The following is a 53,845-nucleotide window of genomic DNA, read 5'->3' on the forward strand; positions in this document are numbered from 1 at the left end:
CGTCCGGGTTCTTCCGCTATCGCCCACCGCGGAACCCGATGAAACACGGGCGGATCGAGGACGGCGGCCGGTTGCAGATGCTGGCCGTCAAAGGCCGTCCGAACCTCAACCTGGCCGCCGAGCAGCCGCGGCGGGCGACGTACGACGTCACCTGGGTCGACATCGACGACCCGGCCCCGGCGTTCCCGTACACACCAGGGCAGACCGCGCCGACGACGAACGACCAGGCGCTCGTGTACGTCGGCGACCAGGGCCGCGCGCAGGGAGCGGCGTACTTCTCCCGGCTGGAAGGACAGGTGTACGACGACAACGTCGTGTACTTCTGCTCGACGCAGGGTGGTGGCGCCGCGGAGACCGGGCCGGATCCGGTCGGTGGATACGGCAACGGGTTCGGCCAGATCTGGGCTTACCACACCCGGGCGCGGAAGCTGCAGCTGATCTACCAGTCGCCGAACCGGGCGACGCTGGACTTCCCGGACAACGTGACGACCAGCAAGCGCGGAACCCTGGTGGTCTGCGAGGACAACACCGAGGACAACTACCTGCGTGGCCTGTCGCGGGGCGGCCAGCTGTTCGACATCGCGCTGAACCGGCTGACCAGCAGCACCGGGGTGGACCGCTCCGGCGACGAGTTCGCCGGCTCCACCTTCAGCCCCGATGGCCACACGCTGTTCGTCAACATCCAGGCCAGCCGCGGCATGTCCTTCGCCATCTGGGGCCCATGGCACCGGATCGGAGTCTGACGGTCTTCGAAGAAGATCTCCTGCTCTGGGTCCACGACGACGCGACGGTTGCCCGGATTGTCAGCGACCTGACCGAACTGGAACGACTCGCAACCGTCGCAGTCGTCGTCCTGGTTGTACTGCTGGCGCTCCGCCGGTCGACGGACGCGATGTTCTTCGTGGCCGGGGTCGGCGTCGTGTGGGCGGTGAATCCGCTGCTGAAGCAGCTCGTCGGGCGGTCGCGACCAGACCTCTGGCCGTTGCCACCGGAAGTGTCGGAGTACAGCTTCCCGAGTGGTCACGCGGCGAACACCGCGGCTCTGGTCGGTGCGCTGGTGCTGATCCTGTACCCGCGACCGGCCGCAGTTCTGCTGGGAGCGGCTGTCCTACTGGCGGTCGGATGGTCGCAGTTGGCCCTCGGACGGCACTATCCGACCGATGTACTCGCCGCGTGGGTCTGGGCACTGGCGTGGCTCTGGGCGCTGAGCCGGGTCGGGGCGCTCCGGAACGTGACGAAGGGCGGTCCTGGGTAGGACCGCCCTTCGGCGTACTGCTTGGTGTGCGGCTGAGGCCGCACAGGTCACTTCAGGGTGACGGTGGCGCCGGCGCCCTCGAGGGCCTCCTTGGCCTTCTCCGCGGCAGCCTTGTCGACCTTCTCCAGGATCGGCTTCGGAGCCGCCTCGACGAGGTCCTTGGCCTCCTTCAGACCAAGGCTGGTGAGACCGCGCACCTCCTTGATGACCTGGATCTTCTTGTCGCCGGCGCTCTCGAGAACGACGTCGAACTCGTCCTGCTCCGCGGCCTCCTCGGCAGCGGCCGCCGGGGCACCCGGAGCAGCGGCGGCAACGGCGACCGGAGCAGCGGCGGTCACGCCGAACTCCTCCTCGAACGCCTTAACGAACTCCGAGAGCTCCAGCAGGGTCAGTTCCTTGAACTGGCCGAGCAGCTCTTCGGTGCTGAGCTTCGCCATGGTGGCGGTCCTTCCTAATGGTGGTACTTCGTGATCACTGATGGGGTGTTACGGGTGAGATCCGCGTCAGCTGTCGGCTGCCGCGGCCTCCTCGGTGCTCGCCTCGGCAGGTGCCTCGACCGTGTCCTGCACGGCCGGCGCCTCGTCCGCAACCGTGTCCTGCACGGGGGCGGCCTCGGCCGGCAGCTTCTCCTGCAGCGCCGCGAACAGGCGCGCGGCCTGCGACAGCGGAGCAGCGAACAGCGACACCGCTTGCTGCGGGGCCGCCTTCATCGCACCTGCGAGCTTCGCGAGGAGAACCTCACGCGACTCCAGGTCAGCGAGCTTGCTGATCTCGTCAGAGCCGAGTGCCTTGCCTTCCAGCACTCCACCCTTGATGACGAGAAGGGGATTCGCCTTGGCGAAGTCACGCAGTCCCTTGGCCGCGGTCACCGGGTCGCCCTTGATGAAGGCGATTGCCGATGGGCCCTCGAGCAGCGAGTCGAACGAGTCGACACCGGCGTCCTTGGCCGCGATCTTGGTCAGCGTGTTCTTCACCACGGCGTAGTTCACGTCGTCACCGAGCGCAGTACGCAGTTGCCGCAGCTGCGCCACGGTGAGACCGCGGTACTCGGTCAGCACTGCGCCGTTCGAGCTGCGGAACTCGTCCGTGAGCTCGGCGACAGCGGCTGCCTTGTCCGGCCTCGCCATGGGGTCTCCTTCCAACCTGCTTTCGCAGGGTTTGGCTTCAACGCCTCGACCCCGGCCGGCCCCTCAGAACGAGAAAACGCCCCTGCGCAGGCGCAAGGGCGTGAACATACTGATGTCACACTGTCCAAGTCACCTACGCGGGCCGCCCACTCAATCTGTGGGACCTTCAGTCACTCGAAAGTGACGACCAGCGGTCTTCGGCAGTGTTCATTGTGCCTGACCGTGACACCGGAAACCAAATCGGTTCCGTCAGGCCGGTGCTTCGGCGGTCGGGTGCGGCGGGATCCAGCGATGCATCGCCGTGGCCGCGGCCCATCCGGTGAGTGCCATGATGACGATCGCCGGAGCGAGTCCGAACAGAGCTGTAGCCCCGGCCAGCAGCAATGGCCCGCTGCCGTTCCCGGTGTCGGCGAACAGCCGGAACGCACCGAGGAACTGCGCGCGCCCAATCGGCGGAGAGGCATCCGCACCCAGCGTCATGATCACGCCGGCGCCCAGACCGTTGCCGACACCCATCAGCAACGCGACCGCGGTGAGTGCGACCGTGGTGTGTGTCAGCGGCAGCAGCAGATGCGCCAGCCCGAGCACAAGCATGGACGGTACGGCGACCCACTTGCGGCCGAGGCGGTCCATCACCGACCCGGCCGGATAGAACAGCAGCATGTCGACCGCGCCGGACAGCCCGAAGATGATGCTGGTGGTCTGCGGATCGAGCCCGATGTGCAACGCCCACAGGGGAATGACCACCTGCCGTGACGCACGGACCGCACCGACCAGCAGTGCACCGACGCCGAGCGTCCGCAGGACTGGCAGGTGGTCGCGGATCACACCCCAGGTCGACTGCGCGGACACCGGCCGGCTCCCGCGCGTACGTCGTACCGACTCGACGTCGGGGAGACTGAGCAGCACGCCACACGCCAGGACTGCGGCGACCAGGTGGACCCAGTAGGCGCCGTCCGTGCCGAGGAAGCGCATCGCGAACGCGCCGAGGAACGGTCCGATGAAGGAGCCGATGCGCTGTACGCCGCCGAGAGTGGACAGGGCACGGGCCCGCAACTGGATCGGCACGGCCTCGCTCAAGTACGCCTGACGGGCCAGACCCCACACCGCGCCGGCCAGTCCGGTCGCACCGATCGCGATCGCCAGACCCCAGACCGTCGGGACGACGATGCAGGCCGCCAGCGCCAGAGCGACCAGCACGGTCGCGGCGAGCATCGCGCTCCGCTCACCGATCTTGGTGGTGAGCGCGCCTGCCGGGATGTCACCGATGACCTGGCCGAGACCGGCCGCCGCCACGACCAGACCGGCGACGGCGACCGAGGCGCCGAGGTGAGTGGCGGACACCGCGACCACGGGCGCGATCGCGCCTTGCCCGATGCCGTACAGCAGAGCGGGCAGATAGACCGATGGTGCGATCTTCCAGAGGCTTGCCGGTCCGTTCATGAGCGGCTGACCGCCGGCTCCGAGGCGCGCGCCGTACCGCGGTCGCGTTCGGCCGGGGTGGCGCCGAGCAGCTCGGACACCGACCACGCGGCGGCGACCACCCGCGCACCGAACTCGTCCATCCGCTCCACCGGCATCCGCATCTCCGGGCCCGAGACCGACAGGCAGCCGACCGGCTCACCGGAGAAGTCGAAGACCGGGGCGGCCACGGATCTGATGCCGGGCGTTCGTTCGGACAGGGACTTCGCGAACCCTCGGGTCCGGATCTCGGCCAGCTGAGCGGCCAGCACGACCGGATCGGTGATGGTCTGCGGCAGCACCTGCTCGAGCGGACCGGCCAGCACCTCGACCTGCCGCTCCCACGGTGAGAACGCCAGCAGAACCTTGCCTGGAGCACCTAGTGGCAACCGCACCGGGATGCCGAACTCGGTGTAGGTACGACGTAGCTGGTGACGGCTCTCGACCTGATCGAGAACGACGCGTTGCCCGGACGGGAGCAACTCGTGCACGGCCGCCGTCTCCTCGGTCTCGTCGCGAAGGGCACGCAGTACCGGCATCGCAGCGTCGCGCAAGGTCGCCGGGATCCCGCCGCTGTGCGCCAACTGGGCGACCAGCGGACCGATCGCGTACCGGCGGTGTGCCGTCTGGCGGATCAGCCCGTTCTCCTGCATCGCCAGCAGCAGCCGGTGCACGGTGCTGGTGGACAGGCCGGTCGCGCGGGCCAGGTCGCTGATGCCGAGATCGGGCGTCCGGGCATCGAAGCAGCGCAGGATCGCCACCGCCCGATCGATGGACTGCACCGATCCATGGCGTCCGGCATTTTCCTGCATGACGAAACCGTATCCCACGATGCGGGAAGATCGCATCCGCTCCCGATATACGGACAGGTCCGCACCTAGGCTGTGGCGCACACGTCACACGCGCGTCGAAGGAGCAGCATGGCCGGCCGATTCGTCCAAGTGGGATCCGCGAAGCTTGCTAGTGGCAACGAAGTACCGGTGGTGCTCGATCCGGATCGCGGCGTGGTGCCGATCGCCGACCTCGGCTTCGCTCCGGACCTGCCGGCACTGTTCGGTACGACGACCCTGGCGGAGCTCGCGATCGCGGCGGAGCGCGCGCCGGACGACGTGTTCCACCCGTCGGCCGAGTTCGTGGCGCCGTACCGGAATCCACGCAAGATCTGGGGCATCGGGCTGAACTACCTCGAGCACGCCGGTGACCTGTCCGCGAACGTGCCGACCGAGCCGGCATCGTTCATGAAGGGCGACCACACGATCATCGGTCCTGGTGATCCGATCCCGGTGCCGTCGCAGAGCCGGCGGACGACGGCGGAGGCCGAACTGGGGCTGGTGATCGGCCGCGAGTGCTACCAGGTGGAGGAGGACGAGGCGCTCGACCACGTCTTCGGCGTCGTTCCGGTGCTGGACCAGACCGCCGAGGACATCCTGGAGAAGAACCCTCGCTTCCTGACCCGGTCGAAGAACTTCCCCGGCTTCTTCTCCTTCGGCCCGTGGATCACCAGCCTGGACGCCGTACTCGCGCACTGGGGCTCACTCGACGCGGTCGAGGTCTCGACGGTCCTGAACGGCGAGGTCCACCGCAGCAACACGATCGCGAACATGGCTTTCAGTCCCGCGTTCCTGGTCAGCTTCCACAGCAAGGTGATGCCCCTCTACCCCGGCGACATCATCTCCCCCGGCACCCCCGGCGCCGTTCACATCACCCCAGGCGACACCGCCGAATCCCGCATCCCCGGCGTCGGCGTCCTCACCAACCCAGTCACCACCGGCCGCTGAGCATCACAAGCCGCGTGCGTCGTCCGGCCGCGTCACTGCGACGATCGTGAGCAGAATCGTCCATAGGTCCGGCTGCTTCGATGTCGAGGGGAATCGGGTCGAACTCGTTCTCCGCCCGCTGCAGGATGTCCGTCCGCCGGGCCCGCTCGGCAGCTCCGCAGGATCGATCGACCTGCGGAGGATCATGATGTTCGTGTCGAACTCGGCCCGCGGGACGAACCGGCGCCGGCGGCGCAGCGGAAGCAGCTCGCCGATGCGGTGGCCGTCCCGCGTGACGACGAAGACCTGGCCACCCTCGACGGCATCCATGATCTCCCGCGACCGCATCCGCAGGTCCCGTTGGGTGATCTCCTCCCGGTGGCTCATGTACTCATCACGGCGACCGGTAGCACCTGGTGCTGCTGGAGAGCACCAGGTGCCTTGCGGGTTGGATCAGCTGAGGACGGCGAGGGCGTCGATCTCGACCAGCATGTCTTCGCGGGGGAGGCCGGTGAAGACGGTGGTGCGGGAGGGGAGGACGCCGCTGGGGGTGCGGGTGGAGAGGAACTCGGCGTACGCCTCGTTCATGACGGCGAAGTCCTCGCGCTTGGTGAGGTAGACGCGCATCATCACCACGTCGTCGAAGCTGCCGCCGCCGGCCTTCAGGATCGCCTCGACGTTCTGCAGCACCCGCGTGGTCTGGCCCTTCACGTCACCGGTGGAGACGAACTCGCCGGTGGCCGGGTCGACCGAACCCTGACCGGACACCTGCAGGATGTTGCCCTTGCGGACGCCCTGCGAGTACACCGGCATCGGCGCGGGCGCCTCGGTGGTGGAGACGGCGGTCTTGTCGGACATCAGGTCTGACACCTCTCAGTTGTAGTCGGCGCTTCAGTTGCGGTCGGCGCCTCAGCTGTAGTCGGCGCTTCAGTTGTAGTCGGCGCTGATCGCCTTGGTGGTGGCGAGCAGCTCGGGCAGGAGCTCGAGCACCTGCCCATAGTCCAGCAGGACGTCGGGTACCGAGATCGAGACGGCCCCCACGATCCGGCCGTGCTGGTCGGCGACGGGCGCACCGATGCAGTTGATGAACGACTCGTGCTCGGCCCGGTCCTGCGCCCATCCCTGCGCCCGGACCGCGTCCAGTTCGGCGCGCAGAGCGTCCGGAGCGGTGATCGTCTGCGGCGTGAACGCGTGGTACTCGATCGACTCGAGCAGCGCTTCCCGGATCCGCTTCGGCTGAGCCGCCAGCAGCACCTTCCCGACAGCCGTGCAGTGCAGCGCGGCCGGTACGCCGATCTGCGAGTACATCCGCACCGACCGCACACTGTCGAGCTTGTCGACGTAGATGACCTCACCGCTCTCCCACGCCGCCAGGTGGACCGTCTGACCGGTCTTCTGGTTCAGCTGACGCAGATGTGGCGCCGCCACCTCGCGTACGACGTGTTGCTCGCGCGCCGCGTCCGCCAGGGCGAACAGCCGCGACCCCAACCGGTAGCGGTGCGCGTCGTCACGGCGTACGAACCGATCCGCTTCCATGGTCCGCAGCAGCCGCAGCACAGTCGTCTTGTGTACGCCGAGCTCCTGCGCCAACTGGTCGAGCGACCGCTCCCCCTCGCCCAGACTGGCGAGGATCTGCAGCGCCCTGGCGAGACTCTGACTCATGCCGCCGTCTTCACACCAGCCGGGCCGACGTGCGTGGCGACCCACTCCTCATCGGAGCAGGTCAGCAGTGCCTGGCGCACGGCAGGGTCCAGCGGAGCAGCGTGGTCCTCCGGCACGGCCAGCACGGCCGCAGCACCGAGGTGCCCCAGCCGGAGCCGCTGCTCCATCGGCAGCCCTTGCAGCGTCCCGGCCAGGAAGCCCGCAGCGAACGCGTCACCCGCACCGACCGGCTCGACCACCTCGACAGTGAGCGCAGGGACCTCAGTACGACGTCCGTCCGGCTCCAGGACCAGCGCGGTGTGCGCGTCATCCTTCAGGACCAGCGTCGACCGCGGTCCAAGGAGTTCACGCAGCTCATCGGGGTCCTTGGTGCCGGCGAACACCAGCGCCTCGTCAGCACCGATCAGTACGACGTCCGCCGCGCGCAGCAACCGCCACAGTGGCGCCGGGTCCTTGTCGCGCCACAGAGCCGGGCGCCAGTTGAGGTCGACGCTCAAGGTGAAGTCGTGCTGCTGCTCAGCCAGGCTGTCCAGCATCAGTGCGGCTGTGTCGGAGATCGCTGCGGTGATTCCGGTGGTGTGCACGAGCTTGGCCTGTGCCAGCCGGTCGCGGACCGTCGGCCGGTCCAGGAACGAGGGAGTCATGGCCGAAGCCGCCGAACCGGTCCGGTAGTAGTGCATCCGCGAGCGGCCGCCCCGCGACTCCTTCACATACATCGCGGTCGGCCGGTCGGGGTCTATCTCGACTCCACCGACCTCCACACCGCGCTTCTGCAGGTCGCGCAGGACATGCCGACCGAAGCCGTCGTCTCCCAGCCGCGAGATCCAGCCGGTCGGGATGTCGAGCGCGGCGAGTCCGCCGGACACGTTGCACTCGGCTCCGCCGACCGATCGCCGGAACGTCTCGACGTCCTCGAGCGGCGCCCCGGTCTCCCCCGCCAGCATGATCATCGCCTCGCCGATGCAGATCGCAGCGGGGGTCGTCGCGGCACGGTCCGGCGCAGGCAGGTCCTTGGCGGCACGATCCGGCGCAGGCAGGTCCTTGGCGGCACGGTCCGGCGCAGGCAGGTCCGGGGCGGCGAGGTCCGGGGTGGCGAGGTCTGGGGCGGCGGCCGTCTCAGGGAGCGGTTCGGCCATCGGCACTCCTCAGGGTGCGAGTGATGGGATGGGAGCTGAGACACGTGTCGTTGACGGGGATTTCGGCGCGATGCTACAACCGTATCGTCAGAATGCGCAATCATCGTTGCGCATTCTGCAATATCGACCACCATCAGGGGAGCAGATGCCAGCCGCCTACGATGCCGACGCCATCGCCGCCCTCGCCGACCAGCCCGTGAGCTGGCGAGACAAGGCCCTACCGCCCGCGTTCTGGGGCCGGACCGTCGCGGAGGTGCTGGCCGACAAGCCCCGGCTGTCCCAGCTGCCCACTCCGGTGATGACGCTGTCCGCGCCCGGTCTGCGTCACAACGTCGACACCCTCGCCCGATGGTCCGCCCACCACGGACTCGAGCTCGCACCGCACGGCAAGACCACGATGGCCCCGGCGCTCTGGGCGATGCAGCTCGACGCCGGCTCCTGGGCGATCACGCTCGCGAACGTCTTCCAGCTCGGCGTCGCCCGTGCCTACGGCGTCCGCCGGGTACTGATCGCGAACGCGGTGATCTCCCCGCTGCAGCTGCGCTGGATCGCCGACGAGCTCGCCCGGGACCCGGAGTTCGAGGTGCTGTGCTGGGCCGACTCGGTGCGGACCGTGGAGATCATGGAGGCGGCCCGGGCGGCGTACGTCGGTCCGGACGCGCGGCCACTCGACGTACTCGTCGAGATCGGTGGACTGGACGGCCGGACCGGCGCCAGGGATGCCGAGACGGCGGTGGCCGTTGGTGAGGCGATCGCGGCGGCGTCGACGCTGCGGCTGGCCGGAGTCGCCGGATACGAGGGCGCCGTCGGGCATGGCGTCGACGAGGCCGGTCTCGCGGGAGTGCGGGCGTACCTCAGTGAGTTCGCTGGGATCCACCACCGCTTGAAGGGTCTGTACGACGCGGACATCACGCCGGTGGTCAGCGCCGGTGGCAGTCAGTACTTCGAGCTGGTGGCCGAGGTGCTCGGACCGCTCGGCGCCGACGGTGCACGCGTCGTACTGCGGTCCGGCGCGTACATCAGTCATGACGACGGGCTCTACCGCCGGGTGTCGCCTCTCGGCGAGACACCGCGGACCGACGGCGAGCGGCTGGTGTCGGCGATGCATGCCTGGGTCCGGATCACGTCGCAGCCCGAGCCGGGGCTGGCGATCTTCGACGCCGGCAAGCGCGACCTGCCGTTCGACCAGGACATGCCGGAGCCGCAGCTGATCCGGCCGCGGTCCGACGGTGAGCCGGTCCTGCAGGCCACTGGGATGACGGTCACGAAGCTCAACGACCAGCATGGGTTCCTGCACTTCACCGACGTACCAGTGGTGATCGGCGACGAGCTGCGGATCGGGTTGTCGCATCCGTGTACGGCGTTCGACAAGTGGGGGCTGATCCCGGTCGTGGACGATCCGGACGCGGCGGATCCCGTGGTCGTCGATCTGGTCAGGACCTTCTTCTGACATGGCGGACCTGCTGATCACCGGCGCGTTCGTGCTGGACGGGTCCGGTGCTCCCGGCGTACGGGCGGACGTGGCGGTCGACGGCGGCCGGATCGTAGCCATCGGCAACGACCTGCCGCCGGCGCGGCGGACGATCGACGCGGCCGGCCTGGCTCTGTCGCCCGGGTTCATCGACATGCACGCGCACTCCGACCTGCAGATCCTGGCCACCCCGGACCACACGGCGAAGGTGAGCCAGGGCGTCACGCTGGAGGTGCTCGGTCAGGACGGGTTGTCGTTCGCACCGATCGACGATCCGACGCGGGCCGCGGTCCGGCGCCAGATCGCCGGCTGGAACGGCGAACCCGACGACTTCGACTTCAGCTGGTCCACGGTCGCCGGGTACCTCGACCGGCTCGACCAGGGCATCGCGTGCAACGCGGCGTACCTGATCCCGCAGGGCACGCTGCGGATGATGGTCGTCGGCACCGAGAACCGCCCGGCGACCCGCGCCGAGCTCGACGAGATGAAGCGCTTGCTGGCCGAGGGTCTGGAGCAGGGCGCGGTCGGGATGAGCAGCGGACTCACCTACACCCCAGGCATGTTCGCGACCACCGACGAACTGGTCGAGCTGTGTGGTGTCGTCGCGCAGTACGGCGGCTACTACGGTCCGCACCAGCGGTCGTACGGCAAGAACGCACTGGACGCGTACGGCGAGATGGTCGAGGTGGCCCGTCGATCCGGGTGCGCGCTGCACCTGACCCACGCGGTGATGAACTTCGAGCCGAACCGCGGTCGCGGTGCCGAGCTCGTCGCGATGATCGACAAGGCGCTCGCGGACGGCATCGACGTCACCACGGACACCTACCCGTACTTGCCTGGGTCAACGACCCTGGGTGCGATCCTGCCAAGCTGGACCGCCGAGGGTGGGCCGGACGCGCAACTGGCCCGGCTGCAGGATCCGGAGCAACGGGCCCGGATCGCCGTCGAGATGGAGCAGGTCGGGTCGGACGGCTGCCACGGCTGCGTGACCGACTGGAACACCATCGAGATCGGCGGCGTACGCAACCCGGCACTGACCGGTGCCGTCGGCAACACCGTTGCGGCGCTCGCGGCGGGGAACGGCCGTGCGCCGGCGGACGTCTTCTTCGACTTGCTGGTCGAGGACAACATGGCGACGTCGATCCTGCAGCACGTCGGGCACGAGGAGAACGTGCGGACGGTCATGCAGCACTCGAGCCACACCGGCGGCTCGGACGGGATCTTGGTCGGCGGCAAACCGCATCCGCGGTCGTGGGGGACGTTCCCGCGCTACCTCGGCCGGTACGTCCGCGAGCTCGGCGTACTGGAGTTGGCCGACTGCATCCACCACCTCACGGGCCGCCCCGCCCGGCGGCTGCGGCTGACCGACCGCGGTCTGGTCCGGGAGGGGTACGTCGCCGACCTGGTGCTGTTCGATCCCGCGACGGTTCGCGACACCGCGACCTTCGAGGAGCCGCGGCAGCGGGCCGAGGGCATCCCGTACGTCCTGGTCAACGGCGTCCCCGTGATCGACGCCGGTCAACGCACCGACGCCCTGCCTGGCGGCGCGATCCGCCGTACTCCGACTGCGAGAGGAATCTCATGAACGAGCCAAGCGAGTTCATCAGCGCGCACAGCACGCCTTGTGCCTCGTCCGCGCCCGGAGCGAAGCGAGGACGCGGATGAACACGCTGGACCTGCTGCGCGCGGACCGGGTGCTGACGGTTGTCCGGGCTCCGGAGATCGCCGACGCCCGCGACCTGTGCGCCGCGCTGGTTGCTGGCGGCATCCATGTGGTGGAGCTGACCTACACCACTCCGGATCTCCCCCGGCACCTCGAGCGCGCCGCTTCGACCGCGGCAGAGACCGGCGCGGTGGTCGGGGCCGGCACTGTCCAGACCGGCGCCCAGGCCAAGCAGGCGATCGACGCCGGTGCGCAGTTCCTGGTCACTCCTGGTCAGGGGCCGGACGCCGCCGCGATTGCCGAGGCTGCGCGGTCCGCGGGGATCCCGGTGATCCTCGGGGCTTTCACTCCCTCGGAGGTGATGACCGCGCTGGCGCTGGGCTCGGACGCGGTGAAGATCTTCCCCGCGCATCAACTCGGTCCGAAGTACTTCAAGGACCTCAACGGCCCGTTCCCCGGCGTACCGCTGGTGCCGTCCGGCGGGATCAACGCCGGCAACGCCCGCGACTACCTGACCGCCGGCGCTCTGGCCGTCAGTGCAGGGACCGACGTCGTCTCCCCCGCTGACGTGGCCGCGTCGAACTGGGACACCATCACCACGAAGGCGCAGACCTTCTGCGCTGCTCTTAGTGGACCGTGATGCTCCCGTAGTTGGTGCGTAACACGACGTGGCGCGGTGATGCTGGGTCGCTCGGGAGCTCCAGGTCGTTGGATCCCTGGGATGCCACCGCATCAAACGCGTACGTCACGTTCCGCGGCAGCTGGACTGTGAGAGAGCCATCGCTGGCCTTGGCTGTCACCTGGTCGGGTGGACTCTCGAAGTTCAGGTCGATCGAGCCGCGCCGGACGTCTGCCGAGACCTGGCGACTTCGGAGGCGGTTGGTGGTGACGGAGCCGTCGCTGACGTCGATCGCCAGCGGCGACGCCACCCTGACGACGTCGACGGACTCTCCTTCAGCCTCGACGTGTACGGCGGACTGCGACGGCACCTCGACGGTGAGCTCCATCTCGCAGTGGGTGTCGGGGCATTTCGCCTGGACGTGCAGCAGACCGTTTGTGGTGGTGATGTTTATTGCAGGCTGTTCCACGGCGTACGAACCGTCGACCGCGACATGCACCTGCCCGTCGGCACTGGCGAGCAACTGAGTATGCGAGTCCGACACGATCTGCACGCCCTGCGCCCCCGGCACGAAGCTGGCCGAGTAGTCGTACGGCAGCTTCCCGCGGATGATGCTCACCGTCACCGCGGCGCCCGTGACCACGAGGACCAGCAACGGCACCAGACCGATCGCCAGCATCCTCCGCTGTGCCACTGTGAGTGCCATCAGGTCTCCAGGAACTTCAGGACCGCGAGGACGCGGCGGTGCTCCCCGTCGGTCGGCGTCAGCCCGAGCTTCATGAAGATGTTGCTGATGTGCTTCTCCACGGCTCCTTCACCGACCACCAGGGCCTGCGCGATCCCGCCGTTCGACCTGCCCTCCGCCATCGCCCGCAGGACGTCCTGCTCGCGCGGACTCAGTACGGCGAGCGGATCGGCCCGCCGTGATCGCACCAGCAACTGCGAGATCACCTCCGGGTCGAGCGCCGCACCGCCGTCCGCGACCCGGCGCAGCCCGTCGATGAACTGATCCACATCGGCCACCCGGTCCTTGAGCAGATACCCGACACCGCCGGGGTTGCCTCCGATCAGCTCGCTCGCATACCGCTCCTCGACGTACTGCGACAGCACGAGTACGCCGGTCTGCGGGGACTGCTCGCGAATGACGAGCGCCGCACGCAGACCCTCGTCGGTGAACGTCGGCGGCATCCGTACGTCGACCACGCACACGTCGGGCCGGTGCTGGTCGACGGCCTTCAGCAACTCCTCCGCATCACCGACCGCGGCGACCACTGTGCAGTTCTGCTCCTCCAGCAGTCTGACAATGCCCTCACGCAACAACACCGAGTCCTCGGCGATCACCACTCGCACCGCTGCACCTCCGCTGTTCATTCGCATGGCACCACGGCCGTCAGGAGCGTCCCGCCGCCCGGTGGACTGACCACGTCCAGCCATCCGTCCACACCAGCCACCCGATCGTGCAAGCCCTGCAACCCCGTCCCGGCCGCGAAGTCCGCGCCGCCCTTGCCGTTGTCGTCCACCTCGATGCGGAGCCGGTTCCCGCGCCGCGACACCCGGACGTCGACCTCCGCGGCCTCCGAGTGTTTGGCCACGTTCGTCAGCGCCTCGGTCACGACGAAGTACGCGATCGCCTCGATCGTGAGCGACGGCCGGGGGTACACCTCGACCGTCACCCGCACCGGCACCGGTGACCGGGCCGCGACGGCCGAGATCGCCGCGTCCAGGCCGCGGTCCGTCAGCACCGGTGGATGCAGTCCCCGGGTCAGGTCGCGGATCTCGGCGATCGCCTGCAACGCCTCGGAATGTGCCTCGTCGATCAGCACGCGGACCGCGGGATCGGTGTCCCCGAGGCGGTTCTTCGCACGGCCCAGCGTCATCGCCAGCGACACGAGCCGCTGCTGGGCACCGTCGTGCAGGTCGCGCTCCATCCGCCGCCGCTCGGACTCGGCCGAATCGACCACCTTCTGCCGGCTCGTCAGCAGTTGCGTCACGCGCTCGGCCAGTGCCCTGTTCATCGACTGGCCGAGGAACAACCCGGCCAGCTGACCGTCCAGCGCCGACGCCGAGCGCATCATCCACGGCGTCACCACCAGGAGGAAGACCGCACCGGTCACTGCGGCGATCGACGCCTTCGTCATCGTGTCGATCACGAACGGGCCGAGCTGGGCCTGTGCTGCCGCGAACTTCGAGAAGTACAGCGGCAGCCCGATCAGCACCGGTGGAACCGACCATGCGACCACGATCGCCGCGATCCAGACCATTGCCATCGGCAACAGCAGGACGTAGTAGAGCAGCTGCCGCCAGAGCCCCCGGTCAATCACGGCCGCAGTGGCGTCGGCACCGCCCGAACCGGTCAGTGCGGGTGGATAGAGGGCCGGCACGTACTGCCCACGGGTGATCTCCGCCCGGCCCCGCTCCCACCCGGCGAGCATGTAGACGAAGTCGGTCGCACGGACTGACAGCGGCACGCCGACGTACCCGAGCGGCCAGCCGACGATCGCGACGATCACCCCCGCCAGCACCGCCAGTCCGCAGGTGAGGACGACGACGATGTCGCCGAGCAGATGGATCGTTGCCAACCACAAGTACGGCGACCGCCACAGCCGCCACGGCGCCCGGGGAACCGGACTCGCGACTCCTGCCACCCGAACCACCTCCCCGTGTCTGACCGATCGCAGGTCACAACTTACGTCGCCGGGATGGGCACGGACATCCGGACATCCCACGGCCCGGGCCGGGGGTTAACCCCACCTCGACCCGTGGGCTGACCACAATGTGCCGAGGCGCCCGCGGCGGAATCCTCGAAGGTATGACGACGACAATCAACGATTACGGCCTCGACGGCCGGCTCGGGGATGCGATCGACGACCGGGTGGCCGAGGCGCTGGACGATTACATCGCCGAGGGTCGGCTGGACGGCCGGTTCCGCCCGCTCCGATCACCCGGTGGGCTGGCGACCTTCGTGGCTGCCGGTGTTGCGGCCGTTCTGCTCCCGTGGTGCTTGATTCTCGCGGCGAGCCTGCCCAGCACCTACCAGGCCAACCACTGGAAGCTGGCCTGGATCGGTCTGGATTGCGGGACCGCGCTCGCCGCCGGACTGACGGCGTACCTGCTGCACACGCGCAACAAGTACGCCGTCCTGACCGCGATGGCCGCGGGGACATTGCTGCTGGCTGATGCCTGGTTCGACGTCAGCACAGCAGCCGCCGGGACCGATCACACCCTCTCGCTGGCGGAGGCTCTCCTGTTGGAGGTACCTCTCGCCGTGTGCGCGTTCCTGGTTGCCTCCCGCGAGCTCCGGCGGAGCTAACCGATCAGCTCCAGGACCGGCCCCTCGTGCAGCGCCCGGTAGACCTTGTCACGCAGGACATTGGCCTCGGCATCGGTCAGCGTGCGGTCCACCGGCCGGAGGACCAGCCTGACCAGCAGATTCCGCTGGCCCGGGGACAGTTGCAGCCGTTCGCGAGCCGCTGGAGGCAGGTCGTCGTACGCCGTCTCCCCCAAGACGTCCAGCGACTCCGCAGCGTCGGCGTCCGGTCCGAGCGCGTCGCGGACCTTGTCGCCCAGCACCTCCGCTGACACATCGGCAGAGGCGTCCACGACCACGGAGAGGTCGCGACGCACCGGCGGCATGGTCGAAACCGGCTTGTACGGCGTCAGATCCAGCATCTGCCCGGCCACCCGGGGATCCGTCGACCTGAGCAGCCGGATATCGCGGATGCCCTTGCGGAGCATCAGCAAGCGATCGAGCCCCGGGCCCATCGCCAGTCCGGTCCAGCGCTCGTCCAGTCCGGCTTGGCGGAGGACATGCGGAGCAGCCACACCGCACTCACCGATCTCGATCCACTGATCGTCCAGCAGCACGTCGATCTGACGGCCATGGATCGTGTAGGGGTGCACCGCCGGCACAGTCCGGTACGTCTGCCCGGGCAGGACCGTGTCGACCAGTCGGGCAATCATGTCTTCCAGCTCAGGCTCTCCGAGCGTCACGTTCCGGCTGATCCGCCAGAGGTCGAGCTGGTGCGGCGTACCGGTGTGTTGCCAGTCCACCGAATCGCGGCGGTAACAGATGCCCGCGCACACCATCAGTACGTCGGATGCCGCGGACTCGGCGAGTTCACGCAATGCCGGCGGGATCATCGCCGAGGTGTGACTTCGCAGTACCTCGGTCTCCGACGCGTAGCGGGTGTAGCGGGCCTCCCGGGTCACCGCGTCACCGGCGTACCCGAGGTTGTCGTAGTTGTCGGCCAGGCTGACCACGGGATGGTCGCGCCTGGTCCAGATCTCCGTGTACGGCCAGGCCGCGCCCAACGCCGTGCGGATCGAGTCGACGACCTGCTGGACGGCGTGTGGTCCCTGGGCCGGATCGGTCAGGTCGCGCAGGGACAGGGCAGCGTGCAGTTGTTCAGAAGTGAGTACAGACATGGGTTTCTCTCCAGGATGACGGTCTCGACGGGGGGACACCCCGGTCGGCCGCGGTCACCTCAGGAGAGAGCGCAGCAGCAGCTCACCCCGTCGGCACCGTCGTGCCGGCCGGGGCGCAGAAATCGCCGCCCGTACTGCGTCATGCCGACCAGTGTACCGACCCGGAATCGAGTCGGCACTCTTGATGCACTCTTCCGGAATCCGCCTCCCGGCTCGGCTGTCCAGGTGCAACGATGGGGCGCATGCGATGGATCGACACGTTGGAAGCCGCGGCCGCCGAGAAGCTGCCCGAGGCGGTGCACCGCTATTACCGGCAGGGTTCCGCGGGTGGGACCAGCGTCGGCGAGGCCACTGCGGCTTGGGCGTCGTACCGGTTCCGGCCACGCGTGCTGCGCGACGTCTCCACCGTCGACATCAGCACCACGGTTCTCGGTGCGCCGGTGAACGCCCCTGTGCTGGTGGCGCCGTCGACCATGCAGCGGATGGCTGATCCCGATGGCGAGATCGCGATGGCGACCGGCGTCGGTGCGGCCGGCTCGGTGCTCGGGGTGTCGAGCAACGCGGGGACGTCGTTCGCCGACCTCGGAGAGACCGGCGTGCCGTGGTGGCTGCAGATCTACGTCGTGCGGAACCGCACCATCACCGAGCGGATGCTGGACGCCGCGGTCGCCGGCGGCGCGAAGGCGATCGTGCTCACCGTCGACACCCCGGTGGTCGGCCGGAAGGAGGACGACGGACAGACCGTGTGGGAGCTGGCTCAGCCCGGCCAGTGGCTGAAGAACCTGCCCGAAGGTGAGTGGTCCGACGACGACCTGGACAAGGCCGACGACCTGAGCCCCGACGTGATCGGCTGGCTCGCCGACCGCACGGGTCTGCCCGTGGTCGTGAAGGGTGTGCTGCGTGGTGACGACGCCAAGCGGTGTGCGGACGCGGGTGCGGCGGCTGTGATCGTGTCCAACCACGGCGGACGCCAGCTCGACGGCTCGATCGCCACTGCACAAGCGCTACCCGAGGTCGCCGAGGCACTCGCAGGCACGAACACCGAGGTCTATGTCGACGGCGGCATCCGCCGCGGCGAACACATCCTCGCCGCGCTCGCCCTCGGCGCGCGAGCAGTCTTCGTCGGTCGCCCGGCCCTGTGGGCGCTCACAGTCGGAGGCTCGGCCGGCGTGACCCGGCTGCTCACGGACTTGGGCGACGAGCTGAGCCACACTCTCCGTCTCAGCGGCTGCGCACGGCCCGGCGATCTCACGCCGGATCTGGTGATCCCAGGGGAGCCTGGGCTGCTCGGAGGACGGAGGGGCTGACATGGGCCGTCCGGAGCCGCTGCGCATCGTCTGCCTGAATGCGTTCATGCCCGGGTTCCGGGTGCTGCACGACTTCGCCGCCCGGAACGGGCACGAGATCGTGCTGGTCGTCACGCTGCCTCTGACGTCGGGCAGCCGGTACGACGAGGACGCGAATCCGTTCGTGGTGGATCTGCCTGAGCGGACGGATGTGCTGATCACTGGCAAGCTGCGGACGGTCGCGGCGCCGGTTGTCGAGGCGTTGCGACCGGACGTGGTCATCTCGGCCGCGTTCCCACGACTGATCCCGGCCGAGATCCTGCAGATCCCGAAGTACGGCGCGATCAACTGTCACCCGTCACCGCTGCCGGAAGGCCGCGGACCGAATCCGTCGCGGCTGATCTACGAAGGCGACGAGCGCGTCGCGGCGAGCGTGCACCGGACTGCGGCCGAGTTCGACACCGGCGCCATCCTCGCGCAGCGGATCGCGCCACTGCCCGCGGATCTGAACGGCAGCGGACTCATGCAGTCCTGGTACGAGCTGCTCAGCGAGTGCTTGGACGAGGCCGTCCCACGCCTGGTCGCCGGAGAGGCCGGAGAGGATCAGGACCCGGCCAGGGCCAGCGAGGCGCCGCTGTTCACCGAAGAGGAGAAGCTGCTCGACCTCGCCGTACCTGCTGCCGAGATCCGCCGCAAGGCCGCAGCCCTCAACGTCACCTCGCCCCAAGCCCAGATCCGCGTCGGCGACACCACGCACGTGATCAGCCGTACCGATCCCGCTGACGGACCACCAGCGGCCACCCCCGGCACTGTCCTTGCCGAGCACGCCGACGGCTGGACCATCCAAACCGCCGACCAGCCCCTCCGCTTCACCCGAAGCTAAAACCAGCCGGCCCCCGGACAAGCAAGCCCAGCTCCGTCCGCCACCCCGACCAGCAAGGCAACTCCGTCCGCCCCCGGACGAGCAAGCGCGGCATCGCGCCGCCCCCCGACGAGCAAGCGCGGCATCGCGCCACCCCCGGACAAGCAAGCGCGGCACCGCCCGCCCCTCCCGACAAGCAAACGCGACTCCCTCCGCCCCCGGACAAGCAAGCGCGACTCCCTCGCCACCCCCGGACAAGCGGACGCGGCGCGGACGGACCCCGGACAAGCGGACGCGGCGCGGACGGACCCCGGACAAGCGGACGCGGCGCGGACGGACCCCGGACATGCAGAAGGGCCCCGGGGGAATCCGGGGCCCTTCTGTGTGGTGACTTGTGGGTCAGTCGTCCGCGTTCTCCTCGGTGAGGTTGCGGGTCAGGTTGGGGTCAACCTGAACGCCCGGCCCCATCGTGGTGGAGATGACGGTCTTCTTGATGTAGCGACCCTTGGAGCTGGCCGGCTTCAGCCGGAGGATCTCCTCCAGCGCGGCGCTGTAGTTCTCCACCAGCTGGTTCTCGTCGAACGAGCCCTTGCCGATGATGAAGTGCAGGTTCGCGTGCCGGTCGACCCGGAACTCGATCTTGCCGCCCTTGATCTCGGTCACGGCCTTGGCCACGTCCGGGGTGACGGTGCCCGTCTTCGGGTTCGGCATCAGACCACGCGGGCCGAGGACGCGGCCGAGCCGGCCGACCTTGCCCATCAGGTCAGGGGTGGCGACGACGGCGTCGAAGTCGAGCCAGCCGTCGGTCACCTTCTTGATCATGTCGTCGTCGCCGACAAAGTCGGCGCCGGCGGCCTTCGCGGCCTCGGCGCGGTCACCGGTGGCGAAGACGAGGACCCTTGCCGTCTTGCCGGTGCCGTGCGGGAGGTTGACGGTGCCGCGCACCATCTGGTCGGCCTTGCGGGGGTCGACCCCGAGGCGCATCGCAACGTCGAGCGTGGAGTTGAACTTCTTGCTGCCGGCGGCCTCCTTGGCCAGCCGGATCGCCTCGAGCGGCGTGTACAGCTTGTCGAAGTCGATCTTCTCCGCGATCGCGCGGTAGGCCTTACTGCGCTGTGTCATGTCTGTTCTCCTGTGTGCGAACGCTGCTTGTTCGTTCGCGTTGTGGTGATGACGGGCGAACCTCTCGCCCTTCCACTCCTGCTGATCCGCCGGGGCGGACCGATGGAGGTACTACTTCTCGACGACGACGCCCATCGAACGGGCGGTGCCCTCGATGATCTTCATCGCGGCGTCGATGTCGCGCGCGTTCAGATCAGGCATCTTCGTGGTGGCGATCTCGCGGACCTGGTCTGAGGTGATCTTGCCGACCTTGTCCTTCTGCGGGACGGCCGAGCCCTTCTGCAGACCGGCGGCCTTCTTGATCATCTCCGGCGCCGGCGGCGTCTTGGTGATGAAGGTGAAGGAACGGTCTTCGTAGATCGTGATCTCGACCGGAACCACGTTGCCGCGCATGGACTCTGTCTGGGCGTTGTACGCCTTGCAGAACTCCATGATGTTGACGCCGTGCGGACCGAGCGCGGTACCGACCGGCGGGGCCGGCGTCGCGGCACCGGCCTGGAGCTGCACCTTGACCAGGGCAGCGATCTTCTTCTTGGGAGGCATTCTGTCGGGTCCTTAGACTTTCTGGATCTGGTTGAAGCTGAGTTCCACCGGGGTCTCCCGGCCGAAGATCTCGACCAGGGCCTTGATCCGCTGGGCCTCGGCATTGATCTCCGTGACTGTGGCGTGCAGGGTCGCGAACGGCCCGTCGACCACCATGACCGAGTCGCCCACACCGAAGTCGGCGACCTCGACCTTCTTCTTGGCCGCGGTCTTGGCGGGTGCGGCGCCGGCTTCGGCAGCCGCTGCCTCGGCCGCCGCCACGACGGCCGGAGCGAGCATCTTCTCAACCTCTTCGAGGCTGAGCGGGACAGGCTTCTGGCTGTTGCCGACGAAGCCGGTCACCGACGGCGTGTGCCGCACGGTCGACCAGGACTCGTCGGTCAGGTCCATCCGGACCAGCACGTAGCCGGGGAGCACGGTGCGCTTCACCATCCGGCGCTGCCCGTTCTTGATCTCGGCGACCTCTTCGGTCGGCACGATGATCTCGAAGATGTAGTCCTCCATGTTCAGGGAGTTGATCCGGTTCTCCAGGTTGCCCTTGACCCGGTTCTCCATCCCCGAATAGGTGTGGACGACGTACCAGTCGCCGATCTGCGAGCGCAGCCGGCCGCGCAGCTCCTCGAGCGGGTCGCCCGGCTCCTCGGGCTCGCTCTCCTCGCCGGCCTGCGCCTCGGCGGCAGCGGTCGCGGCGGCGAACGCGTCCACGTCCGCGTCGTCGTCGGCGGCCGGGGCCGCGTCCGCGCTGGAGAAGACCAGCTCGTCGTCGGCCGGCTCCTCCTCGATGCTCTCGTCGGTGGTGGTCTCGGCGGTCTCGGCAGCGAGCTCGTCGGCGGCGTCCTCGACGTCGGTCTCGGTCACGACCTCGGCGTCCTCGGAGTCGTCGGCGGCGGCGACCACCACGAGCGGCTCCTCGTCGGAGTCGTCGGCGTCGGCCGGGCCGTCCTCGGCCTCGTCGTCGGCGGAGTACTCCGCGACGTCCTCCTCGACCTCGTCGTCGGCGCTGACGTCCTCGTCTTCGTCGTCGTCGAGCCCGGCGAACGGGTCGTCGTCATCGTCGTCGTCATCGGCGAACAGGTCGTCGTCGGTGGCGTTCTCGTCGAAGTCGAGGTCGAGGTCAGGTTCGTCGTCGGAGTCAGCGGATACGTCGAACTCGTCCTCCAGGTTGAGGACCTCGTCGTCGCGCTCGGACACGTTGTACTCCGTCATCTGTGCATCGGGTCTTGTCTGGCTTCGGGTCGGGCCGTGGGCCCGGGACCCCCGGCGAGTGCGTTCGTGGCCGCTGCGAACCTCAGCCGAAGATCTTGAACATCGCCCAGCCGAAGACGAGGTCGAGGACCGAGACGATCGCGATGACGAACACCACGAAGGTCAGGACGACCACGAAGTAGGTGGACAGCTGCTTGCGGGTGGGCCAGACGACCTTGCGGAGCTCGGCAACCACCTGGCGGTAGAAGCGCAGCAGGCCCCTGCCCTGCTTGCCTTCCGCCGGCTTGCCGGCGCCGGACGGTGCCGGGGTGCGCGTCTCCGTCACGACCTACCTCTTTCGCTAGCGGCGGCCTGACCGGCCCTGCGCCGGTCAGGATTTGCAGGGCACGAGGGACTTGAACCCCCAACCTTCGGTTTTGGAGACCGATGCTCTGCCAGTTGAGCTAGTGCCCTCTGCAATCCTCCGGACGCCGCGGGACCTGATCTCGGGCATGCCGGATCAGGGCCACCAACGCCCGGACTAGAAGAGTGTACGGGGTCCGCGCCACCTGGTCTAACTGAGGCCCTTGCCCGTACGACCCCCGGACCGGGCGTCGCACCGCGACCAGAACCATACAGCCTCCAACCCCTCCCAACGGACCACGCCCCCTGCGTGTTCCCCGGATCACCAGGTGACACCACGGTGCGTTGGCCGCCGCGCTGGTGCCAGGATGGGGCGCATGGGTTCCAGGGTTTCGGCGCGGATCGGCGCCATCAGTGAGTCGGCGACGATGGCGGTCGACAGCAAGGCGAAGGCACTCAAGGCGGCCGGTCGCCCGGTGATCGGGTTCGGCGCCGGTGAGCCGGACTTCCCGACGCCGGACTACATCGTCGAGGCGGCGGTCGCGGCCGCCCGGGATCCGAAGAACCATCGCTACACCCCCGCCGGCGGCCTCCCGGAGCTGAAGCAGGCGATCGTCGAGAAGACCAAGCGCGACTCCGGCTACGAGATCGAGGCCGCCCAGGTCCTGGTGACCAACGGCGGGAAGCACGCGGTCTACAACGCGTGCGCGACGCTGCTGGACCCCGGTGACGAGGTGCTGCTGCCGGCGCCGTACTGGACGTCGTACCCGGAGATCATCCAGCTGGCCGGGGGTGTGCCGGTCGAGGTGCTCGCCGACGAGACGCAGGGGTACTGCGTCACCGTCGAGCAACTCGAGGCGGCCCGGACCGAGAAGACCAAGGCGCTGCTGTTCTGCTCGCCGTCCAACCCGACCGGTGCGGTGGACAGCCCGGAGGCGGTCGAGGCGATCGGCCGCTGGGCGCTCGAGCACGACCTCTGGGTGATCACCGACGAGATTTACGAGCACCTGACGTACGGCGGCGCCAAGTCGACGTCGCTCCCCGTCGCGGTGCCGGAGCTGGCGGACAAGACCGTCGTACTGAACGGTGTCGCCAAGACCTACGCGATGACGGGTTGGCGGGTCGGCTGGATGATCGGCCCGAAGGACGTGGTCAAGGCCGCGACGAACCTGCAGTCGCACCAGACCTCGAACGTCTGCAACATCGCCCAGCGGGCCGCGATCGCCGCCTTGTCCGGCGACCTCAGCGCGGTCGACGAGATGAAGGAGGCGTTCGACCGCCGCCGGCAGACCATGGTGCGGCTACTGAACGAGATCCCCGGCGTCGAGTGCCCGGAGCCGACCGGTGCGTTCTACGCGTACCCCTCGGTCAAGGGCGTGCTCGGCAAGGAGATCAACGGGCGTACGCCGGCCACCTCCGCGGAGCTGGCCGAGATCATCCTCGACGAGGCCGAGGTCGCGGTCGTCCCGGGTGAAGCGTTCGGCGCGCCCGGATACCTGCGGCTGTCCTACGCGCTCGGCGACGCAGACCTGGCCGAGGGCGTCGGCCGGATCGCCAAGTTGCTCAGCTGATCGGATCAGCCCGATTTCTGTCCGTACGCCGTCCGTCGGTAACCTTCGGTAATGACGCAGCGGGATCTGCGGGTGCTGCCGAAGACGCACCTGCATCTGCACTTCTCCGGGTCGATGCGCCACCTGACGCTGGTCGAGCTGGCGGACACGCACGGAGTCCGGCTGCCTGACGCACTGCGTACCGACTGGCCGCCGGATCTGTCCGCGGCGGACGAGCGCGGCTGGTTCCGATTCCAGCGCCTGTACGACATCGCCCGGTCGGTGCTGCGCACGGAGGACGACGTACGGCGTCTGGTCCGGGAGGCGGCCGAGGACGACCGGGCCGACGGCTCCCGCTGGCTGGAGATCCAGGTGGACCCGTCCGGGTACGCGAACCGGTTCCACGGCATCACCGAGTTCACCGATCTGGTCCTGGACGCGGCCCGGGACGCGTCGGCCACCACCGGGATCGCGGTGCAGGTGATCATCGCCGCCAACCGCACCCGGCATCCCCTCGACGCCCGGACGCTCGCCCGTCTCGCAGCGCAGTACGTGGGGCGTGGAGTGGTCGGCTTCGGGCTGTCCAACGACGAGCGCCGTGGTACGACGTCCGAGTTCGCACCGGCCTTCCGGATCGCGCGGAACGCCGGACTGCTCGCTGACCCGCACGGCGGCGAGCTGTGTGGGCCCGCGACCGTCCGCACCTGCCTGGACGAGCTGGGAGCCGGCCGCATCGGACATGGGGTGCGCACCATCGAGGACCCGGACCTTCTGAAGCGTGTGGTCGACGCACAGATCGCGCTGGAGGTCTGTCCGGCGTCCAACGTCTCACTCGGCGTCTACGAACGGCCGGAGGACGTGCCGCTGCGCCAGCTCTACGAGTCGGGGGCACGCATCGCGCTGGGTGCGGACGACCCCTTGCTCTTCGGCTCGCGTCTGGCCGAGCAGTACGAGTCAGCCCGCACGGTCCACGGCTTCACCGACCAGGAGCTCGCCGACCTGGCCCGCGGCTCGGTCCTGGCGTCCACCGCTCCACCCGACGTCCAGAAGTCCCTGCTCAGTGACATCGACGAGTGGCTTGGCGTCACGAGTCCAGCCCCGGTCCCGGCGTACTAGTGCTGTTCGACGCCGTCTATCTGGCTCGCCATGGGCAGACGGAGTGGAACGTCGAGGGACGCAGACAGGGACGGCTGGACTCGCCACTGACTCCGCACGGGCTGCTGCAGGCGCAGCGGAACGCTGCTCTGGTCAGCGACGAGCAGATCGATGCTGTCTTCACCAGTCCACTCGGGCGCGCTCGACGTACGGCGGAGATCCTTGCCGACGCGCTGGAGCTGCCAGTGCGGGTGGTCGACGACCTCGCAGAGGTGGCGCACGGTGAGTGGTCGGGGCTCACGTCGGCGGAGATCGACTCAGCTTGGCCTGGGCAGCGGGCTGCTCGGGAGAAGGACAAGTACGCCTTCCGCTTCCCCGGTGGCGAGAACTATGCGGACGCTGAGCTACGGGCCGTACGCGCGTTGGAGCGCATCGCCGCTACGGGATCGCTCCGACCGCTGCTCGTCTCGCACGAGATGATCGGCCGGCTGCTGGTGAAGCAACTCGTGGCGCTCAGCGTCGAGGAGGCTCTGCGGCGCGATCAACCGTCCGAGGTGGTCTATCGAATCGCCTCCGACGGCTTGATCGATCGGTTGACGAGTGCCGAATAAGTGCTGGTCTGGTTCCTGAGCAGGGCATTGCCCGGGCCTGCGGGCGGGAATTACGTTGCGTACATGACGCCGACCAAGATCCTGCTCCCAGAGGACGAGCTTCCGACCCGTTGGTACAACGTGCTGCACGACCTCCCCACGCCCCCGCCGCCGGTGCTGCATCCGGGGACAGGGCAACCAGTGGGGCCGGAGGATCTCGCGCCGCTGTTCCCGATGGACCTGATCCTGCAGGAAGTCTCACAGGACCAGTACATCGACATCCCGGGCGAGGTGCTCGATGTGTACCGGCTGTGGCGACCCAGCCCGCTCTACCGGGCGCACCGGCTGGAGAAGGCGCTCGACACCCCTGCGCGGATCTACTACAAGTACGAAGGCGTCTCCCCGGCCGGCTCGCACAAGCCGAACACGGCCGTCCCGCAGGCCTACTACAACGCCAAGTCCGGTGTCCGGAAGCTCACCACCGAGACCGGCGCCGGCCAGTGGGGCACAGCACTCGCCTTCGCGTGCGCGCAGTACGGGCTGGAGTGCGAGGTCTGGCAGGTGCGGGCGTCGTACGACCAGAAGCCGTACCGCCGGACGATGATGGAGGTCTTCGGCGCGACCGTCCACCCGAGTCCGTCAGAGCTCACCGCGGCCGGCCGGAAGATCCTGGCGGAGGACCCGGACTCGACCGGCTCGCTCGGCATCGCGATCAGTGAGGCGGTCGAGTCCGCCGTTCAGGACGAGTCTGTGCACTATGCGCTGGGCTCGGTGCTCAACCATGTGCTGCTGCACCAGACGATCATCGGCGAGGAAGCGCTGATCCAGCTCGCCATGGTCGGTGAGACGGCGGACCTGCTGGTCGGCTGCACCGGTGGCGGGTCGAACTTCGGCGGCCTGGCGTTCCCGTTCCTCCGGGAGAAGTGGGCCGGGCGGATGTCGCCGACCATCCGCGCGGTGGAGCCGGCCGCGTGCCCGTCGCTGACTCAAGGGACGTACGCGTACGACTTCGGCGACACCATCGGGATGACGCCGCTGATGAAGATGCACACCCTCGGCCACGACTTCATCCCCGACCCGATCCACGCCGGCGGTCTGCGGTACCACGGGATGAGCCCGTTGATCAGCCACCTGTACGAGACCGGCGAGATCGAGGCCGTCGCCAAACCGCAGTCCGAGTGCTTCGCCGCGGGTCTGCAGTTCGCCCGCACCGAAGGCATCGTGCCGGCGCCCGAGCCGACGCATGCCCTGGCCGCGGCGATCGAGGAAGCCCAGCGCTGCAAGGAGTCCGGCGAGGAGAAGGTCATCCTCACCGCTCTGTGCGGTCACGGCCACCTGGACCTGGCGGCGTACGACGCCTACCTCAGCGGCGCGATGACGGATCGTTCCTGGGACGACGCTGATATCCAGGCCGCGGTCGCCCAGGCTCTCACTCGCCTGCCCGTCATGAGCTAGCGCCCACCGCGCTTCCACCAGGGTTTGGGCCGCTTGGCGACGGCCTCCAGCCAGTCCGCCGGGACGGCCCAACCCCTGGCCTGCACGGCATCGAAGTACGCCGCCTTGAGACTGTCCGGCAACCAGTAGGTGGCTCTGCTCTGGTGCATGACCTCGAAGTACGTCGTACGTCGCTTGGCGCTCCAGACGATCGCCTGCTGGGCGCAATAGGCCAGCCGGACGTAGTCCCACCGTGCCTGTGCGTCCTCCATGTCGAACTCCCGCTCCACCACGCGCCCTTGCCGCGGCTCGGCCTCGATCCCCTCGATCAGCCCGAGCATCAGCCGCTGGTCGTGGGTGATCTCGTCCGGCAACCGCAACTCCACCGGGTCGAGGACAACAGGCCCCAGCCAAGGTCGCGCCACCTCCAGGAACACCTCCAGCAGGGCGAACCCTTCTTCGGCCCGCTCGAACCGGGCGAGTTCCGCCCGCAAGGTCGTCACCGCTTCCTCGGCCATCCGCCCACCCTAGGAGGCCGATCCTCCGCTCTGGAGGCCAGCCGGTCCCACATCTGCCCCGACCTGCCCCTGTCTGCCCCGACCATGCACGCTCAGCTACCAGCCTCTCGACCACCGATCTGCCCCGGTCCGCCGCCAGCCGACCAGCCGCACCACCCGGAAACCCCTTACAGCGCGGGAAATCCGGGGCATCTCGGGGCATTCCGGGGCAACCTGGGGCAGATCATCCACAGCCCTCGTCTTCGACCTCACAGACGGTGCGCGGACACCTATAGTTACCGCCATGCCAGACCCGAACGAACTCCTCCGCACCGCCCGCGAACGCACTCCTTCCCGCCGAGCGCCCGGTGAGCAGATGTCCCGGGCCGAGCTCGCGGAGGCGGTCTGCGGCTGGCTGTGGGAGACGACCGAGACGAAGTACGAGCTCGACGGGCACTACATCGCGAAGCTCGAACGCGGCGCCGTCCGCTGGCCCGGAGCGGCGTACCGGGCCGGCCTGCGCTTTGTCCTGAACGTGGTCGACGACGCCGACCTCGGATTCGTCGCGCCCGGCGGCCTGGCCGGCACGGATCCGGAGCCGGGGACCAGCTCGATGCTCGGGCTCGAGGACGACCTGGTGCAGGCCGGCGACGAGTCGGTCGCGCTCCTCGCCCTCGCCGAGGAGTCGAACGTCGGCGACCTGACCGTCGAACAGCTGCACGCCGACATCGTGCGCATCACCCAGCAGTACCTGCGCACGCCGACCAGGCCGCTGTACATCCGCGCCCGGGCAATCCGGGACCGCGCGTTCCGCCTCCTCGCCGGCCGGCAGCCACCAAGCCAGACCCGCGACCTGTACGCCGCGGGCGGCTGGGCGCTGACCCTGCTGGCCTGGATCTCGGTCGACCTCGGCCGCCCGGATGTCGCCGAGAGCCACACCCGGACCGCGTGGGCCTGTGCCGAGGCCGCCGAGAGCGACGACCTGCGAGCCTGGGTGCGGGCGACGCAGCACACCGCCGCGTTCTGGCAGGACGACTTCGCCCGGGCGACGACGTACGCGCAGGACGGACTGCAGTACGCGACCGGCAGTTCAACGCTGTTCCTGGCCAGCGTCGCTGCGGTCGATCTCGCCCGGACCGGCCGTCACGCCGAGGCCCGCGAGGCTCTCACGATCGCGAAGCGCACCACGGTCCGCACCGACGTACCGGAGCTCGGTGGCCCGTTCCTCTGTACGCCGGAACGCGCGGAAGGCATCTGGTCCGACACGCACCTGGCGCTGGGCGAGGCACAGCGCACCCTCGAGCACGCGGATCGCGGCATCGCGCAGTTCGAGGCAGCGCCGCACGCGGTCCGCAACTTCGGTTCCGAACGGATGGTCCGGCTCCAGCAGGCCAAGGCGCACCTGCAGCTCGGTGATCTGGACGGCGCGACGGAGGCGGTGTCGGTCGTGCTGACCACACCGGTCGAGTACCGGGTGCGTCCGTTGATCCATCGCATCAGCGAGGTCGCCGCCCTCACCCGCCTCAGCCGGCACGCGACCGATCCGAAGGCTCGCGCGCTGCACGACTCGATCCGCGTCTTCACCCGTCATCCCGCCAGCAGGGCGACCCCGAGCAAATGAGAGGCCCGTCGATGTTCGAAGAAGTCCACGACCACTGGTACTGGCGTCCTGGTTGGCGCGCCGACCGTTCCTTCTACACCTGGCACGTCACGTTCGCGGACCGAGCGGAGATGGCGGCATTGCATACGTCGTACGCCGAGCTGGTCGACGACCTCCCCGGCTTCACGCCCGTGCCGCTGGAGTGGTTGCACCTCACCCTGCAGGGCATCGGCTTCACCGACCGGGTGCCGGAGTCCGACCTGGCGGACATCGTCAAGGCCACCCGTCACCGGGTCACCGGCCTCGGCGCGTTCCCGGTCGGCATCGGCCCGGCCGTCCTCGACCGCGAGTCCATCCAGCTCCCGGTCCGCCCGATCGAACCGCTCCAGCACCTCCGCGACCTCACCCGAGCCGCCATCACCGACGTCTGGGGCGACGACGCCGTCCCCGAACTCCCCGAACTCAACCCCCACATCACCATCGCCTACTGCAACCACCCGGCCCCCTCAGCCCCCATCACCACCCGCATCCTCAACCACCCACCCCGCTCAACCGCCCTCTCCATCACCACCCTCACCCTCCTGTCCCTCACCAGAACCCACCACCTCTACCACTGGACCCCACTCGAGACAATCTCCCTGCACTGACGCACGGGCCCGAGCGCCCACCACTCATGCCGCCCCGACCTCGCGCCCGCATTCACACCCTCGTCGACGAGAACAAGACCCGCGGCCTCCTCATGGCCGCCGCAACCTGCCCGGCCTCGGCGGTAAGCATCAATCGCCGCACTCTCGCCGGACTTCTGATGCCCGGCCAGCGCAGGATCCACTTCCAGAAGGAGTCCCCTGCGCGGCAACGGAATATCCTCGCCGCCATCACCGAGCTCGACACAGCCACCAGCCTCTACGCCACACCGCGAGCCGACGTCGAGAGCCGACGGCGCTGTCTGACCGCGATCGTGCGAGATGCTGCGCGGACCGGCGTCCAGCTCGTGGTGCCGACCCGTCTGAACGCGCGGAACCCGGCTCACCAACCGTCCGGATGGCTGCCGGGTTCACTTCCCACAAGCTATTGCCCTGGGCACCGATCACTATACCGGCAACTCCGGTCGAGTCGCCAGCCGAATCAGTAGGCGCGGAGGGAGGTTATGTGGGCTCGGGGGGAGCCGTTGGTGGTTTGGGGGTTCAGGCGGAGGTGGGTGATGGGGGTTGGGGTGGGGAGGGGGTGGCGGTGGGTTCGGTGGTGGTTGTTGGTGACGGTGGCGATGGGGTGCCAGTCGGCGGTGCCGTTGCGAGCCTCGAGGGTGTAGGACTCCAGGAGGGTGGGGAGCGCCGTGAAGGGCGTGCGGTGGTGGTGGAGGTTGATGAGGTCCTCTTCGACGTCGTCGTCGAGGATCACGACGACCTCGGAGACATCCACAGGGGTGGACCAGCTGAGTTCGATCCACGGGTCGGGGTCCCAGGCGAGGTCTTCGGAGGACCAGAGGTTGGGGCCGCCGTACGGGCGGGAGTAGCCGCCGATCACCTTCTCCGGTGCGTACGCCGACGTCTCCCCCAGGCGAACGCACAGACCAGCCCGCGGCAAGATGTGCTTCCAGGCACGGAACTGTTCGGTCCACTGCTCATCAGGCGACGGATCGCGATGCGCGAAGTAGATCATCCCGGGCAACCCCGTCGCCGCCGTATGGACGGAGATACCGGCGTTCTGCTTGAGGACCACGATCACGTTGCGGGGGTGGTCCGGACGATAGTCGACAGGTACGTCGATCCACCGCTTCTCCCCCGCGGCCACGGGCACGGAACGCGAGTCGATCAACGCCAACGGCAGATAGTTCTGCGGGTTGACCGGATCGTGCAGTTCGACGGTCAGTACGGCGTCTTCGGCAGCGTCGACCAACAGCTCCAGACGATCCAACGCGGGATCGACCGGCACGACCATCGCGATATCGGTGTCCAACGGCAACGTGCCCGACGAGACCTCGACTGCCGGATGGGTCAACGTCGACGAAGCCGTGACAGCGGCCCGCAGCGCAAGGTTGGCCGGATCATCGTCCACAACACCGAGGACCGAGCCATCGGCACGAGTGAGCGCATGCCGCATCAACTCGAAGCGCGAGGACGCCAACTCACGCGGCGACAAGCCGTTGCGCAAGGCAACAGAAGCCCCGATGCCGGCCGCCTCCCCCAGAATCGCGCAGGTCGCCATCACCCGGGTCGTGCCGAACGCGACGTGACTCGCACTGATGTTCCGGCCGGCCATCCACAGATTGCGCACACTGCGCGAGTACAGCGACCGCAGCGGAATGTGGTAGTTCCCATCCGGATGCCAGTGCTTCGACCCGCGCTCGCTCGCATAGACCCCACCAGGCGGGTGCAGATCGATCGACCACCCACCGAACGCGACCCGATCCTCGAACAGCGTCTGCCCGAGTACGTCGTGCTGCGTCAGCACGTGATCACCGAGGAACCGGCGGTACTCGCGCTTCCCCGGCACCGACCCGATCCACTCCAGGGTCAGGGTGTCCGCGTCGAACCGCCCCGAGTTCTTGATGTAGTCCCAGATCCCGTAGACGACCGCCTGCAGTTCGTCCCGGATCGCCTCGTTGTCGTCGACGACGTCGAGCTCTCCACCCCACTCGATCCACCAGTACGCGCACCCGTTCAGATCGGACCGGATCACGCGGCGATCCGGGATCGCGGTCTCGGTGATGTCGCGCGCGAACGACGGCGGCACGAATCGCACCGGTGCGCCGGTGTCCTTCGTGTAGAAGAGGATCGTGCTGCCGAGCGTGTCGTTGTCCGGTACGTCCGGCGCCCACGACTCGTCGTACATCGACCGCGGCTCGCGTCCGGTCCGGTACTCCGCTCCCGCGAGCAACCCGATCAGGCCGTCGCCCGAGCAGTCGGCGTACGCCGGGCTGACGAACCGGATCTCCTTCTCCGACCCCATCTGCCATCCGGTCACCGACCGGATCTCCCCGTCAGATGCCTCGACGGTCCGTACGTCGGTGTTCAGGAACAGCTGGATCCGGGGATCCGCGCGGACCGCCTCCAGCAGCACGAGATCCCAGTAGTACGGATTCCCCTCGGGGTTCCGGAACTGGTTCTCCACGAACAGCTCGCCCATGATCCCGGTCTCCCGGGCGAAGTGCTGGACGCCGTGCGCGGTCGCGCCGCACACCCACACCCGCACCTCGCTGGAGGAGTTGCCGCCGACCACCGGCCGGTTCTGGACCAGCGCCACCGTGCTCCCCTGCCGGGCCGCGCCGATCGCGGCGCAGATACCGGCGAGCCCTCCGCCGACGACGGTCAGATCGGTCTGGATTTCGAGCTGCTGCATGCAGGAACCTTTCAGCTGTCAGGTGTGATGACGGGTTGTCCGGGCCCGTTCGGGTGGTTGGCCGTGAGGTGGTCCGGGACGCGCTGCGCGACCAGGACGAACAGCAAGCCGGCGGTCAAGGTGTCGCTGGCCCGCCCGGCGAAGAACTCGGTCCAGGTGCCACCGACCGGCGTACCGGTGTCGAAGACGACCTCTGCGACCCGGCCGATCGGTGAGTCCGCGACCCCGGTGATCGCGACCGTCAGCGCGCCCCCGGCCTTGGAGCGCTTGATGAACTCCAGCGTGGCCGGATCGTTCCCCTGCCGGGTCACGACCAGCGCGACGTCCCCGGATTCCAGCAGCCCGCTGCCGATCGACCCGGCCTGCGGTCCGTCGAAGAACCACACCGGGATCCCGATCCGCAGCAACCGGATGTACAGCTCGCGGGCCGGGATCGCGTCGCCCCACTCCCCGTAGATATGGGTACGTCGTGCGCCCGCGATGGAATCGGCGACCCGCGCGGCGGCCGCCAGGTCGATCGACGCCAGCGCGTTGCGCAGAGCGTTGGCCTGGGTACTGGCCAGCACGTTGAGCACCTGTTCGGGCGGGTCCGCCGGACCGATCGCCATCCCGATGTCACTCGCCCAGCCGGCCTCGATGCCGCGGCCGACCTCCATCGCCAGGGCAGCCCGGAGTGCGGGGTACCCGGCGAACCCGAGGTGTGTCGACAACCGGGTCACCGTCGCCGCCGAGGTCTGCGCGGCCTCGGCGAGCTTGGTGATCGACCCGCGCGCGACCTCGTCCGGGTTCGCCTGGATGTGCTCGGCGACCCGCTGCATCGCACCGTTCAGCTCCGGCAGGGCACGCTTGACCAGCTGCAACGGGCTCGGGCTGTCGGCTCTCTCCATGTCTCCCATTCCGCGATCATCACGTATAGACGAACTGCGCACTCGCCACACCGTCGGTGTCGCTGACGACCCGCACCCAGTGCGCGCTGAACCCGGGCGGGAACACGTGCGTCCGGATCTGCCCCGGCTCGACCCTCAACTCCGTGACCGCCCCGAAGCGCCCGTGGCCGTGGAAGTCGATCTCGACAGTGATCGTGATCGGATCGGCCGAGAAGTTCTCCAGATGCAGACACTTCCCGTCGAAGCCCGTCATCAGATACGGATCCGACGGCACCCCGGCGGCGATCGGCGTCTCCCACCACGGACCACCCCAGCCAGCCGGCTTGCCGAAGCTCCACAGGTCGTCCGTCTTCCCGAACCACAGACCGGACTGCGGCTCGGCCGTCGTCGGGTTGAGTCCGTGACTCGGCGAGGCGTTGTCCGCACCGGCGACGAGCATGCCGCGCCAGGAACAGAAGTCGCCCAGCACCCACAGATGGGTCGAGATCGGCCGCACACCCCAGATCCGGCCGCCGTACGCCCAGGGCGACAGCTCGTAGAACATGCCGTGGTGGTCGAGCAGAAGCCGCTCGTGCTCGACCTCCCGGATCCGCGGCCATTCGGTCTGCCACTTGTGGTCGAAGCAGTGCGACGCCTTCGGCAGCCGGTACCGCGTCCACTTCTGGTCGGCCTCCGTGAATACCTCGAGGATCGCCGACGCCCGGTCCCACCCGGTCGCGAAGATGGTCCCACCGAACTCGTGCCGGCCGCCGATCGCGGTGTACGGGTCCTCCCGCAGTACCTTCCACGCTCGGCCGTCGTACTCCGCCAGTCGTCCGCGCGACCGAACGCCTTCCCACTCTGGCTCGGCGTACTCGTTGGAGCAGACGACGAGCCGGCCGAACGACGTGTAGCAGTCCTTGTAATGGACCTTCATCTCGCCGTCCGTGCCGAGCTCGTCGTTGAGGTCGAAGAGCTGCGTGCACTCGTACGTCGTCAGGTCCAGCTCGAGCAGCTCGCCTTCCATCGCCAGCACGTACACGTGGGTGTCCGGCTTGGTCAGGTGGCGCGACGTACCGCAGACCCGCAACGGCTGGAGCTCGGGGATCGTGACGATCTTGTGGTCGGCACTGATCACGTGCGGCCCGAGGACCAGTTGCGACGTCGGGAAGTGCACGAACCGGTTGGTGTAGGTGCCGTCCACCCCGAGGGTCTCGGCGACGACCTCCATCGACAGGTCGGCGTCGATCCGCCGGAGGCTGACGCCGGCACCGGACGGCGCCTTGTGGGAGTTGTAGTTCTGGACGTAGAGCTTCCCGTTCCACGGCATCAGCGAACCGACGCCGAGCTCGCTGCGCGGCGGACCGAAGTCGCCGACCTGCGCGAGATCCGGGAAGACACCTGAGACGTTGATCATTTGATCCCTGTGTGAGTCATGGCCGCGATGAAGCGGCGTTGCAGGACGACGAAGACGATCAGCACCGGGACGATCGAGATCACCGAGGCGGCCATGGTCAGGCCCGGGGCGATCTGCCCCTGCTCGTCGACGAAGTTGGTCAGGCTGAGCGGCAGCGTGTAGCGCTCCGGGTTGCTGATCAGCACCAGCGGCGTCTCGTAGTCGTTCCAGGACCAGACGAACGCCAGGATGCCGAGCGCACTGATCACCGGTGTTGCCAACGGCAAGTAGATCCGGGTGAACACCCGCCACTCGTTCGCGCCGTCCATCCGGGCCGCTTCGGCGAACTCGGCCGGCTGACTGACGAAGAACTGCCGCATCAGGAAGGTCCCGAGCACCGTGAACATGCCAGGCAGGACGAGCGCCCACAGCGTGTCGTAGAGACCGAGCTTCTGGAAGTAGATGAACCGCGGGACCAGCAGCAACTGGGCCGGGATGATCGCGGTCGCCAGATAGACCAGGAACAGCTTGTCCCGGCCCTTGAACGACATCCGCGCGAACGCGTAGCCGGCCATCGTCGCGGTGATCAGTTCCCCAGCGACCCGCAGTACGGCGACGAACACCGACCGCCCGAACGCCGGCAGCACCGAGGTGGCCCCGCTCAGGACCGTGCTGAAGTTGTCCCACTGGAACGGATCCGGGATCCACTGCATCGGGATCTTGTACGCGTCCACGTCCTGCTTGAGCGCGGTCGACAGCATCCACGCGAACGGCGCGAGGAAGGCGATCGCGAGGATCCACAGCGGGATCCCCCAGTACCACTTGGCGCGCTTAGTCATGCAGAGCCCTCCCTCGCTGGGCCCGCCAAGTCACCAGGGTCAGCACCAGTACACCGACGAAGGTCACCAGGCCGATCGCCGAGGCATAGCCGAACCGGTAGAACTGGAAGCCCGTCTGGTACATGTAGTAGGAGATCGTCGTGGTCGAGTCGCCCGGTCCGCCGGCGGTGATCAACGCGATCAGGCCGAAGCCCTGCGACGCACCGATGATCAGCGTGACCAGCAGGAAGATCGTTGTCGGAAGCAACGACGGCCAGGTGATCACGCGGAACTTCGCCCACACTCCGGCGCCGTCGATGTCGGCCGCCTCGTACAGCTGCCGCGGCGCGTCCTGCAGCGCCGACAGGTAGATCAGCGAGCAGTAGCCGACGCCACCCCACACCGCCATCACGATCAGCGCCGGCAGCGCCCAGTGCGACGAGGCGAACCAGCCCGGTTGCACCCCGAAGACGTCGAGCACCTGGTTGACCAGGCCCGCCTTCGGGTTCATCAGCATCAGCCAGGTCATGCCGATCGCGACGATGTTGACGATGTACGGCAGGAAGAAGATCGCCCGGAGTACGGCGCGGCCCGGCAGCGGCCGGTTGAGCGCGATCCCGAGACCCAGCCCGAGGACGACGGTCAGCGGCACGGACACCCCGACGTACACGAGGGTCAGGCCGACCGCGCTCCAGAAGCCGGGGTCGCGGGCGATGGCGACGAAGTTGTCGAGACCGTTGAACTTGATGCCGCCGAGGCCGGACACCAGGTTCCAGTCGGTGAAGGCGAGCACGATCACGCTGATCAGCGGGATCAGGGTGAACGCGATGACACCGAGCAGGTTCGGCGCGATGAACAGCAGCCCGATCCAGCCCTTCGGCTTGATGCCGGGGCCCGGATCGGCCCGGACCGTGGTCCGTTCCGCGGCGACGACGGTGGCGGTGGCCATCAGGAACTCCTCTCGTTCCGGGCGATCGCGGCGTCGGCGACCCGGCGTACCTCACGGATCGCCGCTCCGGGGTCCTTCTCGCCGAGCCAGCACAGGTCCTTCTGCTGCTTCACCGCGAGGGTGATCTCGGGGAACCCGGCCAGCCGGGTGTCGGTGGCGAGCTTGGGTTCCGCGTCCAGGACGACGCGGCGGAACGACTCGACGTCGAAGTACTTCTCAGGTTCCTTGCCGAGCATGCCGGTGAGCACCTGGTCGCTGGTGACGTTGCCCAGCGTCGGCAGCTTGCCGCCCGCGAGCATCGGCGTGGACCCCTCGGTGAGCCAGAACTTCACGAACTCCCAGGCCGCCTCGACCTTCGGCGACTTCGGGTTGACCATGACGAAGTTGTTGTAGCTGCCGCCGTTCCAGTCCTGGCCGTCGACGGTCGGGGGTGGCGCGAACGAGACCTTGAAGTCGTGCGGGAACTTCTTCGGGTCGTACAGGTACCGCAGGTTGAACGGTGCGGTCGACCAGAGGTGGAACTCCTCGCCGAGGAACGAGTTCTGCTGGTACGAGTCCAGGTGCCGGGCGAGCACCTCGGTCCACGGGAACGCGGACCCCTCCCGGATCATGTCCCGGCCGATCCGGAAGCTCTGCTCGAAGTGCGGATCACCGAAGTTCGAACGATCGCCGTCGTACCAGTAGTTCGGGCCGAGTGCGATCCGGGCGACGTCGGGGACGGTGTACGCGCCGATGGTCTTCGCGGTGGTCAGCTTCTTCGCGGTCTCGCGGTACTCGTCGATCGTCCACTGCCGCGGAAGGTCGACGCCGGCCTGCTGCCGGAGCTTCTCGTTGAACAGTACGAAGAACGGCTCACGGGCGGTGGCGAGCGCCTTGACCCGGCCGTTGTCGAGGTACGCCCGCGGTTGGTCGGTGTCGAGGAACACCTTCAATTGCGGGTCCTGGGTCACCCGGTCGGTCAGGTCCGCGGCCAGCCCGGACCCGGCCCGGAGCGCGAGCGACGCCGGCGAGTAGGTGAAGTACACGTCGATGTCGACACCACCCTGCAGCGCGGTGTCCAGCTTCAGATTGCCGCGGGCGTCGTTCACGAACCGCGTGTAGTTCACCTTGTACTGCGGGAACCGCTGCTCGAAGGCCTTGACCACGTTCGCCGGTCCGGATGCGGCCGGTACTCCACCCCAGACCTGCAGCACAGCCGACCGCGCTCCCCCACCAGAGCACCCGGGCACCACCGTCGCCAGCGCCCCCGCACCAAGTCCGGCCAGCACCTCCCGCCGCGAAAATCTTTTTCGCCTCACACCCCACCTCCCATCAGATCTCGCAAAAGATTAGCGAGACCCGCCGCAAGTGGGAAGCCCCAGATGCAAATCTTTTTCAGGCGACTCGCTAACGACAGGAGGTAGTGCCTCTAGACCGCTGTCCGGCATCCCGCGCCCACCGCAGCCGCACGTCGAACCGGGACTACCTCCTGTCGTTAGGTGCCGCCAATCGCTGGGCCACCGCACTACGGACGGTTCCGACCACCCATCGCGGGTCACCGAGCACCTGCTGGTAGGTGAATCTGAGGACCAACCATCCGGCCGTGACCAGGTCGTCGTACCGCCTGCAGTCAGCGGCAAACGCGCTGGCCGAGCCGTGGAACTCGTACCCCTCGGCTTCCAGGGCGATCCGCGCCGACCTGTGTCCCAGATCGACACGCGCCCGGGCGCCGCCTGTGGCCACGAGCAACTGAGGCTCAAACCCATCAATCCCCTCGGTCAGCAGGAGGCTCCGGAGTATCGACTCGAGGAAGCTCTCGGACAGGCCGGTTGCCGCGGCTGCAATCAGCACCGCATTCGGCCGCCCAGGCCCGCGCATCGCGGTGACGGCTGCTTCCAACTCGTCGTGGCTCAGCCGGCCGGTCGCGAGTGCGGCATCAGCCACCGCAAGAGCCTCACCGAACGGCAGGATCCGGGCGCAGTCGACGACCGTTCGCAGCAACGAAGTCACCCGGCTGAGCCGTTCGGCCGACGAGACGGCCGCCCAGTGCATCACGACCGGCCGACCGCGACGAGGCCGGCGGTGAACCGGCACCGTGATGTGCGGTTTCTCTGGCCGGACGAGCAACGGCAGCTCCCTAGCCACCGCCGCGCTGAGATGCGAGACGACGCCGTCGTAGGCGATGGCGGCCAACCTGTCAGCCCCGAGACTCGGCAGCCCGTAGATCCCCCGGGCAAGCCGCTCGACCTCACCCCGCTGGACTGCTGCCTTCAGCGCCGCCGGAGTCGTCGCCCTAGCCAGCTCGGCCGAGGTCGCCGAGCCACCCAGCCGGGCCAGCGCTTCGACGACGGTTGCCACCCCAAGATCCTGCCTGCTTCGCCGATCCCATGACTGGAGTTGTCCACAGGTGCGCTAACGACAGGAGGTAGTGCCGTTCTCCGCTGGCCGTCCCGCTCACCGACGCCTGAGATTGCCGTGCGGCAGGTACTACCTCCTGTCCTTACGGGTCAGAGGGTGCAGTTCACCAGGACTGGTTCGTTGGTGAGGGTGATGGCGAAGGCTTGGTGGACCTGGGTGCGGACGTGGGCGGCCAGGGAGAGGAGTTCCTTGGCGGTGGCGTTGCCGCGGTTGGTGAGGGCCAGGGTGTGTTTGGTGGAGACGGCAGCGGAGCCGATGGTGAAGCCCTTGGAGACGCCGGCGTGTTCGATCAGCCAGGCGGCGCTGGTCTTGACGCGGCCGTCGGGCTGGGGCCACTGTGGCGCACCCGCGGGTACGTCGGCCGGCGTGGCCAGGATCGGGTTGGTGAAGAACGACCCGGCGCTCCAGGTGTCGTGGTCGTCCGGGTCCAGCACCATGCCCTTGCTACGCCGCAACCCCAGCACGGCTTCCCGTACGTCGGTCATCGGCGCCCGCGACCCCGGCTCGACATCCAGCACCCGGGCCAGTTCGGCGTACCCCACCGGCGCGGACAGGTCGCCGAGCGGCAACTGGAAGGTGACGTCGAGTACGACGTACCGCGACGGGTCGGCCTTGAAGCGCGAGTTCCGGTAGCTGAAGCCGCAGTCGGCCGCGAACATCGTGCGAACCGCGTTGTCCACCCGGTCCCAGACGCGGACCGACGCGATCGTCTCGGCCACCTCGTGACCGTAGGCGCCGACGTTCTGCACCGGCGTCGACCCGGTCAGTCCGGGGATGCCGGACATCGACTCGAGGCCGCTCCACTCCTCGGCGATCGCGCGCTGGACGACGGCATCCCAGTCCTCACCGGCGGCGATGTGAACCATCGCCCCGGAGCACATGTCGGCGTCCACGCGGATGCCACGCGTCGCGATCTTGACCACCGTTCCACGGAAGCCATCGTCGCCGATCACCACGTTGCTGCCGCCGGACAGCAGCAACACCGGCTCCCCGGCAGCGTCGGCGTCGCGGACCGCGGTGATCAGGTCGTCCTCGGTGCTGACCTCGACGAGCTTGTCGGCCAACCCTCCGATCCGCAGGGTGGTGAAGTCGGCCAGGCGTACATGCGTAGTCACGAGACGCGCACAACCGCCCTGGCCCGGCCGAGCACCTTCTCCTCGCCGGCGATCGCGGTGATGTCGAACTCGGCCAGCCCGTCGGCGACCTTGTCGGCCTTCGCCGAGAACGTCACGCTCGCACCCTTGTCATCGTCCGGTACGACGACCGGCTTGGTGAACCGTACGCCGTACTCCACGAGGTCAGCCGGGTCGTCCAGCCAGTCGGTGACGACGCGGACCGCGGTCGCCATCGTGAGCATGCCGTGCGCGATCACGCCGGGCAGGCCGAGCGCGCCCGCCATCCGGTCACTCCAGTGGATCGGGTTGAAGTCGCCACTCGCACCGGCGTACCGGACCAGGTCCTCGCGCCGGAACGTGACAGTCAGCGGCGGAAGCTCGAAACCTGCTTCGACGGTCTTCATGCGCCTGCCCGGTTGTGCGAGATCGTGGAGGTCGAGGTGGCGATCGGTTCGCCGTCGACGGTGGTCAGGGCGGTCTCGTACATGATCACCTCGACGTCACCGGCCTCGCGCACGGTGGTGATGGTCGCGGTCGCGGCGATGTCGTCGCCGGCCTTGATCGGGCGGGTGTAGCTGAACTTCTGCGCGCCGTGCACGATCCGGTCCAGCCGCAGCCCGAGCTCTTCGTCGCTCAGCAACTGCTCCAGCGCCCGGCTGCCCAGCATGAACGCGAAGGTCGGCGGCGCGACCGCATCGGCACCCCGGTACGCCGGGTTGGGGTCGCCGATCGCGTCGGCGAACTCGCGGATCTTCTCCCGGCCGACCTGGTAGGACTCGGCGGCCGCATAGCTCCGGCCGACCATCGTGGCGTCGATCGTCATATCGCAAGAGCCTACTGGCACACTAAGACTCCGAGTGCCGCCACCCACTCAACCGGACTGGGGAAGGTTGAACGTGACGGCAGTGGCGGCGCTGGCCAGGTACGCGCCTCGGTACAAACTGGAAATCGGTGAGCCGACGGGCTCCGAGTGGCTTCGGGTCGATCGGATCCTGGAGCCGGACGGCCCCGAGCTCACCGAGCTCCTCAAGCGCGACAACGACGCCAGCGGTCACCGCAGCGCCCATGCCAACGCGCTCAGCTTGATGTCCTACTACGCCGGCCGCGCCCCCGCGACCGCGCTCCTGCTGTGGGCCCTCGAGGGACACGTCCTGGACATCCGGCCGCACAACCTCTGGGTCCGCCCGCATGACGGCCACGGCCTCGCCGCCGTCGCCGTACGGTCGGCCGACTACCTCCCGGGCGGTCTGGAGACGCTGTACGACGTCGTCCTCCGACAGCACCTACTCCCGCTGTCAGCTGAACTGCACCGCCGGACCCGGGCCGGACTCCGGCAGCTCCACGGTGGCGTCGCGGCCGGGTGTGCGATGGGGTTCTGCGCTGCCACTCGCGAGGAGGAAACGGTCGAGCCGGCGTACCTGCTGGAGCGTTGGCAGACGTTCGTCGCCAAGGCGCCCGGCGGCCTGGCCCGGCTAGGCGAGGTCGAGACCGCGGCCGGCAAGCTCGTCTACCTGCGGAACACCTGCTGTCTCTACTACACCAGCGAGGTCGGCACCGGCGCGCTCTGCGGCTCGTGCTGTCTGACTCCGCGCGACGAGCGCCTGACCGCCTACGAGGGCGGCCGCCCGATCCGCACGGTCTGAGCCCGACGAAGGGGCCGATTCAGGCACAGCGAAAGGGCCGCTTCGGTGTCCGAAGCGGCCCTCGCGAAGAAAGCTGAGGTCAGCGGGTCTCGCGGTGGTCCGTGTGGTCGTTGCAGCGCGCGCAGTACTTCTTCATCTCCAGACGATCCGGGTTGTTGCGCCGGTTCTTCTTGGTGATGTAGTTGCGCTCCTTGCAGACCGTGCACGCCAGCGTGATCTTCGGGCGGATGTCGGTTGACTTGGCCACTGCTGCCTCTTCTGATCAGGAGTCCGCAGCTTCCGCGCACTCTCGTAGTACTGGTCGGTGGGTAGCGGGGGCGGGAGTCGAACCCGCGACACCACGATTATGAGCCGTGTGCTCTAACCACCTGAGCTACCCCGCCGGGTGAGTTCGTCACCCCACCCGGCGGACCGGGTGAGATGCCGTGCTCAGAGCCCCTTTACGGAATCGAACCGTAGACCTTCTCCTTACCATGGAGACGCTCTGCCGACTGAGCTAAAGGGGCGGGCCGAGGAGAGAGATTACACGGTCCGCCGTCCCGATGTGAAATCGAGCCGGTCGCACCTTGCGGTCCCCTCTGTCCGACCCGGAAAGCATACCGGTTCCCGGCACCTGCTCTGACCAAATTTCCGCCTACGCGGACCCGGCAGCCGACTCAGCAGCGGACCCGGCAGCGGACTCGAGCGCGGCGTCGTCCGCCGAGAAGTCGTGCGAGCCGTCCGGCGGCGGGTTCTCCAGGTGCCAGCGGACCGAGGTCCGCAGCGTTCCGGCCGGGTCCGTCGGCTCCCAGCCGAGCATGGTGTGCGCCTTCCACGAATCCATCAGCAGGTGCTGGCTCAAGGTCCCGGTGAGCTCGAGATCCGCCGGCAGCAGGTCGTCACGGACCTTCACCAGCTCGACGTCCTGGGCATCAACCGCTTCCAGGATCTGCTCGGCCAGCAGTCCGTACGGCGCTGTCGTCGGCTCCACGATGTTGAAGGCCTCACCGCGCTGATCTCCCGCCAGGGCCAAGGAGACCGCCGCGGCGACGTCACCGACGTACACACGACTGAAGAGGAACTGCCCCGACCCGATCGGGATCCGCCGGCGACCGGCCCGGACCCGGCGCAGGACGAACTCGAACCGCCGCTGATAGTCGTGCTCCCCGTAGACGGCACCCAGTCGCAGCACGGTCGCACCGCGCGGCAGGTACCTCTCTTCCATCTCGAGGTTCTCGTACTGCGGTCCGTCGACGAAGCGCCGCGTCCGCAGCGGCGACCACTCACTCAAGGGCACCGCATCGGTGTTCCGGCCCGAATGCAGGGCGTCGTACGCGCGGTAGACGTCGCAACTGGAGATCGCCACCAGCTTCACCGACTCCCCGACCGCACCCAGCGCCGCGTCGGCCGCCGCCGCATTCATCCCGGATACGTCGACCAGTGCCTCGGGGTCGAACGGCTTCAGCGCCGCCGCCAACGCCGCACCGTCGTGTCGGTCCACGTGCGCGTGCTCGGCTTCGGGCAGCCCGGTGGGCTCATGCTCCCCGCGATGCACCACCAGAAGCGTGTGCCCGTCCGCCGCCAACTGCTCCGTCACTGCCCGTCCGATGAATCGGGTACCACCCAAGATCGCGATCCGCATGACATCAGTCCTACCCGCCGATCCGGGCCCGCGCAGCCTCCGTCTGCGACCAGCAGACACCTGCGCAACGGCGGCTTATACCGGTCCAGAAGGTCTGCTCAGCGCCATTTCGTGCGTGATCCGCATCACGGTGAAAACTCTTCACTTTCGCCGGGTTCGCACGCCTGAGCGCACACAAGGCGGAGAGAGCCGATCACGGTGCGTCGCGAAAATTCCGTGATCTCGTCGCGCTGTGCGTTTGAGGCTGTTGAGAGGCGCTCGTTATGGTCGATGGGCCGTCACCCCCTCAGGCGGCGCACCCTCCCCTGGAAGGCCCCCGTGTCCCACCACCATGACGTGCCGGAGGCAGAACGGCCGGCACCACGACGCCTGGCCACTGCGCGCCGGGTGGCCAAGCATCGCTTGTCCCGTCGGAACATCGGCCGCCGCGGCCAGCTGATCGGCCTGACCGCCGCTCTCGCCGCCGCAGCCGGAACGACCGCGGTCGGCGTCTCGTCGTCCGCGACCGGGCCCGCCCCGACCAGCACCGGCCTGAGCCCCTCACAGGCCGACGCTCTCACCGCGGCCCGGATCGATCGGCGCGACCTCGGCTCGCGCGATGCGTCCCGCATCGACCTGTCGCTGGCGGCCACCCGCAAGGCAGCGGCCGACAAGGCCGCGAAGCAGCGGGCCGCTCGGCTGGCCGCGAACGCGACCCTGACCGAACGCCGGGCGTTGGCGCTGGCCTCCGCGAAGGCCGCCGCCGCGCGCAAGGCCGCCGCTCTCGCCAAGGCCAAGGCGGCCGCCGCGAAGGCGAAGGCCGCCCCGAAGGTCGTCCTGCCGACCACCGGCTACCACCTGACCGCGCGCTTCGACCAGGCCGGCGGCCGCTGGGCCCACAACCACACCGGTCTGGACTTCGCCGCCCCGATGGGTACGCCGGTCCGCTCGGTGATGGCCGGAGAGGTCATCCAGGCCGACTACGAAGGCGCGTACGGACGCCAGGTGAAGGTCCGGCACGCCGACGGCACGGTCACGTCGTACAGCCACATGTCGGAGTTCGACGTCTCGGTCGGCGACTCCGTGTCGGCCGGTAGCAAGGTCGGCGCCATCGGCATGACCGGCAACACCACCGGCCCGCACGTCCACTTCGAGGTCCTGCCCGGTGGCGGTTCCCCGATCAACCCGGAGCCGTGGCTCCGGGAGCACGGCGTCAACCCGTAGTTCCGAGGAACCTCACCACCGTGCTCACGAAGCCCTCGGCATCGTCGAGCCACGGATGGTGGGCGACTCCCGGCAGGATCACGAGCTGAGCCTGCGGGAAGACTCCGGCGAAGTGCCCGAGCAGCGTCATCCGCTCCAGGATCAAGTGCGATAGGCCAGCTGGGCTCCGTCGGGTGCAGCGAAGGGGGGCATCAGAGCATCTTCGCCATGTCGAGGGCGTCGATGTAGGTGCCCTCGATGAGGAACTCCTTGGGGTGGGTGCCTTCGACCACGTAGCCGTGACGTTCGTAGAGGCGACGGGCGATGGCGTTGGTGCTGTGGACGTGCAGGGTGATCTTGCGGGCGCCGCGGAGGCGTCCTTCGGCGGCGGCCGCTTCGAGCAGGGCCGATGCGACGCCGCGGCTGCGAGCGCTCTGGGCGACGGCGAGGCCGTTGACAGCAAGGACACCGGCGCCCTCCGGAAAGGTGTACTTGTCCTGCAATCGCAGATAGCCGACGACCTGTCCGTCGTACTCGGCGACCAGATGCGCCTCCGGACCGCTTCGTTCGAAGAAACTCTCGCGGACGGCTTCCTGGTACGACGGGAAGCCGGACGAGGCGTCCCACGAGGTGCGGTCGATCTCGAGCAGGACCGTGTCGTCGGACTCGACGGCGCGGCGGACAGTCACTTCGGGTTCGGGCAGGCGTTCGTCACTCACCGGACCATCCTCACCCGCCGACGAGGTCAGCCTCCGGCAGGGTGACGGTGACGGTCAGCCCGCCGTCCGGGTTCGGCACCAGGTCGAGCCGGCCGTGATGGGTCTCGACGATCCGCGCGACCAGTGCGAGCCCGAGTCCGTGGCCGGCGCCGTACCGGTCCTTGGCGAACGGTTCAGCGAACGTGCGGACCTGGTCCGGGTCGAGGACCGTTCCGGTGTTCCGTACGACGACCTGCCCGGCACGGACCGTGATCCGTGCCGAACCGCCGGTAGCGAGGTTGTACCGGATCGCGTTCTGCACCAGGTTCGTGACCAGCTGGTGCAGCAGGATCTCGTTGCCCTCGACAACCGACTCGCCGAGGTCGGCGCCGAGCGCGACCCCGGCCGCGTGTGCCTCCGCCTCCAGCGCCGGCAGCGCGGTCCGAACCACTGCCGCGACGTCCAGCGCATCGAGCTCGACCGTCCGGTTGTTCAGCGCCGCCAGGCTCAGCAACGCCTCGACGATGTCGATACCGCGCTGGTTCGTCTCCGCCAGCCGCTTGACCAACTCGGGCACGTCCTGATGATCCGGATCGGCCTGCGCGACGTCCAGCATCGTCTTCATCACCGCATGCGGTGTTCGCAGCTCATGCGATGCGTTGGCAGCGAACCGCCGGTACTGCTCGAACGAGCGCTGCAGGCGCTCCAGCATCGCGTCGAAGGTGTCGGACAGGTCGGTGAACTCGTCCCGGATCCCGGTCAGCCCGATCCGATGGTCCAGCGAACCGCTCGCCGCCTTCCGGGCCGCGGCCGTGATCTCCTGGAGCGGCCGCAGCATCCAGCCGGCCAAGAACCACCCGCCGACCAGCCCGACGATCGCCAGGAACCCGAGCGCGTACGCCGACAGCTTCACGATCAGGTCGAGAATGTCGGCGCGGGTCGGGACCGGCCCCTGGTCGCGTGGGTTCGCCGCGGTCAGCGGATAGTTCGGGAACAGCCGGATCACCGCGTAGACGATGAACGCCACCACGCCGCCGGCGACGACCAGCAGGCCCGCGTAGCTGAGGGTCAGGCGCAACCGCACCGTCAGTCGGGGTCGCGAGGTGATCAGGGCTTCGCTCACGACTCACCGATCCGGTAGCCGACTCCGGGCACGGTGTGGATCACCCACGGATCACCGAGCCGTTTCCGTAGCGCGGAGATCGTGATCCGGACCGCGTTGCTGAACGGGTCCGCGTTCTCGTCCCAGGCCTTCTCCAGCAGCGTTTCCGCGCTGATCACGCCACCGCGTGCGGCCATCAGCACCTCCAGGACGGCGAACTGTTTCCGCGGGAGCCTCACGTAGCGCCCGAACCGGTACACCTCCCGCCGGTACGGATCCAGCCGCACCCCGGCGTACTCGATCACGGTGGGCGTGGTCGCGGCCGGGCGGGGTTACCAGGGCACGCAGCCGGACCACGAGCTCGCGCAGTTCGAACGGCTTGGTCAGGTAGTCGTCGGCGCCGAGCTCGAAGCCGGCCACCTTGTCGTCGAGATCACCGGCCGCGGTCAGCATCAGCACCCGGCAACCGATGCCGTCCGCAACGATCTGCCGGCACACCTCGTCGCCACTCGGGCCGGGGATGTCGCGGTCCAGCACCACCACGTCGTACGCGTTGACCGCGAGCGCATCGAGCGCGGCACGCCCGTCGAAGGCGAGGTCGGCCGCGATCGCCTCCAGCCGCAGGCCGGCCCGGATCGCCTCGGCGAGATAGACCTCGTCCTCGACGACCAGCACCCGCATACCGCCCATTGAACCAGGCCGGACGTATCGAAAACGTATGCCGGAACGCAGACGCTGCGGCAACATCGGCTGAGTTGGACTGGTGGCCATGCTGACCGATCAACTCGTTGCCACCCGCAAACGCGAACGCCGACTGTCAGCCCTGGGCCGCCCGGCGGTCGTTGCCGCGGTCATCAGTCTCACCCTGTCGGCCTGTACGGCGGTGTCCGCCGAGGACGACCCGTCACCGTCGACGGCCGGTGCACCGTCGTCGTCGAAGAGCGGTCCGCCCGGCGCCGCGGACGGCGTACTGCCGGACCACACCTCGGCCTTCGACACCAGCCTGCCCGGTGTCGCGAACCTCGATCCCGCCCTGCGCAAGGCGGTCCAGCAGGCCGAGCGGGCGATGAAGGAGAAGGGCATCACCCTGCAGGTGACCACGGGCTGGCGGAGCAAGAAGTACCAGCAAGAGCTGCTGGACAAGGCGATCCGCAAGTACGGCAGCAAGAAGAAGGCGCTGGAGTTCGTCGCCGAACCGGACGAGTCCCACCATGTCACCGGCCACGCGGTCGACATCGGACCGACCGACGCGGACGACTGGCTGATCCGCAAGGGCGCGCAGTTCGGTCTCTGTCAGACGCTGTCCAACGAGATGTGGCACTTCGAGCTCGTCACGACCCCGGGCGGCACCTGCCCGCCGATGACGGACCCGACGAACTAGCGGGTCTCCGCCGGCGGGTCCGGCAGTACGGCCAGGGGACGCTGCCGCCAGTGCACGTCGTGCCAGCCGCCGAGCTTCCAGCCGATCCGCCGATAGGTACCGATCTCTTCGAAGCCCATGGCCTTGTGCAGTCCGACGCTGGCGTCGTTCGGCAGCGTCATCCCCGCGACCGCCGTCCGGTATCCACGCTCGGTCAGCCGCTCGAACAACGCTTCGTAGAGCGCTCGGCCGCCACCCGTCCGGCGCCGGCCGAGGTCGAGGTAGACGCTCACCTCGCAGGACCAGCGGTAGGCCGCGCGCGGCTTCATCGGACCGGCGTACGCGTACCCGACCACGTGACCTTCGTCCTCGAGCACCAGCCAGGCGTGGGTCGCCTGTGCCCTCGCGATCCGGTCGGCCATGTCCGCCGCCGTCGGCGGTTCGGTCTCGAAGGTGATGGCGGTGTCGGTGACGTACGGCGTGTAGATCGCCGCACAGGCAGGGCCGTCGAGCTCGGAGGCGTCTCTGATCTTTGGCATGTCACGATAGTAGCCACAACTGCCGCTATAGTGGCAAATGTGATGGACCAACTCTCCGCTTCGCTCGCCGCGACCGTGCAGGCTGCCCGGGTCGCGCAGGACCTGTCCGTGAACGCGCTGGCCGATCGATCCGGGGTGTCCCGCGCGATGATCGGCAAGATCGAGCGCGGCGAGGCCCAGCCGACCGCGGTCCTGCTCGGCCGGCTGTCCGGCGCCCTCGGTATGACGCTGTCCGAGCTGGTCGCGCGCGCCGAGAACACCGGCGACCTGCTCCGCCGCGCTGCCGACCAACCGGTCTGGACGGATCCGATGACCGGGTACCGCCGCCGCGCGGTGTCACCGATCACCGACGGCCCACTCGAGCTGGTGGAGGTCGAGCTGCCGCCCGGCGCCTCGGTCTCGTATCCGGCCGACGCCTACATCTTCAAGTACCAGCAACTCTGGATCCTCGACGGCCACCTCCGCTTCCACGAAGGCCCGATGATCCACGACCTGCACACCGGCGACTGCCTCCAGCTCGGGCCGCCGACGCCGACCAAGTTCCACAACCCGGCGACGGATCCCTGCCGCTATCTGGTCGCGCTGGTCAAGGGCCGCTCCTGATCCACGCGTACGCCGAACCACCGGGCCAGCGCCGTACGCAGACCCTCCTGCTCCGCGGCACCGTCGTGATCTGCGGCCCAGGCGACGTACCCGTCCGGCCTGATCAGCACGGCGATCGGCGACTCACCGCGACCGGTGACGACCTCGATCCGATCCGTGCTCACCGTCGCGGCGAATGACGCATCATCGGTGAGGTCGAGCAACAGCGGACGACCGGTCCGGGTCAGCTCGGCAAGCCGAGTGCCATCCACCTGCAGATCCGGCGCCCACCGGCCGATCAGTGGATGCGGCCCATCGTGGTAGCGGATGTCCGCGCCGGTGATCAGGTCCGCGATTCGCTGAACGTTCCGCGGCTCGGACAACAGCTCGCCGAACAGCTCCCGCAACGCGGTCACTTCGTTGCCCGGGGCAATCAGCGCGGACTGTGCCTGCGTGTGCATGACCACCCGCTGGCCGACCGGCCGACGTTCCGACTCGTAGGTGTCGAGCAGTCCGTCAGGCGCCCAGCCCTGCAGCTCGGCGGCGAGCTTCCAGCCCAGGTTGATCGTGTCCTGCAGGCCGAGGTTCAGCCCAGGTCCGCCGATCGCCGAGTGCACATGGGCGGCATCCCCGACCAGCAGCACGCGGCCCTCGCGGAACCTGTCGGCGAGCCGGCTGTTCCCACCGGTGACCCGCCGCAGCAAATGCGGACCGTCACCCTCCGGCGGGGTCAAGGGCAGGTGTACGCCGAGCACCCGGTCGACACTCTCCTGCAACTCCTCGAACGTCATCTCACCGTCCGGGGCGTCGTCCCACTCGCCGGTGCTGATCGTGGGCAGCCGGTCGGCGAACGGCGCGTACACGAACAGTCCGCGCTCGTTGCGGTGATGCATGAACGGCGCGATCACGCCGTACCCGGGGATCGTCAGTACGCCGGTGGCCGCGTCGACGTACTCCGATGGCACGAAGGCGTTCGCCGTACGGGAGACCATGGCGTCGTGGGTGACGCCGAGGAAGTCGATGCCGGCGAGCTTGCGGGTGAGGCTGTGGCCGCCGTCGGCGCCGACGAGGTAGCGGGTGCGCAGTTCGTAGCTGCCGTCCGGGCCGTCGACCGTGACCGTGACCGCGTCCGGGTCCTGGCTCAGACCGGTGAGCTCGTGACCGCGGCGGATCTCGGCGCCGAGTTCCAGAGCGCGCTCCTGCAGGACTTCCTCGATCCGCCGTTGCGGGACCGACAACAGGTAGACGGGGTTGTCGTCGAGCTGGCTGAGGTACAGCGGCATCGCGGCGAACACGTAGCCCGGTTGCGGTTCCGGCGGGCCGGGCCGACCGCTGAGGCGCTCGTACAGGCCGCGACGGTCGAGCATCCGCACGACCTGGCCGACCAGTCCGTTGGCCCGCGGCACTTCACTGCGTTCGGGCAGACGCTCCAGCACGATCGGCCGGACTCCCGCCAGCCGCAGTTCGGAGGCGAGCATGAGGCCGTTCGGTCCGGCCCCGGCGATGACGACATCGACATCCATGACAGGTGTCCTTCCAAGGAAAGTTGGCGTGACTGACCGCCCCGGCGGCGCCGGGGTCTTCGTGAGGTGTGGCTTCTAGTGCTGTTCGGGTTCGGGGAGACCTGCGCTGACCAGGTCGAGGGCCTCCGACAGGAGGTCGGCCATCGACCGCGGCGGATCGGCGCGCAGCCATTCGGCTATGGCCGCCGCCCGGGCTGACCCGACGACTTCGGCGACCAGGCGGGGATACAAGCCGTGCGTCCCGGTCCGGTCCGCGACCGCGTTGGCGAACTCCGCACTCGCCGCGGCGTACGCCCGCGCCAGCTCACCCTGTAACGACGGCTCGGTCACCATCAGCCGGATCCCGGCCAGCCACCGCTCGTCCGGTGGCTGCACGCCGCCGTGACCCGTCTCGCCGAGCGCGAACTCCGATCCGATCGACGCCCGGATCGCGGTCCACAGCTGCTCGTCGGCCGGCCGGGCGCGCAGCTCGTCGGCGATCCGCAGGCTCCGGTCGACCTCCCGGGCCGCGATCGCCTCAGCCTTGCTGGAGAAGTAGTTCCGGAACGTCCGCAGCGAGACCCCGGCCTCGGCCGCGATGTCCTCGATCTTCACGTTGGCCAGGCCCCGCTCGACCGTCAGCCGCACGGCCGCCCAGCTCAACGCGATCCGCGTCTCCTGCTTCTTCCGCTCCCGCAACCCTTCGGCCATGTGCTCGACGGTAGCAAAGTTTGCCGAAAGTGCAAAGATGCCTTTTAGGCGAATTTCTCGAGGGGTTGTTCAGAGGCGGACCGGCCGTGGTTGGGTTGGGCCCATGGCCGTGTCCCCGGTGGTCTGGGTGCTGACCCTGCTCGGCATCGTCGCGCTGTTGCTGTTCGACTACTTCTTCCACGTCCGGTCCGCGCATGTGCCGACGCTGCGGGAGGCCGCGATCTGGTCCACCGTGTACGTCGGCATCGCCGTACTGTTCGGCCTCGGGACGTTCGTCCTCGGCGGTACGGCGATGGGCTCGGAGTACTTCGCCGGGTACATCACCGAGAAGGCGCTGTCGGTCGACAACCTGTTCGTGTTCCTGATCATCATGACCAGCTTCCGGGTGCCGCGGGAGAACCAGCAGAAGGTGCTGCTGGTCGGGATCGTGGTCTCGCTGATCGCCCGCGCCGGGTTCATCTTCGTCGGGTCGGCGCTGCTGAACTCGTTCGCCTGGGTGTTCTACCTGTTCGGGATCGCGCTGCTGGTGACCGCCGGCAACATGCTCAAACCGGAGACCGAGGAGTCGCACTCGGCCCAGAACATCGTGGTCCGGCTGAGCCGGAAACTGTTCCGCACCAGCGAGGAGTACGACGGCGACCGGCTGACCACCGTGGTCGACGGGCGCCGGATGATGACGCCGATGCTGCTGGTGATGCTGGCGATCGGCGGCACCGACCTGATGTTCGCGCTGGACTCGATCCCGGCCATCTTCGGCCTGACCCAGAACGTGTTCGTGGTGTTCACCGCGACCGCGTTCAGCCTGCTCGGCCTGCGGCAGTTGTACTTCCTGCTGGACGGGCTGCTGGACCGGCTGATCTACCTGTCCTTCGGGCTGGCCGCGATCCTCGCGTTCATCGGCGCCAAGCTGATCCTGCACGCGCTGCACGAGAACAACCTGCCGTTCGTGAACGGCGGCGACCACGTCGAGGTGGTCGAGATCAGCACCGGCCTGTCCCTGGTCGTCATCCTGGCGGTCCTGCTGATCACGATCCTCGCGTCCCTGTTCAGCACCCGCGGCCGGACCCAGACCGCGATGGCCCACATCCGCCGCGACGCGACCGCCTATCTGGACGCGGAGTACACCGAGGACCCCGCCGAACGAGAGCGGATCTTCCAGCGGCTGCTCAGGGCCCGCGACCACATCACCGCCCTAGGGCCGCAGGCCAAGCAGCAGGTCCGCAACGAGACCGAACTGATGGCGCTGTGCCGCGAGGTGGCCGACGCCCACGCCGCCGCCCACCCCGACCACAAGATCCGCCCTAGCCTTTGACGGCTCCGGAGGCCAGGCCGGTGACGTAGAAGCGTTGGAGGGCGACGTACAGGACGACGCACGGGATCATGGCGATGACGGAGCCTGCGACGAGGGAGCCGAAGTTGACTTCGCCGTACGCGCCGGCCTGGACGTTCACCAGCGCGACCGGCAGCGTGTAGAGCTCGTCCTTGGTGAGGAAGGTCAAGGCACCTAGGAACTCGGTCCAGGCAGCCAGGAAGGCATAGAGCGCGACCGTCGCGGCTCCTGGTGTGATGAGCGGTCGCAGGACCGATCCGATCATGCGGAGGGTGCCGCAGCCGTCGACGTGAGCCGAGTCCTCCAGCTCGACCGGCACCGAGGCGAACGAGTTGCGCATCACGAAGACGCCGAACGGCAGGTTGACCGTGGTGTAGAACAGCACCAGCCCGAGCAGGCTGTCGGTCAGCCGCAGGACGTTCATCTCCAGGTACAGCGGGGTCAGGATCGCCTGGAACGGGATCATCATCGACACCACCACCAGCGCGAACAACAACGGCCCACTGCGGAAGCGGAACCGCGCGAACCCGTACCCGGCCAAGGTCGCCAGTACGGCGGTCAGCACCGCCGTACTCAAGGCGACGACCAGACTGTTCCCGACGGACCGGATCAGATTGCCCGGTCCTTCGATCAGGGTCCGGAAGTTGTCCCAGGTCAGGTGGAAGAACGTCGACGCGTCCGGCGCCGCGACGATCACGTCGTTCGGCTGCACCGACCGGAAGAGGGCCCACAGCAACGGTACGGCGAAGACCAGGAAGGCGCCGCCACCGCCGACGACGTACAGCGTGTTCTTGAGTCTCATCGTCAGTCCTTCTCCCGGAGCAGCCAGAACTGGGCCGCGGTGACGAGTCCGACCACGATCACCAGCACGATCGACAGCGCGGTCGCGGCACCGAGCTGTAGCTGGACGAAGGCGCGGTTGTAGATGTACTGGACGACAGTGGTGGTGTCCGTACCCGGCCCGCCGCGGGTCAGGATGTAGAACTGCGTGAACGCGAGCAGCGAGCCGACCACCGAGATGATCACGCACATCGCGATCGTCCGGCGCAGCACCGGGATGGTGATCTCGCGCTCCTGCTGCCACCAGGTCGCGCCGTCGAGTTCGGAGGACTCGTAGAACTCGCGCGGGATCGCCTGCATGCCGGCCATCAGCAGCATCATGGTCAGGCCGCTGACACCCCAGATCACCAGTACGCAGATCAGTCCGGTCGCGAGCGGCCCGTCCACCAGCCAGGCCGTCGTACCGTCGGTGATGCCGAGCTTGCGGAGCACGATGTTGATCGCGCCGCTGTCCGGCTGAGCCTCCAGCACAGTGACGAAGCTCAACGTCGAGAGGCCGACGACGAACGGTAGGAAGAAGACCGTCCGCAACAACGTCGCGCCGCGGCGCTTGCGTCGTACCAGGACCGCGAGCGCGTACCCGAGCACGAGAATCGGCCCGGTCACGATGACCGTGTACAACAAGGTGTAGAGGACCGACTTGGCGAACGCCGCATCGGAGGCGATCGCGGCGTAGTTCTTCAGCCCACTGAACTTCACCGTCCCGATCAGCGGCCAGTTGGTCAGCGAGATCACCACGGCGAAGGCCAGCGGCACCAGCACGAAGACCCCGACGAACAGTACGGCGGGCGTCACCAGGAGCAAGCCGGTCCGGGCTGGATGGGTGAGTGAACCGCGCCCGGCCCGTCGTCCGGCCGACGCCGCCTTGCGTGAGCCCGAGTCGAGCCGGTGCGTACGACGGGTTCCGACGTCCGTACTCATGCTTGTCCCTGGGACAGGATCCGGTCGTAGTTCTGCTGTGCTTCCTTCATGGCGGCCTCCAGCTCGCCGTCGAACACGGCCCGGCGGAACATCTGCAGCCATGGACCGTCCGGCTGGTTGTAGAGCAGGTTGTAGGACAGCGTGGTCGGCGCGTAGCCCTCCGAGATGCGCTCCAGCGGCAGCGTCGCGAGCGGGTACTTCTTCGCGAACTCCGTCGTTCTCGCATCCGAC

General features: G+C 68.4%; 58 protein-coding genes, 3 tRNA genes and 1 pseudogene (2 of these 62 only partly in view). 20 read left to right on the top strand and 42 right to left on the bottom strand.

Going from position 1 to position 53,845, the window contains the following annotated elements; genetic code table 11:
* Together ACGFH6_RS04220 and ACGFH6_RS04225 are read left to right on the top strand one after the other, a co-directional pair.
* Nucleotides 1-743, top strand: the 3' portion of a protein-coding gene (locus ACGFH6_RS04220) for a PhoX family protein (RefSeq protein WP_393380326.1). 721 nt of this gene lie to the left of the window's left edge; 743 of the gene's 1,464 nt are visible here — the last part of the coding sequence; its start codon lies beyond the left edge, outside the window; its stop codon occupies nt 741-743.
* Entirely contained in the window at nt 722-1,255 is a 534-nt protein-coding gene (locus ACGFH6_RS04225; RefSeq protein ID WP_393380328.1) for a phosphatase PAP2 family protein, read from the top strand. Before ACGFH6_RS04220 ends, ACGFH6_RS04225 begins: the two co-directional genes overlap by 22 nt.
* A gap of 47 nt (nt 1,256-1,302) precedes the next feature.
* On the opposite strand, the gene rplL is transcribed toward ACGFH6_RS04225, so the two are convergent.
* From rplL to ACGFH6_RS04245, 4 genes are all read right to left on the bottom strand, one after another.
* A complete protein-coding gene (rplL, locus tag ACGFH6_RS04230; protein WP_360446709.1) occupies nt 1,303-1,692 on the bottom strand; it encodes a 50S ribosomal protein L7/L12 in 390 nt (129 codons plus the stop codon).
* Between the two features lie 66 nt (nt 1,693-1,758).
* The gene (gene rplJ, locus ACGFH6_RS04235) at nt 1,759-2,382 is read right to left on the bottom strand and encodes a 50S ribosomal protein L10 (RefSeq protein ID WP_393380330.1); all 624 of its coding nucleotides are present in this window, start codon (nt 2,380-2,382) and stop codon (nt 1,759-1,761) included.
* 249 nt (nt 2,383-2,631) lie between these two features.
* Nucleotides 2,632-3,825: an MFS transporter gene (locus ACGFH6_RS04240; protein WP_393380332.1), complete on the bottom strand. Its 1,194-nt coding sequence runs from the start codon at nt 3,823-3,825 to the stop codon at nt 2,632-2,634.
* Nucleotides 3,822-4,655 (bottom strand): IclR family transcriptional regulator, encoded by an 834-nt coding sequence (locus ACGFH6_RS04245; RefSeq protein WP_393380334.1) that lies wholly within the window; start codon nt 4,653-4,655, stop codon nt 3,822-3,824. Before ACGFH6_RS04245 ends, ACGFH6_RS04240 begins: the two co-directional genes overlap by 4 nt.
* A gap of 108 nt (nt 4,656-4,763) precedes the next feature.
* On the opposite strand from ACGFH6_RS04245, the gene ACGFH6_RS04250 reads away from it, so the two are divergent.
* On the top strand, nt 4,764-5,621 hold the full coding sequence (locus tag ACGFH6_RS04250; protein ID WP_393380336.1) for a fumarylacetoacetate hydrolase family protein: 858 nt from the start codon (nt 4,764-4,766) through the stop codon (nt 5,619-5,621).
* 3 nt (nt 5,622-5,624) lie between these two features.
* Here ACGFH6_RS04250 and ACGFH6_RS04255 read toward each other — a convergent pair whose 3' ends face one another.
* From ACGFH6_RS04255 to ACGFH6_RS04270, 4 genes are all read right to left on the bottom strand, one after another.
* Nucleotides 5,625-5,987 carry a type II toxin-antitoxin system Phd/YefM family antitoxin gene (locus tag ACGFH6_RS04255; RefSeq protein WP_393380338.1) on the bottom strand — a complete coding sequence of 121 codons (363 nt, stop codon included), beginning with the start codon at nt 5,985-5,987 and terminating at the stop codon, nt 5,625-5,627.
* 66 nt (nt 5,988-6,053) lie between these two features.
* On the bottom strand, nt 6,054-6,458 hold the full coding sequence (locus ACGFH6_RS04260) for a RidA family protein (protein WP_131361066.1): 405 nt from the start codon (nt 6,456-6,458) through the stop codon (nt 6,054-6,056).
* A gap of 69 nt (nt 6,459-6,527) precedes the next feature.
* Nucleotides 6,528-7,262: an IclR family transcriptional regulator gene (locus ACGFH6_RS04265; protein WP_393380341.1), complete on the bottom strand. Its 735-nt coding sequence runs from the start codon at nt 7,260-7,262 to the stop codon at nt 6,528-6,530.
* Complete coding sequence (locus ACGFH6_RS04270; RefSeq protein WP_393380343.1) at nt 7,259-8,398, bottom strand: sugar kinase; 1,140 nt, start codon at nt 8,396-8,398, stop codon at nt 7,259-7,261. Before ACGFH6_RS04270 ends, ACGFH6_RS04265 begins: the two co-directional genes overlap by 4 nt.
* Nucleotides 8,399-8,543: 145 nt before the next feature.
* Here ACGFH6_RS04270 and ACGFH6_RS04275 point away from each other — a divergent pair, with 145 nt between their 5' ends.
* The 3 genes from ACGFH6_RS04275 (at nt 8,544) to ACGFH6_RS04285 (ending at nt 12,172) form a co-directional block, all read left to right on the top strand.
* Complete coding sequence (locus ACGFH6_RS04275; protein ID WP_393380345.1) at nt 8,544-9,848, top strand: amino acid deaminase; 1,305 nt, start codon at nt 8,544-8,546, stop codon at nt 9,846-9,848.
* Nucleotide 9,849: 1 nt separating this feature from the next.
* A complete protein-coding gene (locus tag ACGFH6_RS04280; RefSeq protein WP_393380346.1) occupies nt 9,850-11,454 on the top strand; it encodes an amidohydrolase family protein in 1,605 nt (534 codons plus the stop codon).
* A gap of 76 nt (nt 11,455-11,530) precedes the next feature.
* Nucleotides 11,531-12,172 (top strand): bifunctional 4-hydroxy-2-oxoglutarate aldolase/2-dehydro-3-deoxy-phosphogluconate aldolase, encoded by a 642-nt coding sequence (locus ACGFH6_RS04285; RefSeq protein ID WP_393380348.1) that lies wholly within the window; start codon nt 11,531-11,533, stop codon nt 12,170-12,172.
* Here ACGFH6_RS04285 and ACGFH6_RS04290 read toward each other — a convergent pair.
* Genes ACGFH6_RS04290 through ACGFH6_RS04300 form a run of 3 tightly spaced genes read right to left on the bottom strand, consistent with a single transcriptional unit; the run spans nt 12,159 to nt 14,796 of the window.
* The gene (locus ACGFH6_RS04290; protein WP_393380350.1) at nt 12,159-12,857 is read right to left on the bottom strand and encodes a DUF4097 family beta strand repeat-containing protein; all 699 of its coding nucleotides are present in this window, start codon (nt 12,855-12,857) and stop codon (nt 12,159-12,161) included. The genes ACGFH6_RS04285 and ACGFH6_RS04290 overlap by 14 nt on opposite strands.
* Nucleotides 12,857-13,501 (bottom strand): response regulator, encoded by a 645-nt coding sequence (locus tag ACGFH6_RS04295; RefSeq protein WP_393380352.1) that lies wholly within the window; start codon nt 13,499-13,501, stop codon nt 12,857-12,859. The genes ACGFH6_RS04290 and ACGFH6_RS04295 overlap by 1 nt, the downstream gene beginning before the upstream one ends.
* A 17-nt stretch (nt 13,502-13,518) precedes the next feature.
* Entirely contained in the window at nt 13,519-14,796 is a 1,278-nt protein-coding gene (locus ACGFH6_RS04300; RefSeq protein WP_393380356.1) for a sensor histidine kinase, read from the bottom strand.
* A gap of 164 nt (nt 14,797-14,960) precedes the next feature.
* Between ACGFH6_RS04300 and ACGFH6_RS04305 the strand changes: the two genes are divergently transcribed.
* Nucleotides 14,961-15,461: a hypothetical protein gene (locus tag ACGFH6_RS04305; protein ID WP_393380358.1), complete on the top strand. Its 501-nt coding sequence runs from the start codon at nt 14,961-14,963 to the stop codon at nt 15,459-15,461.
* Here the strand turns inward: ACGFH6_RS04305 and ACGFH6_RS04310 are convergent.
* Nucleotides 15,458-16,576: a hypothetical protein gene (locus ACGFH6_RS04310; RefSeq protein WP_393380360.1), complete on the bottom strand. Its 1,119-nt coding sequence runs from the start codon at nt 16,574-16,576 to the stop codon at nt 15,458-15,460. The two genes, ACGFH6_RS04305 and ACGFH6_RS04310, sit on opposite strands and share 4 nt — an antisense overlap.
* A 242-nt stretch (nt 16,577-16,818) precedes the next feature.
* On the opposite strand from ACGFH6_RS04310, the gene ACGFH6_RS04315 reads away from it, so the two are divergent.
* Together ACGFH6_RS04315 and ACGFH6_RS04320 are read left to right on the top strand one after the other, a co-directional pair.
* Nucleotides 16,819-17,883, top strand: coding sequence for an alpha-hydroxy acid oxidase (locus tag ACGFH6_RS04315; protein ID WP_393380362.1), 1,065 nt, complete (start codon nt 16,819-16,821; stop codon nt 17,881-17,883).
* Nucleotide 17,884: 1 nt separating this feature from the next.
* Nucleotides 17,885-18,745 (top strand): methionyl-tRNA formyltransferase, encoded by an 861-nt coding sequence (locus ACGFH6_RS04320; protein ID WP_393380364.1) that lies wholly within the window; start codon nt 17,885-17,887, stop codon nt 18,743-18,745.
* Nucleotides 18,746-19,123: 378 nt separating this feature from the next.
* Here the strand turns inward: ACGFH6_RS04320 and rplA are convergent, their stop codons facing one another.
* From rplA to ACGFH6_RS04345, 5 genes are all read right to left on the bottom strand, one after another.
* The gene (gene rplA / locus ACGFH6_RS04325; RefSeq protein ID WP_393380366.1) at nt 19,124-19,846 is read right to left on the bottom strand and encodes a 50S ribosomal protein L1; all 723 of its coding nucleotides are present in this window, start codon (nt 19,844-19,846) and stop codon (nt 19,124-19,126) included.
* Between the two features lie 111 nt (nt 19,847-19,957).
* Nucleotides 19,958-20,389, bottom strand: coding sequence for a 50S ribosomal protein L11 (gene rplK / locus ACGFH6_RS04330; protein ID WP_131361094.1), 432 nt, complete (start codon nt 20,387-20,389; stop codon nt 19,958-19,960).
* Between the two features lie 12 nt (nt 20,390-20,401).
* Nucleotides 20,402-21,289, bottom strand: a complete 888-nt coding sequence (nusG, locus tag ACGFH6_RS04335) for a transcription termination/antitermination protein NusG (protein WP_393381150.1) — start codon at nt 21,287-21,289, stop codon at nt 20,402-20,404.
* Between the two features lie 388 nt (nt 21,290-21,677).
* Nucleotides 21,678-21,920, bottom strand: coding sequence for a preprotein translocase subunit SecE (gene secE / locus ACGFH6_RS04340; RefSeq protein WP_360446750.1), 243 nt, complete (start codon nt 21,918-21,920; stop codon nt 21,678-21,680).
* Nucleotides 21,921-21,975: 55 nt separating this feature from the next.
* A tRNA-Trp gene (locus tag ACGFH6_RS04345) sits at nt 21,976-22,048 on the bottom strand.
* A gap of 266 nt (nt 22,049-22,314) precedes the next feature.
* Between ACGFH6_RS04345 and ACGFH6_RS04350 the strand changes: the two genes are divergently transcribed.
* The 4 genes from ACGFH6_RS04350 to ACGFH6_RS04365 all read left to right on the top strand — a co-directional run bounded on the left by ACGFH6_RS04350 (nt 22,315) and on the right by ACGFH6_RS04365 (nt 26,627).
* Nucleotides 22,315-23,508 carry a pyridoxal phosphate-dependent aminotransferase gene (locus tag ACGFH6_RS04350; protein ID WP_393380368.1) on the top strand — a complete coding sequence of 398 codons (1,194 nt, stop codon included), beginning with the start codon at nt 22,315-22,317 and terminating at the stop codon, nt 23,506-23,508.
* A gap of 51 nt (nt 23,509-23,559) precedes the next feature.
* Nucleotides 23,560-24,603: an adenosine deaminase gene (locus ACGFH6_RS04355; RefSeq protein WP_393380370.1), complete on the top strand. Its 1,044-nt coding sequence runs from the start codon at nt 23,560-23,562 to the stop codon at nt 24,601-24,603.
* Nucleotides 24,561-25,193: a histidine phosphatase family protein gene (locus ACGFH6_RS04360; RefSeq protein ID WP_393380372.1), complete on the top strand. Its 633-nt coding sequence runs from the start codon at nt 24,561-24,563 to the stop codon at nt 25,191-25,193. Before ACGFH6_RS04355 ends, ACGFH6_RS04360 begins: the two co-directional genes overlap by 43 nt.
* A 63-nt stretch (nt 25,194-25,256) precedes the next feature.
* Entirely contained in the window at nt 25,257-26,627 is a 1,371-nt protein-coding gene (locus ACGFH6_RS04365; RefSeq protein ID WP_393380374.1) for a TrpB-like pyridoxal phosphate-dependent enzyme, read from the top strand.
* Here ACGFH6_RS04365 and ACGFH6_RS04370 read toward each other — a convergent pair.
* Nucleotides 26,624-27,124 (bottom strand): hypothetical protein, encoded by a 501-nt coding sequence (locus ACGFH6_RS04370; protein WP_393380376.1) that lies wholly within the window; start codon nt 27,122-27,124, stop codon nt 26,624-26,626. The two genes, ACGFH6_RS04365 and ACGFH6_RS04370, sit on opposite strands and share 4 nt — an antisense overlap.
* Before the next feature lie 283 nt (nt 27,125-27,407).
* On the opposite strand from ACGFH6_RS04370, the gene ACGFH6_RS04375 reads away from it, so the two are divergent.
* Complete coding sequence (locus tag ACGFH6_RS04375; RefSeq protein WP_393380378.1) at nt 27,408-28,724, top strand: hypothetical protein; 1,317 nt, start codon at nt 27,408-27,410, stop codon at nt 28,722-28,724.
* Between the two features lie 11 nt (nt 28,725-28,735).
* Nucleotides 28,736-29,350: a 2'-5' RNA ligase family protein gene (locus ACGFH6_RS04380; protein ID WP_393380379.1), complete on the top strand. Its 615-nt coding sequence runs from the start codon at nt 28,736-28,738 to the stop codon at nt 29,348-29,350.
* 478 nt (nt 29,351-29,828) lie between these two features.
* On the opposite strand, the gene ACGFH6_RS04385 is transcribed toward ACGFH6_RS04380, so the two are convergent.
* The 10 genes from ACGFH6_RS04385 to ACGFH6_RS04430 form a co-directional block, all read right to left on the bottom strand.
* Nucleotides 29,829-32,042 (bottom strand): FAD-dependent oxidoreductase, encoded by a 2,214-nt coding sequence (locus tag ACGFH6_RS04385; RefSeq protein ID WP_393380381.1) that lies wholly within the window; start codon nt 32,040-32,042, stop codon nt 29,829-29,831.
* Between the two features lie 11 nt (nt 32,043-32,053).
* Nucleotides 32,054-32,929, bottom strand: a complete 876-nt coding sequence (locus ACGFH6_RS04390) for a MurR/RpiR family transcriptional regulator (RefSeq protein ID WP_360446767.1) — start codon at nt 32,927-32,929, stop codon at nt 32,054-32,056.
* Between the two features lie 19 nt (nt 32,930-32,948).
* Nucleotides 32,949-34,325, bottom strand: coding sequence for a hypothetical protein (locus ACGFH6_RS04395; RefSeq protein WP_393380383.1), 1,377 nt, complete (start codon nt 34,323-34,325; stop codon nt 32,949-32,951).
* Nucleotides 34,322-35,143, bottom strand: coding sequence for a carbohydrate ABC transporter permease (locus ACGFH6_RS04400; protein WP_393380385.1), 822 nt, complete (start codon nt 35,141-35,143; stop codon nt 34,322-34,324). The genes ACGFH6_RS04395 and ACGFH6_RS04400 overlap by 4 nt, the downstream gene beginning before the upstream one ends.
* The gene (locus ACGFH6_RS04405) at nt 35,136-36,071 is read right to left on the bottom strand and encodes a carbohydrate ABC transporter permease (protein ID WP_393380387.1); all 936 of its coding nucleotides are present in this window, start codon (nt 36,069-36,071) and stop codon (nt 35,136-35,138) included. The genes ACGFH6_RS04400 and ACGFH6_RS04405 overlap by 8 nt, the downstream gene beginning before the upstream one ends.
* Nucleotides 36,071-37,369 carry an ABC transporter substrate-binding protein gene (locus tag ACGFH6_RS04410; RefSeq protein WP_393380389.1) on the bottom strand — a complete coding sequence of 433 codons (1,299 nt, stop codon included), beginning with the start codon at nt 37,367-37,369 and terminating at the stop codon, nt 36,071-36,073. The genes ACGFH6_RS04405 and ACGFH6_RS04410 overlap by 1 nt, the downstream gene beginning before the upstream one ends.
* A 163-nt stretch (nt 37,370-37,532) precedes the next feature.
* A complete protein-coding gene (locus ACGFH6_RS04415; RefSeq protein WP_393380391.1) occupies nt 37,533-38,408 on the bottom strand; it encodes a hypothetical protein in 876 nt (291 codons plus the stop codon).
* Nucleotides 38,409-38,557: 149 nt separating this feature from the next.
* Nucleotides 38,558-39,583 carry a UDP-N-acetylmuramate dehydrogenase gene (locus ACGFH6_RS04420; RefSeq protein WP_393380393.1) on the bottom strand — a complete coding sequence of 342 codons (1,026 nt, stop codon included), beginning with the start codon at nt 39,581-39,583 and terminating at the stop codon, nt 38,558-38,560.
* Nucleotides 39,580-39,987 (bottom strand): MaoC/PaaZ C-terminal domain-containing protein, encoded by a 408-nt coding sequence (locus tag ACGFH6_RS04425; RefSeq protein ID WP_131361120.1) that lies wholly within the window; start codon nt 39,985-39,987, stop codon nt 39,580-39,582. The genes ACGFH6_RS04420 and ACGFH6_RS04425 overlap by 4 nt, the downstream gene beginning before the upstream one ends.
* Nucleotides 39,984-40,406 carry a MaoC family dehydratase N-terminal domain-containing protein gene (locus ACGFH6_RS04430; RefSeq protein WP_393380395.1) on the bottom strand — a complete coding sequence of 141 codons (423 nt, stop codon included), beginning with the start codon at nt 40,404-40,406 and terminating at the stop codon, nt 39,984-39,986. Before ACGFH6_RS04430 ends, ACGFH6_RS04425 begins: the two co-directional genes overlap by 4 nt.
* 73 nt (nt 40,407-40,479) lie before the next feature.
* Here ACGFH6_RS04430 and ACGFH6_RS04435 point away from each other — a divergent pair, with 73 nt between their 5' ends.
* Complete coding sequence (locus ACGFH6_RS04435; protein ID WP_393380397.1) at nt 40,480-41,226, top strand: hypothetical protein; 747 nt, start codon at nt 40,480-40,482, stop codon at nt 41,224-41,226.
* A gap of 79 nt (nt 41,227-41,305) precedes the next feature.
* Here ACGFH6_RS04435 and rpmG read toward each other — a convergent pair whose 3' ends face one another.
* From rpmG to ACGFH6_RS04455, 4 genes are all read right to left on the bottom strand, one after another.
* Nucleotides 41,306-41,473 carry a 50S ribosomal protein L33 gene (gene rpmG, locus ACGFH6_RS04440; protein WP_131361122.1) on the bottom strand — a complete coding sequence of 56 codons (168 nt, stop codon included), beginning with the start codon at nt 41,471-41,473 and terminating at the stop codon, nt 41,306-41,308.
* A 62-nt stretch (nt 41,474-41,535) separates the two neighbouring features.
* Nucleotides 41,536-41,609: transfer RNA gene (locus ACGFH6_RS04445), tRNA-Met, on the bottom strand.
* 50 nt (nt 41,610-41,659) lie between these two features.
* Nucleotides 41,660-41,732 (bottom strand) — tRNA-Thr (locus ACGFH6_RS04450).
* Between the two features lie 128 nt (nt 41,733-41,860).
* A complete protein-coding gene (locus tag ACGFH6_RS04455) occupies nt 41,861-42,847 on the bottom strand; it encodes an NAD-dependent epimerase/dehydratase family protein (protein ID WP_393380399.1) in 987 nt (328 codons plus the stop codon).
* Between the two features lie 336 nt (nt 42,848-43,183).
* Between ACGFH6_RS04455 and ACGFH6_RS04460 the strand changes: the two genes are divergently transcribed.
* Entirely contained in the window at nt 43,184-44,050 is an 867-nt protein-coding gene (locus ACGFH6_RS04460) for a M23 family metallopeptidase (protein ID WP_393380401.1), read from the top strand.
* Here ACGFH6_RS04460 and ACGFH6_RS04465 read toward each other — a convergent pair.
* The 4 genes and pseudogenes from ACGFH6_RS04465 to ACGFH6_RS04480 all read right to left on the bottom strand — a co-directional run bounded on the left by ACGFH6_RS04465 (nt 44,040) and on the right by ACGFH6_RS04480 (nt 46,510).
* On the bottom strand, nt 44,040-44,180 hold the full coding sequence (locus ACGFH6_RS04465) for an alpha/beta fold hydrolase (protein ID WP_393380403.1): 141 nt from the start codon (nt 44,178-44,180) through the stop codon (nt 44,040-44,042). The two genes, ACGFH6_RS04460 and ACGFH6_RS04465, sit on opposite strands and share 11 nt — an antisense overlap.
* A gap of 61 nt (nt 44,181-44,241) precedes the next feature.
* A complete protein-coding gene (locus ACGFH6_RS04470; RefSeq protein ID WP_393380405.1) occupies nt 44,242-44,748 on the bottom strand; it encodes a GNAT family N-acetyltransferase in 507 nt (168 codons plus the stop codon).
* A 10-nt stretch (nt 44,749-44,758) separates the two neighbouring features.
* On the bottom strand, nt 44,759-45,850 hold the full coding sequence (locus ACGFH6_RS04475) for a sensor histidine kinase (protein WP_393380407.1): 1,092 nt from the start codon (nt 45,848-45,850) through the stop codon (nt 44,759-44,761).
* A pseudogene (locus ACGFH6_RS04480) lies at nt 45,847-46,510 on the bottom strand (response regulator transcription factor). Before ACGFH6_RS04480 ends, ACGFH6_RS04475 begins: the two are co-directional and overlap by 4 nt.
* A gap of 88 nt (nt 46,511-46,598) precedes the next feature.
* Between ACGFH6_RS04480 and ACGFH6_RS04485 the strand changes: the two are divergent.
* The gene (locus ACGFH6_RS04485) at nt 46,599-47,210 is read left to right on the top strand and encodes a M15 family metallopeptidase (protein WP_393380409.1); all 612 of its coding nucleotides are present in this window, start codon (nt 46,599-46,601) and stop codon (nt 47,208-47,210) included.
* Here ACGFH6_RS04485 and ACGFH6_RS04490 read toward each other — a convergent pair.
* Nucleotides 47,207-47,728, bottom strand: a complete 522-nt coding sequence (locus ACGFH6_RS04490; RefSeq protein WP_393380411.1) for a GNAT family N-acetyltransferase — start codon at nt 47,726-47,728, stop codon at nt 47,207-47,209. The two genes, ACGFH6_RS04485 and ACGFH6_RS04490, sit on opposite strands and share 4 nt — an antisense overlap.
* Before the next feature lie 42 nt (nt 47,729-47,770).
* Here ACGFH6_RS04490 and ACGFH6_RS04495 point away from each other — a divergent pair, with 42 nt between their 5' ends.
* Nucleotides 47,771-48,331: a helix-turn-helix domain-containing protein gene (locus tag ACGFH6_RS04495; RefSeq protein ID WP_393380412.1), complete on the top strand. Its 561-nt coding sequence runs from the start codon at nt 47,771-47,773 to the stop codon at nt 48,329-48,331.
* Here ACGFH6_RS04495 and ACGFH6_RS04500 read toward each other — a convergent pair.
* Together ACGFH6_RS04500 and ACGFH6_RS04505 are read right to left on the bottom strand one after the other, a co-directional pair.
* Nucleotides 48,298-49,833 (bottom strand): FAD-dependent monooxygenase, encoded by a 1,536-nt coding sequence (locus ACGFH6_RS04500; RefSeq protein ID WP_393380414.1) that lies wholly within the window; start codon nt 49,831-49,833, stop codon nt 48,298-48,300. The genes ACGFH6_RS04495 and ACGFH6_RS04500 overlap by 34 nt on opposite strands.
* 75 nt (nt 49,834-49,908) lie before the next feature.
* A complete protein-coding gene (locus ACGFH6_RS04505) occupies nt 49,909-50,523 on the bottom strand; it encodes a TetR/AcrR family transcriptional regulator (RefSeq protein WP_393380416.1) in 615 nt (204 codons plus the stop codon).
* 103 nt (nt 50,524-50,626) lie between these two features.
* Here ACGFH6_RS04505 and ACGFH6_RS04510 point away from each other — a divergent pair, with 103 nt between their 5' ends.
* Nucleotides 50,627-51,835, top strand: coding sequence for a TerC family protein (locus ACGFH6_RS04510; RefSeq protein ID WP_393380417.1), 1,209 nt, complete (start codon nt 50,627-50,629; stop codon nt 51,833-51,835).
* Here the strand turns inward: ACGFH6_RS04510 and ACGFH6_RS04515 are convergent.
* The 3 genes in view from ACGFH6_RS04515 to ACGFH6_RS04525 are tightly spaced (at most 2 nt apart) and all read right to left on the bottom strand, a layout consistent with a single transcriptional unit that may run on beyond the window.
* Nucleotides 51,825-52,655, bottom strand: a complete 831-nt coding sequence (locus tag ACGFH6_RS04515) for a carbohydrate ABC transporter permease (RefSeq protein WP_393380418.1) — start codon at nt 52,653-52,655, stop codon at nt 51,825-51,827. The genes ACGFH6_RS04510 and ACGFH6_RS04515 overlap by 11 nt on opposite strands.
* Nucleotides 52,656-52,657: 2 nt before the next feature.
* On the bottom strand, nt 52,658-53,614 hold the full coding sequence (locus ACGFH6_RS04520; RefSeq protein ID WP_393380420.1) for a carbohydrate ABC transporter permease: 957 nt from the start codon (nt 53,612-53,614) through the stop codon (nt 52,658-52,660).
* Nucleotides 53,611-53,845, bottom strand: the 3' portion of a protein-coding gene (locus tag ACGFH6_RS04525; RefSeq protein ID WP_393380422.1) for an extracellular solute-binding protein. Its footprint extends 1,076 nt past the window's final position; the window shows 235 of its 1,311 coding nt (coding positions 1,077-1,311); the start codon falls outside the window, past its right edge — the gene reads right to left on this strand; it ends in the stop codon at nt 53,611-53,613. Before ACGFH6_RS04525 ends, ACGFH6_RS04520 begins: the two co-directional genes overlap by 4 nt.

Source organism: Kribbella sp. NPDC049227, assembly GCF_043197265.1.
Lineage (GTDB): Bacteria > Actinomycetota > Actinomycetes > Propionibacteriales > Kribbellaceae > Kribbella.

Excerpts from the sequence above, each read along its gene's own strand:
- ACGFH6_RS04280 (WP_393380346.1), top strand. The coding sequence starts at position 9,850 with ATGGCGGACCTGCTGATCACCGGCGCGTTCGTGCTGGACGGGTCCGGT.
- ACGFH6_RS04285 (WP_393380348.1), top strand. The coding sequence starts at position 11,531 with ATGAACACGCTGGACCTGCTGCGCGCGGACCGGGTGCTGACGGTTGTC.
- ACGFH6_RS04275 (WP_393380345.1), top strand. The coding sequence starts at position 8,544 with ATGCCAGCCGCCTACGATGCCGACGCCATCGCCGCCCTCGCCGACCAG.
- rplL (WP_360446709.1), bottom strand. The coding sequence starts at position 1,692 with ATGGCGAAGCTCAGCACCGAAGAGCTGCTCGGCCAGTTCAAGGAACTG.
- ACGFH6_RS04425 (WP_131361120.1), bottom strand. The coding sequence starts at position 39,987 with ATGAAGACCGTCGAAGCAGGTTTCGAGCTTCCGCCGCTGACTGTCACG.
- ACGFH6_RS04255 (WP_393380338.1), bottom strand. The coding sequence starts at position 5,987 with ATGAGCCACCGGGAGGAGATCACCCAACGGGACCTGCGGATGCGGTCG.
- ACGFH6_RS04370 (WP_393380376.1), bottom strand. The coding sequence starts at position 27,124 with ATGGCCGAGGAAGCGGTGACGACCTTGCGGGCGGAACTCGCCCGGTTC.
- ACGFH6_RS04485 (WP_393380409.1), top strand. The coding sequence starts at position 46,599 with ATGCTGACCGATCAACTCGTTGCCACCCGCAAACGCGAACGCCGACTG.
- ACGFH6_RS04310 (WP_393380360.1), bottom strand. The coding sequence starts at position 16,576 with ATGTCTGTACTCACTTCTGAACAACTGCACGCTGCCCTGTCCCTGCGC.
- ACGFH6_RS04270 (WP_393380343.1), bottom strand. The coding sequence starts at position 8,398 with ATGGCCGAACCGCTCCCTGAGACGGCCGCCGCCCCAGACCTCGCCACC.
- rplJ (WP_393380330.1), bottom strand. The coding sequence starts at position 2,382 with ATGGCGAGGCCGGACAAGGCAGCCGCTGTCGCCGAGCTCACGGACGAG.
- ACGFH6_RS04315 (WP_393380362.1), top strand. The coding sequence starts at position 16,819 with ATGCGATGGATCGACACGTTGGAAGCCGCGGCCGCCGAGAAGCTGCCC.
- ACGFH6_RS04355 (WP_393380370.1), top strand. The coding sequence starts at position 23,560 with ATGACGCAGCGGGATCTGCGGGTGCTGCCGAAGACGCACCTGCATCTG.
- ACGFH6_RS04365 (WP_393380374.1), top strand. The coding sequence starts at position 25,257 with ATGACGCCGACCAAGATCCTGCTCCCAGAGGACGAGCTTCCGACCCGT.
- ACGFH6_RS04290 (WP_393380350.1), bottom strand. The coding sequence starts at position 12,857 with ATGGCACTCACAGTGGCACAGCGGAGGATGCTGGCGATCGGTCTGGTG.
- ACGFH6_RS04505 (WP_393380416.1), bottom strand. The coding sequence starts at position 50,523 with ATGGCCGAAGGGTTGCGGGAGCGGAAGAAGCAGGAGACGCGGATCGCG.
- ACGFH6_RS04395 (WP_393380383.1), bottom strand. The coding sequence starts at position 34,325 with ATGATCAACGTCTCAGGTGTCTTCCCGGATCTCGCGCAGGTCGGCGAC.
- rplA (WP_393380366.1), bottom strand. The coding sequence starts at position 19,846 with ATGACACAGCGCAGTAAGGCCTACCGCGCGATCGCGGAGAAGATCGAC.
- ACGFH6_RS04515 (WP_393380418.1), bottom strand. The coding sequence starts at position 52,655 with ATGAGACTCAAGAACACGCTGTACGTCGTCGGCGGTGGCGGCGCCTTC.
- ACGFH6_RS04225 (WP_393380328.1), top strand. The coding sequence starts at position 722 with ATGGCACCGGATCGGAGTCTGACGGTCTTCGAAGAAGATCTCCTGCTC.
- ACGFH6_RS04240 (WP_393380332.1), bottom strand. The coding sequence starts at position 3,825 with ATGAACGGACCGGCAAGCCTCTGGAAGATCGCACCATCGGTCTATCTG.
- ACGFH6_RS04250 (WP_393380336.1), top strand. The coding sequence starts at position 4,764 with ATGGCCGGCCGATTCGTCCAAGTGGGATCCGCGAAGCTTGCTAGTGGC.
- ACGFH6_RS04510 (WP_393380417.1), top strand. The coding sequence starts at position 50,627 with ATGGCCGTGTCCCCGGTGGTCTGGGTGCTGACCCTGCTCGGCATCGTC.
- ACGFH6_RS04520 (WP_393380420.1), bottom strand. The coding sequence starts at position 53,614 with ATGAGTACGGACGTCGGAACCCGTCGTACGCACCGGCTCGACTCGGGC.
- ACGFH6_RS04490 (WP_393380411.1), bottom strand. The coding sequence starts at position 47,728 with ATGCCAAAGATCAGAGACGCCTCCGAGCTCGACGGCCCTGCCTGTGCG.
- ACGFH6_RS04260 (WP_131361066.1), bottom strand. The coding sequence starts at position 6,458 with ATGTCCGACAAGACCGCCGTCTCCACCACCGAGGCGCCCGCGCCGATG.
- ACGFH6_RS04430 (WP_393380395.1), bottom strand. The coding sequence starts at position 40,406 with ATGACGATCGACGCCACGATGGTCGGCCGGAGCTATGCGGCCGCCGAG.
- ACGFH6_RS04500 (WP_393380414.1), bottom strand. The coding sequence starts at position 49,833 with ATGGATGTCGATGTCGTCATCGCCGGGGCCGGACCGAACGGCCTCATG.
- ACGFH6_RS04400 (WP_393380385.1), bottom strand. The coding sequence starts at position 35,143 with ATGACTAAGCGCGCCAAGTGGTACTGGGGGATCCCGCTGTGGATCCTC.
- ACGFH6_RS04245 (WP_393380334.1), bottom strand. The coding sequence starts at position 4,655 with ATGCAGGAAAATGCCGGACGCCATGGATCGGTGCAGTCCATCGATCGG.
- ACGFH6_RS04385 (WP_393380381.1), bottom strand. The coding sequence starts at position 32,042 with ATGCAGCAGCTCGAAATCCAGACCGATCTGACCGTCGTCGGCGGAGGG.
- ACGFH6_RS04305 (WP_393380358.1), top strand. The coding sequence starts at position 14,961 with ATGACGACGACAATCAACGATTACGGCCTCGACGGCCGGCTCGGGGAT.
- ACGFH6_RS04320 (WP_393380364.1), top strand. The coding sequence starts at position 17,885 with ATGGGCCGTCCGGAGCCGCTGCGCATCGTCTGCCTGAATGCGTTCATG.
- ACGFH6_RS04380 (WP_393380379.1), top strand. The coding sequence starts at position 28,736 with ATGTTCGAAGAAGTCCACGACCACTGGTACTGGCGTCCTGGTTGGCGC.
- ACGFH6_RS04465 (WP_393380403.1), bottom strand. The coding sequence starts at position 44,180 with ATGACGCTGCTCGGGCACTTCGCCGGAGTCTTCCCGCAGGCTCAGCTC.
- ACGFH6_RS04495 (WP_393380412.1), top strand. The coding sequence starts at position 47,771 with ATGGACCAACTCTCCGCTTCGCTCGCCGCGACCGTGCAGGCTGCCCGG.
- ACGFH6_RS04405 (WP_393380387.1), bottom strand. The coding sequence starts at position 36,071 with ATGGCCACCGCCACCGTCGTCGCCGCGGAACGGACCACGGTCCGGGCC.
- ACGFH6_RS04375 (WP_393380378.1), top strand. The coding sequence starts at position 27,408 with ATGCCAGACCCGAACGAACTCCTCCGCACCGCCCGCGAACGCACTCCT.
- ACGFH6_RS04390 (WP_360446767.1), bottom strand. The coding sequence starts at position 32,929 with ATGGAGAGAGCCGACAGCCCGAGCCCGTTGCAGCTGGTCAAGCGTGCC.
- ACGFH6_RS04350 (WP_393380368.1), top strand. The coding sequence starts at position 22,315 with ATGGGTTCCAGGGTTTCGGCGCGGATCGGCGCCATCAGTGAGTCGGCG.
- ACGFH6_RS04265 (WP_393380341.1), bottom strand. The coding sequence starts at position 7,262 with ATGAGTCAGAGTCTCGCCAGGGCGCTGCAGATCCTCGCCAGTCTGGGC.
- ACGFH6_RS04455 (WP_393380399.1), bottom strand. The coding sequence starts at position 42,847 with ATGCGGATCGCGATCTTGGGTGGTACCCGATTCATCGGACGGGCAGTG.
- rplK (WP_131361094.1), bottom strand. The coding sequence starts at position 20,389 with ATGCCTCCCAAGAAGAAGATCGCTGCCCTGGTCAAGGTGCAGCTCCAG.